The sequence below is a fragment of the Desulfitobacterium elongatum genome (assembly GCF_055378975.1).
The window spans coordinates 1,210,540-1,268,210 of record NZ_AP038772.1; the positions used below are offsets into that span (position 1 = coordinate 1,210,540).

53 protein-coding genes (2 of these 53 only partly in view) are annotated in these 57,671 nt (G+C 43.8%); 52 read left to right on the forward strand and 1 reads right to left on the reverse strand.

Annotation, left to right across the window (positions count from 1 at the left end):
- From ACZ42W_RS05610 to ACZ42W_RS05805, 40 genes are all read left to right on the forward strand, one after another.
- Window positions 1-856: the 3' portion of an aldo/keto reductase gene (locus tag ACZ42W_RS05610; protein WP_464170873.1), read on the forward strand. The gene continues 251 nt to the left of window position 1, outside the view; 856 of the gene's 1,107 nt are visible here — the last part of the coding sequence; its start codon lies beyond the left edge, outside the window; it ends in the stop codon at window positions 854-856.
- Window positions 857-962: 106 nt separating this feature from the next.
- The gene (locus ACZ42W_RS05615; RefSeq protein ID WP_464169050.1) at window positions 963-2,126 is read left to right on the forward strand and encodes a metallophosphoesterase family protein; all 1,164 of its coding nucleotides are present in this window, start codon (window positions 963-965) and stop codon (window positions 2,124-2,126) included.
- 155 nt (window positions 2,127-2,281) lie between these two features.
- Entirely contained in the window at window positions 2,282-3,076 is a 795-nt protein-coding gene (locus ACZ42W_RS05620) for a sugar phosphate isomerase/epimerase family protein (RefSeq protein ID WP_464170874.1), read from the forward strand.
- Window positions 3,077-3,279: 203 nt separating this feature from the next.
- Window positions 3,280-4,014 (forward strand): ABC transporter ATP-binding protein, encoded by a 735-nt coding sequence (locus ACZ42W_RS05625; protein ID WP_464169052.1) that lies wholly within the window; start codon window positions 3,280-3,282, stop codon window positions 4,012-4,014.
- The gene (locus ACZ42W_RS05630; RefSeq protein ID WP_464169053.1) at window positions 4,004-5,020 is read left to right on the forward strand and encodes an ABC transporter permease; all 1,017 of its coding nucleotides are present in this window, start codon (window positions 4,004-4,006) and stop codon (window positions 5,018-5,020) included. The genes ACZ42W_RS05625 and ACZ42W_RS05630 overlap by 11 nt, the downstream gene beginning before the upstream one ends.
- 108 nt (window positions 5,021-5,128) lie before the next feature.
- On the forward strand, window positions 5,129-6,127 hold the full coding sequence (locus tag ACZ42W_RS05635; RefSeq protein ID WP_464169055.1) for an HlyD family secretion protein: 999 nt from the start codon (window positions 5,129-5,131) through the stop codon (window positions 6,125-6,127).
- A 364-nt stretch (window positions 6,128-6,491) separates the two neighbouring features.
- Window positions 6,492-8,399 (forward strand): molybdopterin-dependent oxidoreductase, encoded by a 1,908-nt coding sequence (locus ACZ42W_RS05640; protein WP_464169057.1) that lies wholly within the window; start codon window positions 6,492-6,494, stop codon window positions 8,397-8,399.
- Window positions 8,400-8,413: 14 nt separating this feature from the next.
- On the forward strand, window positions 8,414-8,812 hold the full coding sequence (locus ACZ42W_RS05645) for a molybdopterin dinucleotide binding domain-containing protein (RefSeq protein WP_464169058.1): 399 nt from the start codon (window positions 8,414-8,416) through the stop codon (window positions 8,810-8,812).
- Complete coding sequence (locus ACZ42W_RS05650) at window positions 8,812-9,144, forward strand: 4Fe-4S dicluster domain-containing protein (protein ID WP_464169060.1); 333 nt, start codon at window positions 8,812-8,814, stop codon at window positions 9,142-9,144. The genes ACZ42W_RS05645 and ACZ42W_RS05650 overlap by 1 nt, the downstream gene beginning before the upstream one ends.
- Window positions 9,145-9,483: 339 nt before the next feature.
- Window positions 9,484-10,869: an SLC13 family permease gene (locus ACZ42W_RS05655; RefSeq protein WP_464169062.1), complete on the forward strand. Its 1,386-nt coding sequence runs from the start codon at window positions 9,484-9,486 to the stop codon at window positions 10,867-10,869.
- An 88-nt stretch (window positions 10,870-10,957) separates the two neighbouring features.
- Window positions 10,958-12,904, forward strand: a complete 1,947-nt coding sequence (locus tag ACZ42W_RS05660) for an FAD-dependent oxidoreductase (RefSeq protein ID WP_464169064.1) — start codon at window positions 10,958-10,960, stop codon at window positions 12,902-12,904.
- A gap of 271 nt (window positions 12,905-13,175) precedes the next feature.
- Window positions 13,176-14,471: an MFS transporter gene (locus ACZ42W_RS05665; RefSeq protein ID WP_464169066.1), complete on the forward strand. Its 1,296-nt coding sequence runs from the start codon at window positions 13,176-13,178 to the stop codon at window positions 14,469-14,471.
- 231 nt (window positions 14,472-14,702) lie between these two features.
- Complete coding sequence (locus ACZ42W_RS05670; RefSeq protein ID WP_464169068.1) at window positions 14,703-16,715, forward strand: sigma-54 interaction domain-containing protein; 2,013 nt, start codon at window positions 14,703-14,705, stop codon at window positions 16,713-16,715.
- 357 nt (window positions 16,716-17,072) lie between these two features.
- Window positions 17,073-17,375, forward strand: coding sequence for a DUF5665 domain-containing protein (locus tag ACZ42W_RS05675; RefSeq protein ID WP_464170875.1), 303 nt, complete (start codon window positions 17,073-17,075; stop codon window positions 17,373-17,375).
- 18 nt (window positions 17,376-17,393) lie between these two features.
- Entirely contained in the window at window positions 17,394-18,062 is a 669-nt protein-coding gene (locus tag ACZ42W_RS05680; RefSeq protein ID WP_464169070.1) for a TraR/DksA C4-type zinc finger protein, read from the forward strand.
- 82 nt (window positions 18,063-18,144) lie between these two features.
- Window positions 18,145-18,600, forward strand: a complete 456-nt coding sequence (gene lspA, locus ACZ42W_RS05685) for a signal peptidase II (RefSeq protein ID WP_464169072.1) — start codon at window positions 18,145-18,147, stop codon at window positions 18,598-18,600.
- A complete protein-coding gene (locus tag ACZ42W_RS05690; protein ID WP_464169073.1) occupies window positions 18,597-19,580 on the forward strand; it encodes an RluA family pseudouridine synthase in 984 nt (327 codons plus the stop codon). Before lspA ends, ACZ42W_RS05690 begins: the two co-directional genes overlap by 4 nt.
- A 2-nt stretch (window positions 19,581-19,582) precedes the next feature.
- Entirely contained in the window at window positions 19,583-20,005 is a 423-nt protein-coding gene (locus tag ACZ42W_RS05695) for a GNAT family N-acetyltransferase (protein WP_464169074.1), read from the forward strand.
- A gap of 186 nt (window positions 20,006-20,191) precedes the next feature.
- Window positions 20,192-20,743: a bifunctional pyr operon transcriptional regulator/uracil phosphoribosyltransferase PyrR gene (gene pyrR / locus ACZ42W_RS05700; protein WP_464169075.1), complete on the forward strand. Its 552-nt coding sequence runs from the start codon at window positions 20,192-20,194 to the stop codon at window positions 20,741-20,743.
- Between the two features lie 155 nt (window positions 20,744-20,898).
- Complete coding sequence (locus ACZ42W_RS05705; protein WP_464170876.1) at window positions 20,899-21,834, forward strand: aspartate carbamoyltransferase catalytic subunit; 936 nt, start codon at window positions 20,899-20,901, stop codon at window positions 21,832-21,834.
- Entirely contained in the window at window positions 21,821-23,182 is a 1,362-nt protein-coding gene (locus ACZ42W_RS05710) for a dihydroorotase (protein ID WP_464169076.1), read from the forward strand. Before ACZ42W_RS05705 ends, ACZ42W_RS05710 begins: the two co-directional genes overlap by 14 nt.
- Window positions 23,183-23,294: 112 nt before the next feature.
- Window positions 23,295-24,386, forward strand: a complete 1,092-nt coding sequence (gene carA / locus ACZ42W_RS05715; RefSeq protein WP_464169077.1) for a glutamine-hydrolyzing carbamoyl-phosphate synthase small subunit — start codon at window positions 23,295-23,297, stop codon at window positions 24,384-24,386.
- 123 nt (window positions 24,387-24,509) lie between these two features.
- The gene (carB, locus tag ACZ42W_RS05720; RefSeq protein WP_464169078.1) at window positions 24,510-27,701 is read left to right on the forward strand and encodes a carbamoyl-phosphate synthase large subunit; all 3,192 of its coding nucleotides are present in this window, start codon (window positions 24,510-24,512) and stop codon (window positions 27,699-27,701) included.
- 48 nt (window positions 27,702-27,749) lie between these two features.
- On the forward strand, window positions 27,750-28,598 hold the full coding sequence (locus tag ACZ42W_RS05725) for a dihydroorotate dehydrogenase electron transfer subunit (RefSeq protein ID WP_464169079.1): 849 nt from the start codon (window positions 27,750-27,752) through the stop codon (window positions 28,596-28,598).
- Window positions 28,585-29,523 carry a dihydroorotate dehydrogenase gene (locus tag ACZ42W_RS05730; RefSeq protein ID WP_464169080.1) on the forward strand — a complete coding sequence of 313 codons (939 nt, stop codon included), beginning with the start codon at window positions 28,585-28,587 and terminating at the stop codon, window positions 29,521-29,523. Before ACZ42W_RS05725 ends, ACZ42W_RS05730 begins: the two co-directional genes overlap by 14 nt.
- An 88-nt stretch (window positions 29,524-29,611) precedes the next feature.
- Window positions 29,612-30,325, forward strand: a complete 714-nt coding sequence (gene pyrF, locus ACZ42W_RS05735; protein WP_464170877.1) for an orotidine-5'-phosphate decarboxylase — start codon at window positions 29,612-29,614, stop codon at window positions 30,323-30,325.
- Window positions 30,326-30,361: 36 nt separating this feature from the next.
- Entirely contained in the window at window positions 30,362-30,973 is a 612-nt protein-coding gene (gene pyrE / locus ACZ42W_RS05740; protein ID WP_464169081.1) for an orotate phosphoribosyltransferase, read from the forward strand.
- Between the two features lie 181 nt (window positions 30,974-31,154).
- A complete protein-coding gene (locus ACZ42W_RS05745; protein WP_464169082.1) occupies window positions 31,155-31,466 on the forward strand; it encodes a hypothetical protein in 312 nt (103 codons plus the stop codon).
- A gap of 531 nt (window positions 31,467-31,997) precedes the next feature.
- Window positions 31,998-33,521, forward strand: coding sequence for an alkaline phosphatase family protein (locus ACZ42W_RS05750; protein WP_464169084.1), 1,524 nt, complete (start codon window positions 31,998-32,000; stop codon window positions 33,519-33,521).
- Between the two features lie 143 nt (window positions 33,522-33,664).
- Window positions 33,665-34,018, forward strand: coding sequence for an ArsR/SmtB family transcription factor (locus ACZ42W_RS05755; protein ID WP_464169085.1), 354 nt, complete (start codon window positions 33,665-33,667; stop codon window positions 34,016-34,018).
- A gap of 142 nt (window positions 34,019-34,160) precedes the next feature.
- On the forward strand, window positions 34,161-35,294 hold the full coding sequence (locus tag ACZ42W_RS05760) for a flavin monoamine oxidase family protein (RefSeq protein ID WP_464169087.1): 1,134 nt from the start codon (window positions 34,161-34,163) through the stop codon (window positions 35,292-35,294).
- Between the two features lie 37 nt (window positions 35,295-35,331).
- Window positions 35,332-36,045, forward strand: coding sequence for a hypothetical protein (locus ACZ42W_RS05765; RefSeq protein ID WP_464169089.1), 714 nt, complete (start codon window positions 35,332-35,334; stop codon window positions 36,043-36,045).
- A gap of 169 nt (window positions 36,046-36,214) precedes the next feature.
- The gene (locus ACZ42W_RS05770; protein WP_464169091.1) at window positions 36,215-37,288 is read left to right on the forward strand and encodes a 4Fe-4S binding protein; all 1,074 of its coding nucleotides are present in this window, start codon (window positions 36,215-36,217) and stop codon (window positions 37,286-37,288) included.
- Between the two features lie 30 nt (window positions 37,289-37,318).
- Window positions 37,319-37,675, forward strand: a complete 357-nt coding sequence (locus tag ACZ42W_RS05775; RefSeq protein WP_464169093.1) for a hydrogenase maturation nickel metallochaperone HypA — start codon at window positions 37,319-37,321, stop codon at window positions 37,673-37,675.
- Window positions 37,675-38,340, forward strand: a complete 666-nt coding sequence (gene hypB / locus ACZ42W_RS05780; RefSeq protein ID WP_464170879.1) for a hydrogenase nickel incorporation protein HypB — start codon at window positions 37,675-37,677, stop codon at window positions 38,338-38,340. Before ACZ42W_RS05775 ends, hypB begins: the two co-directional genes overlap by 1 nt.
- A 265-nt stretch (window positions 38,341-38,605) precedes the next feature.
- Window positions 38,606-39,676 carry an energy-coupling factor ABC transporter permease gene (locus ACZ42W_RS05785; protein WP_464169095.1) on the forward strand — a complete coding sequence of 357 codons (1,071 nt, stop codon included), beginning with the start codon at window positions 38,606-38,608 and terminating at the stop codon, window positions 39,674-39,676.
- Window positions 39,677-39,746: 70 nt separating this feature from the next.
- Entirely contained in the window at window positions 39,747-40,559 is an 813-nt protein-coding gene (cbiQ, locus tag ACZ42W_RS05790) for a cobalt ECF transporter T component CbiQ (protein WP_464169097.1), read from the forward strand.
- Window positions 40,556-41,311 (forward strand): energy-coupling factor ABC transporter ATP-binding protein, encoded by a 756-nt coding sequence (locus ACZ42W_RS05795; protein ID WP_464169099.1) that lies wholly within the window; start codon window positions 40,556-40,558, stop codon window positions 41,309-41,311. The genes cbiQ and ACZ42W_RS05795 overlap by 4 nt, the downstream gene beginning before the upstream one ends.
- A 171-nt stretch (window positions 41,312-41,482) precedes the next feature.
- Window positions 41,483-42,121, forward strand: coding sequence for a cytochrome c3 family protein (locus tag ACZ42W_RS05800; protein ID WP_464169101.1), 639 nt, complete (start codon window positions 41,483-41,485; stop codon window positions 42,119-42,121).
- A 7-nt stretch (window positions 42,122-42,128) separates the two neighbouring features.
- Window positions 42,129-42,848: a formate dehydrogenase subunit gamma gene (locus ACZ42W_RS05805; RefSeq protein ID WP_464169102.1), complete on the forward strand. Its 720-nt coding sequence runs from the start codon at window positions 42,129-42,131 to the stop codon at window positions 42,846-42,848.
- Between the two features lie 288 nt (window positions 42,849-43,136).
- On the opposite strand, the gene ACZ42W_RS05810 is transcribed toward ACZ42W_RS05805, so the two are convergent.
- On the reverse strand, window positions 43,137-45,068 hold the full coding sequence (locus ACZ42W_RS05810) for an Rqc2 family fibronectin-binding protein (RefSeq protein WP_464169103.1): 1,932 nt from the start codon (window positions 45,066-45,068) through the stop codon (window positions 43,137-43,139).
- Window positions 45,069-45,243: 175 nt separating this feature from the next.
- Here ACZ42W_RS05810 and ACZ42W_RS05815 point away from each other — a divergent pair, with 175 nt between their 5' ends.
- From ACZ42W_RS05815 to ACZ42W_RS05870, 12 genes are all read left to right on the forward strand, one after another.
- Window positions 45,244-47,985 (forward strand): calcium-transporting P-type ATPase, PMR1-type, encoded by a 2,742-nt coding sequence (locus tag ACZ42W_RS05815; RefSeq protein WP_464169104.1) that lies wholly within the window; start codon window positions 45,244-45,246, stop codon window positions 47,983-47,985.
- Window positions 47,986-48,214: 229 nt separating this feature from the next.
- Complete coding sequence (locus ACZ42W_RS05820) at window positions 48,215-48,412, forward strand: hypothetical protein (RefSeq protein ID WP_464169105.1); 198 nt, start codon at window positions 48,215-48,217, stop codon at window positions 48,410-48,412.
- Between the two features lie 222 nt (window positions 48,413-48,634).
- Window positions 48,635-49,495 carry a diaminopimelate epimerase gene (gene dapF, locus ACZ42W_RS05825; protein WP_464169106.1) on the forward strand — a complete coding sequence of 287 codons (861 nt, stop codon included), beginning with the start codon at window positions 48,635-48,637 and terminating at the stop codon, window positions 49,493-49,495.
- A gap of 127 nt (window positions 49,496-49,622) precedes the next feature.
- The gene (locus ACZ42W_RS05830) at window positions 49,623-50,504 is read left to right on the forward strand and encodes a YicC/YloC family endoribonuclease (RefSeq protein ID WP_464170881.1); all 882 of its coding nucleotides are present in this window, start codon (window positions 49,623-49,625) and stop codon (window positions 50,502-50,504) included.
- Window positions 50,505-50,519: 15 nt separating this feature from the next.
- Entirely contained in the window at window positions 50,520-50,795 is a 276-nt protein-coding gene (gene remA / locus ACZ42W_RS05835; RefSeq protein WP_464169107.1) for an extracellular matrix/biofilm regulator RemA, read from the forward strand.
- Between the two features lie 11 nt (window positions 50,796-50,806).
- Window positions 50,807-51,409 (forward strand): guanylate kinase, encoded by a 603-nt coding sequence (gmk, locus tag ACZ42W_RS05840; protein WP_464169108.1) that lies wholly within the window; start codon window positions 50,807-50,809, stop codon window positions 51,407-51,409.
- Window positions 51,410-51,411: 2 nt separating this feature from the next.
- Window positions 51,412-51,618, forward strand: a complete 207-nt coding sequence (gene rpoZ, locus ACZ42W_RS05845) for a DNA-directed RNA polymerase subunit omega (RefSeq protein ID WP_464169109.1) — start codon at window positions 51,412-51,414, stop codon at window positions 51,616-51,618.
- Window positions 51,618-52,820, forward strand: a complete 1,203-nt coding sequence (gene coaBC, locus ACZ42W_RS05850; protein WP_464169111.1) for a bifunctional phosphopantothenoylcysteine decarboxylase/phosphopantothenate--cysteine ligase CoaBC — start codon at window positions 51,618-51,620, stop codon at window positions 52,818-52,820. The genes rpoZ and coaBC overlap by 1 nt, the downstream gene beginning before the upstream one ends.
- Before the next feature lie 5 nt (window positions 52,821-52,825).
- Window positions 52,826-54,016, forward strand: a complete 1,191-nt coding sequence (gene metK, locus ACZ42W_RS05855) for a methionine adenosyltransferase (RefSeq protein WP_464169113.1) — start codon at window positions 52,826-52,828, stop codon at window positions 54,014-54,016.
- Between the two features lie 301 nt (window positions 54,017-54,317).
- Window positions 54,318-55,574 (forward strand): phenylacetate--CoA ligase family protein, encoded by a 1,257-nt coding sequence (locus ACZ42W_RS05860; RefSeq protein ID WP_464169115.1) that lies wholly within the window; start codon window positions 54,318-54,320, stop codon window positions 55,572-55,574.
- A 25-nt stretch (window positions 55,575-55,599) separates the two neighbouring features.
- Window positions 55,600-55,992, forward strand: coding sequence for an ACT domain-containing protein (locus ACZ42W_RS05865; protein WP_464169117.1), 393 nt, complete (start codon window positions 55,600-55,602; stop codon window positions 55,990-55,992).
- Window positions 55,993-56,496: 504 nt separating this feature from the next.
- Window positions 56,497-57,671, forward strand: partial view of a DNRLRE domain-containing protein gene (locus ACZ42W_RS05870; RefSeq protein ID WP_464169119.1) — the beginning only. Its footprint extends 4,702 nt past the window's final position; the window shows 1,175 of its 5,877 coding nt (coding positions 1-1,175); the start codon lies at window positions 56,497-56,499; its stop codon lies off the right edge, out of view.

The following is a 57,671-nucleotide window of genomic DNA, read 5'->3' on the forward strand; positions in this document are numbered from 1 at the left end:
CGAAGATTACCTGCGATTTTTCGATGAGCAGTTAGAAAGATGTGGGGTTACTTACTTTGACTATTATCTGCTGCATGCCCTTGATGTGAAGAACTATGCCGTTACTTTAAAATATGGTGGTTTTGAATTTATGAAGAATTTAAAGGCAGACGGCAAGGTAAAACACATTGGGTTCTCATTTCATGACAAGGCAGAACTGCTAGACCGGATACTTACGGAACATCCGGAGATGGAGTTTGTGCAGCTTCAAATCAACTATATTGATTGGGATGATGAAAGTATCGAATCCCGTAAGTGCTATGAAGTAGCAATTAAGCATGAGAAGCCTGTCATCGTAATGGAGCCGGTCAAAGGCGGCGCGCTTGCAAACGTACCTGAGGAAGCGGCTAAATTATTTAAAGATTATCACCCGGATATGAGCGTAGCATCGTGGGCGGTCCGCTTTGCAGCTTCTTTGGATAACGTTTTCATGGTGCTCAGCGGCATGAGCGATTACGGCCAAGTCGTTGACAACATTAGTTATATGCAGGAAGTTAAGCCGTTGAAGGCAGAAGAAAAAGAAATTATAAAAAAGGCTACCGCGATTATTAACAGCAGTATTGCGATTCCCTGCACCGCCTGCCAATACTGCGTGGAGGGCTGCCCCAAAAAGATACCAATACCAAAATACTTTTCTCTGTATAATAACCAGAAACAATTTGGAATGTTCGCCCATGCGATTTATTATACGAATTTAACGCATGACTTCGGGAAAGCCTCAGACTGTATCGGTTGTAAGCAGTGTGAAAAGCATTGCCCGCAGCACATAGATATTGTGGAGCGGTTGGAAGAGGTATCCAGTGTCTTTGATGCGTAGACTCTCATGCCCCATCCGCGGTAGGATGCAGGAAACGAATAATTATTTTGATAAGTTGAGATAATTCAAAATATGGAGGATAATACAAGTGAGTTAAAAAGTATTGGTGGAACAACAGACATCACATCAGAAGCGAGGGATCGACATTAAAGCTAAAAAGTTATGGATTATCGGTTTATTTTTGATTGCTGCCATTTCACTAAGTCTAAATGTTCAGTGGATTTATTCATTAGATGGGAATCATAGAAATCCTATAGCAACCAAAGAATCCAATGCGGTAACCTCCTCTAATGAGATGCCTCAGTCATCAGAAACATATGAAGCTATTCCGTCATTAGGAACACTTCCATTGTCCTCCGCTTCTGCAGCAAACGATGGTCTTAAGTCGCCTCAAAACAATGTTCGATTTGCGGTGATTAGTGATATTCACATTCTCTCAAGCGAAACGGCACCGATGAAGTTTCGAACAGCCTTAGAAGATCTCCTTATGAATCAACAACCGTCTCTAAATTTAGTGGTATTAAATGGAGATCTTGGCGACGGTACACCTGAGGACTATCAATCGATTAACCAAATTCTTCGGTCTGTTCGGACGAGTACGGGTAAAACAACTTCGATCGTACCCACCATTGGAAATCACGAATTTTACAAAGCCTATCATGATCCTAGCAGCAATGCTTGGAATGCCGATACGTTTCCAAATCAAGATACAGATCCCCTGGCTTTACAGCGTTTTTTATCCTTTGCTGAGCGAGATAAGGTATACACAGATCACTATATTAATGGTTATCATTTCATTTTTCTTGGCTCCGAAAAGTCTAGAATGTCTGATCCTGATATCGGTGATGCTGCGTATCTTTCAGAAACACAATTAACATGGTTGAAATCAAAAATATCAGAGAACCTTACACCAGGAAAACCTGTATTTGTCTTTTTGCACCAACCCGTATTTTCCTCCAATAGTGAGGCAAAAACAAAGTACCATTTAGTGGTCCAACAGGAGGAACTAGCGAAAATCCTTCAATCGGTACCTAATGTCGTCCTCTTCGTCGGTCATTTGCACATTAAATTAGGTTCACCTGACTCTGTTGTCAAAGACACATTTACAATGTTTAATGATGCTTCTGCAAGTCGAGTACGCCAAGCCCCTGAGGCCAGCCAGGGTTTAATCATTGACGTTAAAGATGGAGCCGTAAATGTAAAAGGACGTGACTTCTTACAACACGAATGGCTACCCGAGGCTGAGTATCAACTAAACTTTTCAAAGTAACCGAAAGCGACTAGGGATCGATCTGATCACATGAATCCCTAGTCGCCTTATAATATCTAAGTAAACCCAACGGGGCATTGCACAATGTTATAATGGGAGTAGCATTTTTGATACGAAAAAATTATAACTTTAATAAAGTAATTAAGGAGAAGCGAATGAAAAATCCTTTGGGCATCTTTTCGTGGTATGGCTTCATACTTCCTTTTGAGGAAAGAATCGCCTTGATCAAAGAGGCTGGTTTTACAGCCACTTCTTTATGGTGGGAAGATGAAGAAGCTCCCTTCCCAATGAAGAAGGAGGGTATGCCCCGTTTGGTACGAGATAAAGGGTTATTATTAGAAAATATCCATGTCCCGTTTAACGATTCAAATGCGTTATGGTCAGAAGATGAATCTGTGAGAACTGAGATCGTACAAAGCCATATCCAGTGGCTTCAGGATTGTGCTGAATTTAGTATTCCAAGGATGGTCATGCATCTGACCGAAGGCGACAATCCTCCCGTTCCTAATCGTCAGGGCTTAAGGAGTATGGAAGAACTCGTGAACGTTGCCGAAGAACTAGGAGTTACGATAGCTATCGAAAATACGCGGAGAACAGATAATGTGCCCTACGTGCTTCGCAATGTTCAATCAACCCCTTTGGGTCTTTGTTTTGACAGTTCGCATCATCGTTTAACTCATAATGATTATACCCTACTCAAAGATTATGGAGATCGGCTAGTTGCAACCCATATATCCGATAATGATGGATTGCATGACCGTCACTGGCTTCCTGGTCATGGCATCATCAATTGGGATGAGGTAGCTAGAGCCTTTCCCAAAACGTTTGAAGGGTGTTTGACCTTAGAGGCTTATCCGACAGCCGAGGAGCGAAGAGAATCTCCACGGAAATTTCTAGAAAGAGCCTATCAAAAAGTCTCAGGTATTCAGATTTTATTGGGGAAATCTTAGTTCAGTTTCCTTCCTTTTGCTTGTAAGGTAATTCATGATGAAGCTAAAAATCTCAGTGAATTAATAAGGCAACTAAACCCGCTTAAGGCGGGTCTTTTGCTTTATAGTTACAGAAGCATTGACTGGTAGTATAATTGGAATACCACTATTTATAAACAGGATAAGAATTAAAGCATTTTCTCAAAAAGAGAAGGAGCTCGAGTATGAATGAAGAGAACTGTATTGTCCTTAAAAAGGTCAATAAAAGTTTTGGGAAAAAGCATATTTTGAAGGATATTGATCTACAGATACCCTGTGGCCAAATTTATGGTCTTTTGGGCCCTTCAGGTTGTGGAAAAACCACGGTCGTGAAGATCATGGCAGGAATTCTTGAAGCAACTTCTGGTGAAACCTATGTCCTAGATGAGCGAATGCCTAAGCTTAGTTTAATGAAAAAGGTAGGGTATATGGCCCAAGGAGACGCTCTCTACAATGCTCTGACAGCTGCTGAAAATCTGAATTTTTTTGGCTCAATCTATGGAATGAGTAAAGCTCTTATAAAGAAAAGAACAGCTGAAGTTATGGCTTTGGTCAATCTTACGGAGCATTTACAAAAGCCAGTTCAGGCTTATTCTGGGGGGATGAAGCGCCGACTTTCCTTGGCGATTGCCATCTTGCATAGTCCGCCGGTATTAATCTTGGATGAACCAACGGTCGGGATTGATCCGCTCCTAAGAAAGAGTATTTGGCAGGAACTCAATAAGCTAACCGATGAAGGGGTTACCATCGTTGTAACGACTCACGTGATGGATGAAGCCGATAAATGCCATAATCTTGCGATGATGAGAGATGGACGTTTGATTGCTAAGGGAACTTCCAGCGAATTGCAGTCTAATATCGGGGTAAGTAGCCTTGAAGAAGCTTTCATTTATTATGGAGGGCAACAGAATGAAGGTTAGAGCACTGGCCATTCGAATCCTGAATCAACTTCGCCACGATAAGCGAACGTTGGCCCTGATGTTGGTTGCGCCTCTATTTCTACTGACCTTAGTTCATTTGATATTGGGCGACTCAACGACGACGGAAAAAGTAGCTCTCATTAATGCACCTGTCGGGTATGTCAACAATCTCGATAAGCATAATATCGAAGTACTAAGGTTGAGTGAGAATGAGGCTAGAGCAGCTTTGGAACATGGCGAAGTGGTTGCCACACTCAATATAATGAGCGGTAAATCGGTTATTGAGGTGGACGGAAGTAACCCTGCAAAAGCAAAATTCGTCCTAGCAGCCTTGGAACAAGCAAAAATCAAAACGTTTGCATCTCGGCCGGATCTTCAATCCGATGTAAAATATGTCTATGGGTATGAAGATATCCCCACGTTTGACAATTTTGGGGCAACCTTGATTGGCTTTATTGTTTTTTTCTTCGTTTTCCTTGTATCGGGAATTTCCTTCTTGCAGGAGAGAACAACGGGGACTCTGGAGAAACTCCTTTCCATGCCGATTAGACGGTGGGAAATCGTTAGCGGATATGTGCTGGGCTTTGGCCTGTTTACGGTAATACAGTCCTTGCTGGTCTCTTGGTTTTGTGTTTACGTGCTCGATGTCATGATGATTGGCTCCTTTCCTTTGGTGATTCTGATCGTCTTACTTACAGCTGTAGTGGCACTTTCGTTAGGACTATTGGCTTCCACTGCAGCTAGCAACGAATTTCAGATGATACAGTTTATTCCAATCATTGTCGTCCCTCAGGTGTTTTTCTCTGGATTGTTTGATCTACCTCCAGCGATGAAGATTCTCGGACGAGCAATGCCTCTATACTATGTTGCTGATGCATTGAAACAGGTGATGATTAAGGGCAATGGATTCTCTGTAATTGCTTTGGATATCGCAGTGATATTGGGGTGTTCTATTATTTTCATGACTATCAATACCTTGCTTCTAAAAAAATATCGGAGAATTTAGCGAGTGAAATCTCGCATGGTGTGATCATAGGTGATCGTGCTCCCAAATCGTCTTAGCCTGTTTGAAGTTCGTTTGTTTCTGATCAGTAATTGATTGAGGAGGATTAAAGTGAAAAGAAAATTCCTGGCAGTGTCTCTTATGATGATGCTATTAGCACTTAGTGGCTGCTCTTCATCTCAAACCAGTAAAGTGCTTGAAGGAGTGGTGGAAACGACGATTTTTTCCCAGTACAGTGAGGTATCTGGTAAAATTACGATGCTGCCTATAGAACTAGGACAGCAGGTAAAAGCGGGGGATGTTATTGCAATAATCGATGACAGCAATGAACAGTATGCTTTAGAGCAGTTAAAAACAACTCTCGCTAAAAAGCAAGCCGTATTAGCTGAGTTAAATAGCGCTTATATTCATCCGGAAGAAATCAAACAGGGTCAAAATAATGTCATCCTTGCTCAGAAAGCTGTTGAACGTGTTCTCATACTCAATGACAAATCAAAAAAAAATTATGAAACAACTCGAGCTTTATATGAAGGTGGAGGCGTTGCTCAATCGGCACTTGATAATGCCAAATATCAATTGGATTTGACGGCCTTAGATATAGTGACGACTCAAACTCAACTGGACAATGCCAACCAAAAATTAGCCTTGCTGAATCAGGGAATTGATAACAAAGACAAAATAGCTTCTGCCCAAGCTGATATTGCTCAGACAGAAAGCCAAATCCGTCAGGAAAAAGACAAGTTAGCAAAATATAAGATTACGGCGATAAGTGATGGTACCATCATTAGCAAAAACTATGTACTCGGTGACATCGTGGCCCCTAGTTACAATTTGGCGGATATCGCTTCTGAAGCGGAGAAGGTTTTAGTGGCTTATCTTCCTGAAGATCAATTATCTAATATCACCTATGGACAAGAGTTAGTAATCAAAAAGGGAGAAAAGGAATATAAGGGAACAGTCAGCTTTATCGATTTGGAAGCACAATATACTCCGAAGGACATGCAAACCTCAGCGAACAAGAATAAAGACAGCGTAAAAATTAAAGTCCGACTTGCCGCTGATACACCTTTAAGGCCGGGAGAGAGAGCGGAGCTCTTAGTTAATAAATAGATTCTTTTAAAAAACCATTCAATGAACTAACTATGAAGGTGATTTCTGTATTAAACAGGAGTCACCTTTTATTTGTTTTATGTTATAAATTGTTACAAAAAAGAAGGCGCTATGTTCACTTTTGGTAATCTGGGGGCAAAATAATTGGTTTATTTAGTCGAGATTATAATTATGCTCGAGAAATTTGTAACTAATAAAATAATTTAAAGAATTGAATGGGCCATTTATAGGGCTTTCTAGACTTTTTTCAAGAATTGTAGCTGAGCATGGCATGAACTTTGCATTATACTAGTGCGACAACACAGGAGGTGAAAGACAGGAGATATGCTAAATAATCCACAAAGTTTTTAAGGAGGGATAAACAATGGAAGAGAAAAATTTAAACACTGAGGGTAGCGCAAAAATTAAATATGGAAATGCTATTGTAAAAGTGGATCAATTTAAAACCCAGGATAAACCAGGAGATCGTAAATGGACTTGGGAAGAAGATGGGTATAAGGTTGTTCGTGGAAATGCCCGCACAGGCCCAGGATGTCACGATAATTGCGGCGTCTTAATGTATGTTAAAGACGGTGTATTAGAAAAGATTGAAGGAGATCCAGAAAATCCATATAACCAAGGAAGACTTTGTCCTAGATGTCTTGCGGTTAAAGAAATGCTTTATCATAAGGATCGTATCAAATACCCTATGAAACGTGTTGGTGAGCGTGGCGAAAATAAATGGGAAAGAGTCACCTGGGATGAAGCTTATGATTTCATTGAAGAGAAATTAAAAGGGATTTTTGCAAAATATGGTCCAGAAAGTATTTACGTAACGCAGGGAACTGGCCGCGACATTAATGGATATGGCGGAAGAATTGCTCAATCCATGGGCAGCCCAAATTATGGGATGGGATTCCTAAGTGGTAATGCGTGTTATGTGCCTAGAGTTTTCAGCACCGCGTTAAAGCTCGGCGTTCTGGTTGTTGGCGATTATTCGCAATTCTTTCCTGAGCGCTATGATCATCCTGAATATGAAGCACCAGAATATATTCTGATTTGGGGAAATAATCCGGTCGTGGCAAATTCAGATGGTACATTAGGACACTGGATTGTTGAACTGATGAAAAGAGGCACCAAGTTAATCACTATCGATCCTAAAATGACTTGGCTCGCATCACGTTCAGAGTATTTTTTGCAGGTTAGACCTGGGACAGATGCTGCGTTAGCTCTAGCATTTGCCAACGTTATCTGCGAAGAGGGCTTATATAACAAAGAATTCGTAGAAAAATGGACTTATGGATTCGAAGAGTATGCTGAACATTGTAAAGAGTATACTCCGGAAAAAGCAGCTGAAATATGCGGCGTTGATGCATCCTTGATAAGGGAAGCAGCACGAGCCTTTGCCAAAGCAAAATCTGGGGCCTTGCAATGGGGAGTCGCTATGGACCATACGTCTGAGGGCTTTATTACCGGTATGGCTTGCATGGATTTAATTGCATTAACCGGTAATTTTGAAAAACCAGGCTCAATGGTTGCTGCTCGTCCTTGCTTTGGAATCGCGGAACCATGGTCAGGCCGTTGGGGCGGGGAAAAGCCCATGCTTTCGGAGGAACAGGCTCAAAAGAGAATGAATTCGGATTACCCTACATTACAGGCAATGAATTGTATAAGCCAGGACATGTTATTAAAAGCAATGCTTACGGGTGACCCTTATCCAATTAAGGCAACTTGGATGCAGACCAATAATCCAATCACTTGCATGGGTGCAGATCCGAAAACAATATTGAAGGCTCTTCAGAATATGGAATTCAATGTTGTTGTAGATATGTTTGTTACTCCTACGGCGCTTGCTGTGGCAGATATTGTGCTGCCAGCTGCGGGTTTTGCAGAGAGAATAGGACTGACGGGACATCAGCCTTATTACCTCGGGGCGATTGTTCAAGCAGTAGAACCACTTGGAGAATGCCGATCTGATCAACAAATCATTTATGAAATCGGGAAACGTTTTAGGCCAGATAGAAATGAATGGAATAATGACCTCGAGTTTTATAATTCAATCTTGGGGCGCATTGGCCTCACCTATGATGACATGAAAGAACGGACATGGGCATATCCGGAATTTGAGTATTACAAGCATGAAAAAGGTTTATTGCGAGCAGATGGTGAACCTGGATTTGAGACAGCGAGTGGAAAATATGAATTTAAGTGTGAATTTTTGGAGCTATTCGGGCTAGATTCACTTGCTATCTATACTGAGCCTGTGGAAAGCCTGTCAGCACTCCAGAACTAGCGAAAGAGTATCCGTTGGTTTTAACTACTGGCGCCAGAAGATGGGGCCTGTTCCATTCAGAGCATCGGCAAAGTCCGTCTATGCGCCGAATAAGTCCAGATCCTATGATTATGATTCATCCGGAAACGGCAGCTAAATACGGCATTAAAGACGGGGACTGGGTAGACGTAGAGAATAACTTCGGAAAATGTAAACAGAAGGCAGAGCTTTCTACACGCATTCGTAAGGATACTGTATCAGCTGATCACGCATGGTGGTTCCCTGAAAGAAATCCTGAAGATGGTACTTTCTTCGGAGTGTTTGAGTCAAATATTAACTGTCTTGTTCCGATGAGACCTGGAAAATCTGGTATCGGTGCATCATACAAATCGTTGCTATGTAAAATTTCTAAACATGAGGGGAGCGAAAAATAATGGCCGTATATGGTTTGCTGATTGATTATGAATATTGCAGTGGTTGCCATACCTGTGAAGTTGCATGTCAGCAAGAACACGGTTTTGATGCAAAAAAGCTTGGAATTGAGATAAAAACGATTGGACCAACCCCTCTAGAGAACCGAAAGTGGCAATACGATCATATTCCTACACCCACAGCATTTTGTGATCATTGCGAAGATAGGATTGCAAAAGGAAATACTCCCAGTTGCGTAAAACACTGCCAAGCTGGTTGCATGTTCTTCGGCGAAATTTCAAGTTTGGCAGAAAAAATGGACCGTGAAAAAATGGTTCTATTCGCGCTAAAGTAAAAACATATAACCCTAGAATGATTTTCAATTGTCCAATAAGAAAGGAGAATAAACAAACTATGTGCTTTCGTCCACCTTCAGCTGTTAAGCCAATACCATGTCCATCTTGTGGAACAGTAAACCCTTCTACAAGCACCGTTTGCAGAAAATGTAAAGAACCACTCGACAAAAAATAATAAATGTGAGAATAAAGGTTTTAACTGGTTTTAATATGGCATTGCCTGATTCCATTTCTGACAATGCCATATAAACCTCTTTTGGCTGCTTGTTTATACTTCAAAAACACCTCTGGAAGGTTTTGACCGAAAGGTCTATAAAATATGTAAGGGAGTGTGTTCAATGACAAAAAGATTCATTGGCCTATTTATTGCTTTAATAATTTTAATAGGTGCGAAATTTTCACCCCCGCCAGCAGGACTTTCTTCAGCAGGGTTACTTTCTTTAGGCATATTAGCAGCGGGTATTGTTTTGTGGATTTGTGAAACTTTTCCTTCCGCTATCACAGGGTTACTTCTAATGGTGCTGGTTCCCATATTTGGTGTTATGGATATGACTAATGCATTCAAAAGTTTTGGAAATGTATCTGTGTTCTTTATCATTGCGACTTTTTCGATACCCATCATTTTAAGTAAAACTAAAATCCCTGATAAGATTGTTGCAAGAATGCTTAACTGGGCTGGGACAAGTTCGGAAAAATTGGTACTCGGATTTCTGCTTTGTACTGCAACACTCTCCACGATTGTGTCGAATACACCTGATGCGTTAATGTTTCTCGGTTTATCCTATCCAATATTGAAAGCCGTGAATGCGAGACCCGGTTCTTCCAATTTAGGCAAATGCCTAATGATCGGAATTCCTCTTTCTGCAATGATTGGTGGATTTGGAACACCCGCAGGAACTAATATTAATATTCTCGCGCTCAGTCTTTTCCAAACAGCCACAGGAATTTCCGTATCGTTTTTGCAATGGATGGCAGTAGGAATCCCCATGTATCTGATAATGACAGTAATAACCTGGTTCTCTCTCGTTAAGATCTTTAAACCAGAACCAATCACAGAGGAAGTTCTGGAAACAGTACGCAAAAATGAAAGTCAGCTAGGGAAAGCTGACGCTTATGAGCAAAAGGTTATAATCACCATTATTACTTTGTTTGTATTATGGATTTCAGGGAGCTGGATTCCAGCACTTAACACGACCATAGTAGCGATGGTCGGATTAGCAGTAATGTTCCTACCTAAAATTGAGTTAATGACTTGGGATGAGTTTAGCCATGGAGTCCCCTGGGCTGTTGTCATTGTATTTGGTAGTGTAAATGTTGTTGCGGCAGCAGTATTAACTAACGGTGGTGCTAAATGGATTGCAGACTTATTCATAGGCTCTACGCATAATCTTACAGTGTTGCCGATTCTATTACTCTTTTCACTTCTTATCGTTTGTATGCATGCAGTATTTCCAGTTGGCCCGGCGGCCGTTGCAATGTTTGCTGCACCTATGGTGGCGGTTGCAACTGCAGGCGGTTTCTCCCCGGTAATAACAGCATTCATACTAGCATTCGGATTTGGTGCAACGTGGCTACTCCCACTCAATCCAGTCTTTTTGTTAACCTATAGTTCGGGTTATTATAAAATGACGGACACCCTGAAAGCAGGAATTTTACCCTCCGTGGCTTTGATAGTGCTAATGTCCACTTTGATACCATTTATCGTTTCTTTAATGGGCTTCTAGAGTATCGTATTGCCAATAAACAGTTTCATGATATAACATCGCCTGATTCCATTTAGGATATGCCTAACATACATGGAGGGTATAAACCATGAACAGAAAATTCCCCCATCTTTGCAGCCCCATAAAAATTGGCGGAATTACCCTGAAAAACAGGATAATTTCCGCTCCTATGACTTACCCTGATATCACACCCGAAGGCTATATCACGAAGGAGACAGCAGCCTTTTATGAGCTGCGGGCCCAAGGGGGCGCGGCTGCGGTTACCGTCAGTGAGGCTGTCGTGCATAGCGCTACAGGCAAGAGCCATGCTACACATATCAGTTTGGAGGGGGATGGGGTTCTGCCCGGGCTGACCGTAGCGGCCAGAGCCATTAAACGTCACGGCGCCATTGCCAGCATGGAGCTATCCCACGGCGGTAAATATGCCGCAGCTGATAAAGTGGACAAAAGTGTGATGAAGGACAGCGTGAGATACGGCCCCAGCGCTGAGGTGCTTGCCAGCGGCGCAGTGATACAGGAGATGCCCAGGGAAATGATCCACGAGATTGTAGAGGCCTTTGGCAAAGGCGCAGCCCTGTGTAAACAAGCAGGCTTTGAGATGGTGCTGGTGCATGCTGGTCACGGCTGGCTACTACAACAGTTCTTGTCTCCCGCCTCTAACAAAAGAACAGACGAATATGGCGGATGTCTTGAGAATCGTGCTCGCTTCACCTGTGAGGTTTTGTGCAGAGTGAGAGACGCTGTTGGCCCCGAATTCCCAATTGAGCTCCGTATGAGTGCGAATGAATACTCCGAGGACGGCTATGGTCTGGATGAAGCAATAGAGTTCGCCAAGCTGATCGAGGACAAGGTGGATTTGCTCCAGGTTTCCACCGGCACCCATGAGGGTTGTTTCGATAAAACCCATCCTCCAATGTTCGCAAAGCGGGGCTGTAACGTTAAGTACGCCGCTGAGATTAAGAAGCACGTAAAGGTTCCGGTGGCAACCTTGGGTGCACTGAACGATCCGGAGATGATGGAGGAGATTATCGCTTCAGGACAAGCAGATGTAGTCGAGATGGGCCGCGCTCTCCTGGCTGATCCCTATCTACCTAAAAAGGTGTTGCTGGGGAAAGACGAAGAGATTGTGCACTGTGTCCGCTGCTTTACCTGTATGGCGGAGCGGATGGTCACTGGAACCAGAATTTGCGCCCTCAATCCCATAATCGGCAGAGAGTATGAGAGTCGCTTTGCTCTCCCGGCCTCTACCCCCAAGAAGGTTCTAGTGGCAGGTGGCGGCCCAGGCGGTATGGAGACGGCCATTACAGCGGCACAACGGGGTCATAATGTTATCCTGTGTGAGAAGACGGAGTCGCTGGGTGGCGCGCTGCGATGCGAGAGGGCCATCCCTTTTAAGAAAGACTTGTATAGTTTTATCGCCAGCAAGTCACTGCAGATGGAGCAGGCCGGTGTGGAGGTGCGTCTGAATACCGAGGTGACAAAAGAACTTGTGGAAAAAGAGGCGCCCGATGTGCTAGTTGTGGCAGTGGGTGCGGAGCCCATTGTGCCGCCTATTCCGGGTATAGATAACCCTAAGGTGGTAGTGGCAAATAAGCTGTCCGAGCAAAACGTGAAGATTGGCCCAAAGGTGGTCATTCTTGGTGGTGGATTAGTTGGCTGTGAAGCGGCGGTGCATCTAGCTCAGGAGGGCAAGAATGTTACTATTATCGAGATGCAGAAGGATGTGGCCATGGATGCAAACGGGCGTCACAGACCGATTCTCATGGATCTTCTAGCAGAACTTGTGAAGATTAAGACAGGTCAGCGGGGTGCAAGAGTAACCGACGAAGGCCTCGTCTGCGTCGACGAAAGCGGTACGGAAGAGACTTTTCCGGCGGACACCATTCTCTGCGCGGTGGGCCAGCGCTCCCTACGGGGTGTGGTAAACGAGCTGCTGGATGCTGCTCCCGAAGTTGTTCAGGTGGGCGACTGCGTGAGACCGCAGCAGGTTACCGACGCGGTTTTTCGCGGTCACTATGCAGGTTTGGATATCTAACAACGGAACACTGAAAATGCGCTACAAATTGTGAATGTACCCCTTCATGTTAGTTCAGCTAATATGAAAGGGGTACATTCTAAAAAGCTATATCAAGAGGTTATATCTGTAGCAGCGGTTCTAGACTCACTTTCAAAATTCGCGCTATACTAAATCGAATGGTAATGATAATCTATGCAATAATTAGCACTCAATTAAATATTAGAATTTCGCACCCAATCCTTTTGGACGCATTTTGGCCAGAATACGATTATGGGAGGGGAATAACAAGATGGTTAATAAACTGCCTACTAATAAGCGATATAGTGCAGTAGCATTACTTACCCTTATGATTATTATTAACTACTTAGATAGAACCAATTTTTCTGTAGCTACTCCATCCTTGATGAAAGAATTCGGACTTGGTACTGGGCAAATGGGAATATTAATGTCTGCGTTCTTGTGGTCATATATTTTATTACAGATTCCCATTGGAATGATCATTAACAAGTTTGGTCCCAAATTAGTAATTGGGGCTACTTGTGCCGGTTGGGGATTAGTAACAATGATTACTGGGGCTGCTAATAGTTTTGCATCACTTTTGGCGCTTCGTATCCTGCTAGGTATTGCAGAATCGGCAGCCTACCCATCTGCTACACGTGTCGTGTCGGTATGGGTCCCGGCCAAAGAAAGAACATTTTCTACGGGATTGTTTGACGCGGGTAATAAAGTGGGGTCAGCATTTGCTCCTCCAATTGTGGCGTTAATCATTGTCGCGTGGGGATGGAGGGCGTCATTTGTCGTAACGGGTTTAATTGCCGTTTTGTATGCCATAGTATTTTTCGCTCTATACCGAGATCCTGATGATCATCCTACAGTTTCTAAAGAAGAGCTTGCTTATATCCGTCAGGATGAAGTAGTTTCTAGTGATGGTAAAATAATCAGCGAGCCAATTCCCTTATTTAAACTATTTAAAAATAAAAATTTCATGATAGCTGCTTTTGGGAACTGTATAAATTCTTATATGCTTGGAACGTTTTTGTACTGGATACCAACTTACTTAGTCATGAATAGAGGACTAGATGTGAAACAGATGGGCTTTGCTGCTATGGTTCCATATATTGTTGCCATTGTTGCGGAATTAGGTTTTGGTAAAATATTTGACAGGTTAACAGCTCAAGGCGTATCCATAAGCAAGATGAGAAAAACTGGGATAATCATTGGCGACATTATATGCATTATTGGTATCTTAGGTACGATTCAAGCGACAACTGCGATGGGAGCGGTCATAGGGTTGAGCGTCTTCTGGGGAGCATTTGGTGTCATTGGCGTACTTTCTTGGTCTATTCCCACTGACCTCGCACCATACGGTCAGGCTGGTGGATTGTCGGGTGTTTATAATTTCATAAGCCAGTTTGGTACTGCTAGTGCAGCTGTTGCCACCGGTTATATTGCACAATCCAAGTATGGATTTAATGGAGCATTTATTGTTTGCATCATTTGTGCTTTAGTTTGCATTGTTCTATATACAGTAGGAAACTTTAATCGTTTAGAAGTTAAAAACGGTATTATAACTCAGAAAAAATAAACGTTACAGATATAGTCATGACTCTTAGTATGTTTTCTTAAAGTGCCTTAATGCTCGGTGCCACAGGGAGTTAAGGCACTTTTTACTTAATAGAAAATAAAGCTTTCAGTTAATTAAAAATAAGGTATAATATTATATAAACATGTCTTTATTTCTGATATTTTATTCTTAATGTAATTTGAAATTGTGAAAAGATTATTCATCACTAATAAAGTGGGAGGATTGAGCAAATTGGATTATTATGGAGAATATCTATCAGAGATGCTATCATTTTTTCATTATTCTCCAGATCAATATGCAGAAATTCAAAATCAGTATACTAACTTAATAAAATACAATAAACTCCCATCAGAGAAGTCAATTGTTAGAAAGTTCGTTGTAAATTCTTGGATTCGCTCGAAAAACAATAATAATGTTGAACCTGATAGTACGCTTATATTGAAAAGTTTAAGTGATAGACAAATTAAGATGTTGCTCAAGGATAATAAAACACTCCTCAATTCAGCAATGCCTTTATTAACAAATCTGGCATCTTATTACTCGTTGAGTAAATCTTTTGGAGTGTCCCTGTATGACAAACATGGCATCACTCTATTTGCTGCTAATAGTGCTTTGGATGGGCGGAAATTAGGTAATGATTTGTCAGAAGAAGCAGTTGGGACTACTTCCCATTCACTTTGCATTGACTTAGAAAAGCCGATGTATCTTTTGTCACCGGAGAATTACCATCCAGGTTTGCGAAAACCTAAGGTTACTTTTTCTATTCCTATTCATGATCGAAAAGATAAAATAATTGCAGCATTAACGATTCCATACTTTGAAGAGATTAAATATACTGAAATGGAAAAGTCCAATTTCTCATGGATGATTGCTTTTTCATTTATGTTAGCTCAAAATATTGAACAGTCTGTTGTATCTCATACTTACAATAGACAAAATAGAGTGGATAATTTTTCATTTGACACAGCGATGTCCTTAATTGATGAGTCTATGATTTCTATTGATTCTACAGGAATAATTTCATATATGAATAATAATGGAGAAGCTTTATTTGGATTAAAAAGCGATGGCGTAATAGGAAGACCATATACCGATATTCTTGGGGTAATGCCAGAAATAGAAAAACTTTATTCAAAAAAAGCAAAAGATAAGAATCGAATTGAACAGTATACCTACTTCAGCAAAGATCAAAAACATGTTATAAAAGCGAGACCTTTCTCTACTGCATTAGATGAAGATTCTGTACTGATTTGTATTTCTAAGCTGTCAGATAGTGAAAAGAAATTAAAAAAGAATACAGGTATTATTCATACTGTAGATACGATCTTTGGCGATAGCGAAGATATGCTTAAAGCTAAGAAAATAGCAAAGAAAGTTGCCAATACCTCTAAAAGCGTATTACTTATTGGGGAAAGTGGTACAGGAAAAGAACTGTTTGCTCGAGCAATTCATGATGAATCTCGACCAGACGGGCCTTTCATTGCTGTAAATTGTGCTGCTCTACCTCAAGGACTACTAGAAAGTGAGCTTTTCGGCTATGAAGGAGGATCTTTCACTGGTGCTGATAAAAAAGGACATATTGGAAAGATCGAATTAGCACATAATGGGACCCTCTTTTTAGATGAAATTGGAGATATGCCATTACTGCTGCAAACAGTCCTTTTGCGTGTCCTGGAAGATAAACAAGTCATGCCTATCGGGGGAAATCAATATAGAAATGTTGATTTTCGAGTAGTGGCAGCAACCAATAGAAATTTAAAGGAAATGATTAGTAATAAGACCTTTCGTGAAGATTTGTATTATCGGATTGCAACCTTTGAAATTCAAATTCCTCCACTTCGGCATAGAAATAGTGATATTTTAAAACTTGCTCAGCGCTTCCTTGAAGAAGAATGCGCACAGACACAGATTGCGGTACCTAAAATGGATGATTCTGTAATACAAAAGATTATAAGATATGATTGGATGGGAAATGTCCGGGAACTGAGAAATGCTATGGATTATGCATTGACCATGTCCATGGGTGGAAAAATAACTTTGGATGACCTGCCCGTAAAAATGACAAATAATGAAAATTCGACTCAGAAGCAGGCTCAATTAAAGACAATAGCTGAATTAGAAAGAGAGGCTATTGAAAGTGCAATGTTGTTTACGAAAAATAATGTAAAAGATGCATCGGAAATTCTAAATATGAGTCGTACTTCTTTGTATAGAAAACTTAAAGAGTTCGGTTTTGAAGGGTAGAAGCGATGGTAAGGCTGCAGATGGATTACCAGAAGCTGAATAGTTTGACATATGACATATTACTAGAAAAATGCTGAGGCTAAGCCTCGGCATTTTTTATACTCTAAAGCTAATGCCGACACAGGAGGATAACATTCCTATGGAAGTCGAATATCGCACCGATTGACTATGATCCAAGGGCGAGTGAAGTCAATCAGCTCAATCGAATTAAACTCATGCTTTCTGTAGCTCAAGAAAATTTGCAGGAAAACGTTGTTCTCTAAACAGAGTAGAGTGTAAATTATTCAAAGCTTGGGAACACTGAGTTTGAGTAAACGTGAGGTGAACACATTGACAGCCTCAAAAGATGAAGAAGAAATGCTCAAGTCAAGCATTCCCCCAGACTGGACAGATTTTCGAAACCAAGTCTTAGCGCTATCTCAGGTCTTGGAAAAGATGAATCTTGCCGAGTATATTTCTTATTTGAATAACCCCCGTAAAATGCTCCTGGTCAACTTTGGCGTTGGGTTGCTTAGAGGGCTAGGAGCTGCAGTAGGTGCAACGCTCCTAGCAGGAATACTTGTTATGTTATTAAAAAACCTCGTTCTCCTGAACTTGCCAATCATCGGTGGGGTTATCGGTGAACTCGTAAAAATCGTAAATGCACATAATGGGTACTAAGTGTAAGGAGGCTCTTTCATGAAAAACGACAAATACAGTAAACTCATCCTCCAGTTGAAAAAGGACAAGCAAGAGGCTATGGAGTCTGCTACCGAGCTGATTACGGGGGATATGCGAGAGTCTATAGCTGAGCTTTCCTTAGTGGATAATCATCCAGCAGATATTGGGACAGCAGTTTATGATCGTTCAAGGGATATAGCTATGCATGACCGTCTTCGTCATCGAGTGGATGCAATCGATTCTGCACTCGAACGTTATGAGGAAGGAAAATACGGAATCTGTGAGCAGTGCCAGCAAGAAATTCCGTACGAGCGCTTAGAAATTCTTCCTTACACAACGGTCTGCACTGAGTGTAGCCGGGAGGAGGAAAAGGAAGAGCAGCATTCCTTGTATCGCGACCCGGTAGAAAATGAAATATTAAACCGCCCCTTTTCACGCACCTTTAATGACGGGACAGATCGTGTAGAATTTGATGGGGAAGATGCTTGGCAAGCCGTAGCACGCTATGGAACCTCAGATTCTCCGCAAGATTTAGGAACGAATAGGGATGTCAGTGATCCTAATGAATATTACGAAGATGCTGATGAAGTTATTGGTGCAGTTGATGCTGTGGAGACATTAGATGTCGAGGTTGAACCGGGGTTTGGGAATACAGTTTATTATGGCAAAAAACATGGACGGTCTTAAGAGCTGAATGAAGAGTGATTGCCCCCCCAGCCTCTAATATGTTAAGATGGATTAACAAAAAGAAGTCGGGGAGGGTAACCAGTTGTTGGTTTGGCTTACCATTGCGGGGATATGGATTATCGACCGAGTTTTAAAGGTTTTGGTTCAGGGGAATTTTCACCCCGGTGAATCGGTGATTATTATACCGAAGGTTTTTCATCTGACTTATGTTTTAAACCCAGGAGCGGCATTTGGGTTGATGCCGGGTCGGTCCTGGATCTTTATTCTCACTGCGGCTTTAGTCATGGTGGGAATCATCTATGCCCAATTTAAAATCCCCCGTGAGGATTGGCTGACTCGCTTGTCCTTGGGGATGATTGGGGGCGGGGCACTCGGGAATCTCTATGACCGTATTGTTATTGGTAAAGTTGTTGATTACCTGGATTTCCAGATCTGGGCCTTTGTGTTTAATTTTGCCGATAGTGCGATAGTCGTTGGGGCTGGGTTATTACTCCTCAAGATTTATTTTCAGGATCGTAAGGATAGGAGTGCGCAATGAATTTCGAAGAGATGAAAAGGAATGGCGAGGATATAGACGAGGAGTTAGAAGCTGAAGAATCATCGAATCAGAGTATGCAATTCGAGCTTCCGGAAGGGACCCGCTTAGATGTCGGAGTTACTGAGGTTGTTGTGGGTAAGAGCCGCTCTTTCGTTCAAAACTTAATTCAAGATGGGCATGTCCTGGTTAACGGGAGCGTAAAAAAATCAAATTATAAAATTCGGCTTGGTGATCAAATCCAGGTGATGGTTCCACCTCCGAGAGAACTTAAAGTTGATGCGGAAGATATCCCACTCGAAATTGTTTATGAGGACGAGGACTTACTCGTAGTTAATAAGCCCCAAGGGATGGTTGTCCATCCTGCTCCTGGCGCCTGGACAGGCACGATGGTGAATGCTTTGCTTTATCATTGCCGTAGCCTCTCTGGGATCAATGGAGTATTGCGACCGGGCATCGTCCATCGGATTGATAAAGATACTTCGGGACTCTTAGTTGTGGCCAAAAGTGATCTGGCCCATCAAGGGTTAGCTGAGCAGATTAAAGAGCACAGTATGGCTCGACAGTATCTTGCGATTGTCCATGGGGTTCTCTTTGAACCTTCAGGTACAGTGGATGCTCCCATCGGACGGGATCACAATGACCGTAAAAAGATGGCTGTCGTCTTTCAAAACTCCAAGCACGCAATTACACATTATGATGTACTTGAACGCTTTAGGGATTTTACTTACGTGCAAGCCCGTCTTGAAACAGGACGAACGCATCAAATTCGCGTTCACATGGCCTACTTAAAACACCCCGTCTTAGGGGATCCGCTCTATGGGCCGAAGCGAAATCCCTTCGATTTGCACGGTCAGATGCTTCATGCCAAACTTTTGGGATTTGTCCATCCGAGAACGGGGGAGTATATGGAGTTCAGTTCTCAACCACCTGAGGCTTTCCGTAACGTGCTTGATCAGATACGAAAGGATGACCTAGAGTAGCGATGAACCTAAGAATTCAATATGACTGTGTGAATATCGACTGGAATAATGTATCTGAAATATTGAGAAACGTTGGAATGGCTTATTTTGATGGAGCAGTACATAAAAAGGCTTTTGAGAATAGTCATACTGTTGTATTTGCTTTTGATGAGGATAAGCTCATCGGTTTCGGTCGGGCAATTTCCGACGGAGCTTATCAAGCCGCAATCTATGACGTTGCAGTTTTACCCGAGTATCAGGGTAAGAAGGTAGGATCAACAATTGTAAATAGCATCATCGAAGCTAATCCTCAATGTAGTCTCATTCTTTATGCTGCACCAGGAAAGGAACCCTTTTATAAAAAGCTTAACTTTAGAAAAATGAAAACAGGAATGGCATTCTTTCTTAATCCAGATAGAATGCAAACAAGAGGTTTCATCGAGTAAAAAAGATTAAAGATGAAATTGTCGTTGACATTCAACTTTATGTAGGATAAACTTAGTAACAATGTAGCCTTTAAAAAGGTCCCGTGAGACACAGAAGGCAGGAACACCAAGGGAGTAAACTGTCTGCTGTGCGTAGATAGTTTTTTTATTTTAATTGCTGCCATTGTCTTAAAGGAGTGTGCATCCATGGAGGGAATCACTAAGAGCAAGATTTTAGATGTTGATGGAATTCGTCGAGCAATTTCTCGAATTGCACATGAAATCGTAGAGAAAAATAAAGGTACAGACGAAGTTGTCTTGATTGGGATTAGGCGTCGGGGAGTTCCTCTGGCCGAAAGAATTCAGAATCGGATCGAGGAATTCGAAGGGGTCAAACTACCTCTTGGAATTTTGGACATCACCTTATATCGCGATGATTTAAGCATGATCGATGTACAGCCTGTCGTTCATCAGACAGAGGTCCCCTTTGACATTGAAGGGAAAACTGTAGTTCTCGTCGATGATGTTCTATATACTGGGAGGACGGCGCGAGCTGCACTCGATGCTACGATGGACCTCGGGCGAGCAAGAAAAATACAGTTAGCCGTTTTGATTGACAGGGGACACAGAGAGCTTCCGATTCGGGCCGATTATGTAGGGAAGAATCTTCCCACGTCCAGCCGAGAAATCGTTTCAGTTTGCTTACAGGAAATTGACGGAAGTGAAGAGGTTTTACTACTCGAACGAGTAGACAACTAGATCAGAAAAATTTAATTTAATATAACCCTTTAAAAGCTTTCCAGAGAGTGAGCCAAGGGTAGAGAGACAGGATACGTGTATCCTTATATCCTCTTACCTTTGGGTAGGGGGATTTTTTAATGAACAAAATAACGCGTGTAAAAGGGGGAGTCACCATGAGATGGACACGAAAAGATATTCTAAACCTAGAAGACCTCAATCAGCAGGAAATCGAGACGGTCTTAAATACCGCGAAACCTATGAAGGAGATCCTGATGAGGTCAGTAAAAAAATTACCGACCTTTCGAGGAAAGTCGGTCTTCAATGTGTTCTTTGAAGCTTCGACCCGAACCCGAACCTCGTTTGAGACTGCGGCAAAGATCCTTGGAGCAGACACAGCGAGTTTGGCCGTCGCACAAAGCAGTGTGAATAAGGGAGAAACCCTTTTGGATACCGCTCGAACCCTTCAAGCCATGCAGCCAGATATCGTGGTCATTCGCCATTCAAGTTCAGGTGCTGCTCAGTTCCTAGCTAAAGAGTTAAAGGCAGGGATAATCAACGCTGGAGATGGTCAACATGAGCATCCGACACAAGCCTTGCTCGACCTGTTCACGATGAAAGAGCATCTAGGAAGTGTAGAAGGCCGAAAGATCCTTTTAGTGGGGGACATTTTACACTCACGTGTGGCACGAAGTAATGTCTGGGCACTGAAAACGATGGGTGCTGAGGTGGTGTTGGTTGGTCCTCCTACCTTGCTTCCACAAGAGATTAAATCCTGGGGAGTTAAAACCACGTATAACTTGGATGCGGAGCTCCCAGGTGCAGACGTAGTAATGGCGCTTCGTCTCCAGCTCGAACGCCAACAAGCGGGCTTGTTACCAAGCCTAAGGGAATATTCTCAACTGTACGGAATTACGGCTGAACGTGTAAAGCAGACGGAAAAGCCGACACTCATCATGCATCCTGGTCCAGTCAATCGGGGAGTTGAAATCGAGAGCCGGGTGGCCAATTCTACGCAATCGGTCATTGAAGAGCAGGTTACAAACGGAGTAGCGGTGCGAATGGCCTTAATGTATTTATTGATGGGAGGAACAAGTCATGTGGTGGATTAAAAACGCGCAGGTCATCGATCCTGCACAAGATATTTCTGGAGTCTGTGATGTTCTGATCCATGAGGGTAAAATTCTCGAGATAAGAGAGAGCTTCTCGGCTGAAGAAGTAAAAGAGAAGTTTGAAAACCTATCAAATACTTCAAGCTCCTTAGAGCTAATGAATAACACGAGTGATTCGGTTCCTTCCTGGGAAGAAATTGATGCTACCGGTAAGTACCTTTTTCCTGGATTGATCGATGTGCATACCCACTTACGTGAACCAGGGAGAGAAGATAAGGAAGAGATTCTTAGCGGGGCGGAAGCGGCAGTTAGAGGAGGGTTTACCACCATATTGGCAATGCCCAACACAGAACCTGTGCTCGACCAACGAGCCCTCATTGAATTCGTGGTTAATCAAGGAAAAAGAGCTGGATTTGCACGTATTCATCCGATTGCAGCGATGACCAAGGGTCAGCATGGAAAAGAGCTCGTCGAGATGGTCGAGTTGAGTTCTGCTGGTGCAGTTGCCTTTTCTGATGATGGTAAAGGAGTGCAGAGCGCGGAAATTATGCGACTAGCTCTGGAATATGCCAAACTAACGAACCTTCCTGTAGTAAGTCATTGCGAAGATGAAGATCTGGCTCGAAAGGGTGCGATGCACCGGGGTGTAATTAGTGCTCGTTTAGGGCTTCGCGGGATTCCAGGAAGCGCCGAAAGTGTAATGGTTGCCCGGGATATCCTGCTTGCAGAAGAAGGCGGGGGAAAACTTCATCTTGCGCATATCTCGGCGAAGGAAAGCGTAGACCTCATTCGTGCGGCGAAAAAGAGAGGGGTAGATGTCACAGCTGAAGTGAATCCACACCATCTTATTTTCACAGATGAGGCCATTGCCAAGCATCAATATGATACTTCGTACAAAGTTAATCCACCCCTACGCTCAGAAGCAGACCGCGAGGCCTTGCTGGAAGGGCTGCTTGATGGAACAATCGATATGCTGGCGACAGACCATGCACCCCACACTTGGGAAGAGAAGACTCGGCCTTTTGATGAAGCGCCCTTTGGGATATCCGGGCTTGAGACGTCCCTTGCAGCAGTCTGGAAATATCTTGTCGAACCGGGCAAGCTATCCCCAGAAGTACTCATCAAAGCATGGAGTATGAAGCCTGCCCAACGCTTCAATCTGCCCGGAGGATCCCTGAAAGCAGGCGCAGCGGCTGATGTTGTTCTCTTTGATCCTACACGGTCAGAGATTGTTGAACCCGGCTGGCTTGTCTCGAAAGGGAAAAATACGCCTTTCTTGGGGCAGGAACTCCAAGGGTTCCCAGTAATGGTCTGGGTTGAAGGATGTTTGGTTTACCAGAGGGTCTGAAACAAGGGGACAAATCCCTCGTTCACCTAAGGTGATATAAGTGTGAAGGAAACAGGGGGCATGTTCCCTTGTATCCCCAAGTCAGGATGAAGACTAGAGGAGGAAATTAAAGATGCCGTTTCTCGTATTGCAAGATGGTATTAGCTTTGAAGGAGAAAGTTTTGGAGCATGGCCTCAGGGCGAAGACAAAGAGGGCCAAGCAGGAGAAGTGGTTTTTAACACCTCCATGACCGGATATCAGGAAATGATTACCGATCTTTCGTATGCAGGGCAGATTCTCGTATTGACCCATCCACAGATTGGGAATTACGGATGGCATGATGAAGAAAATGAAGCCGATAAGCTTCTTCTGAAAGGGCTCGTCGTTCGAGAACTTTCTAAGGGAGAAGGCAGTGAGCACGCAGATCGCTCCTTAGAAGAGTTTTGTCAGATGCATAACATATGGGGCCTCAAGGGAATCGATACACGTGCACTAACACGGCATATCCGGAACCATGGTACCGTTCCAGGGGTCTTAGTCGATACCCTTGAGCAGGGGCTAAAGTACTGGGAAGAGTTTAAAGAGAACCCGATGGATGACGTAGCGACAAAACACTGGGTCTATAAGGCCACGGTTCAGGAGAGCTATGAGATTCCTGGAAATGGACCTTATGTCGCAGTACTCGATTGTGGTGCGAAGCGAAATATTCTTCGCTCCTTACAGCAACGGGGCTTAAGAATCCGCGTCTTCCCAGCCTGGAGCAGTGCAGAGGAGATTCTTGCCAGCTCGCCTCGCGGAGTTTTCCTCAGCAATGGACCGGGGGATCCAAGTGATTTACCTGAGCTTGTAAATACAGTACGCACGCTTCTCCCCAAACTTCCTATTATGGGAATCTGCCTGGGGCATCAGATTCTAGCCCTTGCAGCAGGAGGAAAAACGTATAAGCTTCCCTTTGGACATCGCGGAGGAAATCACCCCGTACAGGATGTGCGAACGGGGCGAACGACCATGAGCGCACAAAATCATGGGTATGCGGTAGAAGAGGGATCACTGGAAGGAACGGGATTTAAGGTCATCCTTCGGAACCTAAACGATGGAACAGTCGAAGGGATGGAGCATACAGAGTATCCGGTTTTCTCTGTCCAGTATCATCCAGAAGGAGCACCTGGCCCTGAAGAAAATATGGAACTCTTTGAGCGTTTTTTCAAAGCCATTCAAGCCTAACCTTCTGATGAGAACTGGAAAATCTTACTATAGAAGTGAGTAGGAACCTTTTTCGCTGGAATGAAGCAGCAATGAAAAGGTTGAAGTTAAAGGATGTTGGGAGTAGTACTAGGAGGAGAACTCATGAAGAAAAACCAATGGAAAAAAGTACTTGTGATTGGCTCAGGGCCAATTGTCATAGGACAGGCTGCAGAATTTGATTATGCCGGAACCCAGGCCTGTCGGGCTTTGCGTGAAGAAGGGGTTGAAGTCGTTCTTGTAAACTCGAACCCTGCTACAATTATGACCGATCCCGAGGTTGCCGATCGAGTCTATATTGAGCCGCTCACCATAGAATTTTTAGAACGGATTATTGAAAGGGAAAGACCAGATGGTCTTATCCCTACGATGGGTGGACAAACGGGATTAAACTTAGCTTTCCAACTTGCTGAAAAAGGGATTCTGGAGCGTTGTGGGGTCAAGCTTATGGGGACCTCCTTAGACAGCATTAAGAAAGCAGAGGATAGGGAACACTTCCGAAGTTTAATGAATGAGCTTGGGGAGCCTGTTCCACCGAGTGTGATTGTTTCAGACGCTGACAAGGCCTTGGAATTTGCGGAGACAATTGGTTATCCTGTGATCGTACGTCCAGCCTATACTCTCGGTGGTACAGGTGGCGGTATAGCCAATGATAGGGATACCTTGAGCCTGATTTGCCAGAGTGGCTTACAAGCGAGCCTCATCGGTCAGATTCTTGTCGAGAAAAGTGTGGCAGGTTGGAAGGAAATCGAGTATGAGGTATTGCGAGACGGACAAGGAAATTGCATTACCATCTGTCATATGGAGAATATGGATCCAGTGGGAGTGCATACGGGGGATAGCATTGTTGTAGCCCCTTGCCAGACCCTAACTGATCGTGAAGTGCAAACCTTAAGAACATCTGCCCGAAGGATCGTGGAAGCGCTTGGAATTGAAGGGGGCTGTAATGTCCAGTACGCCCTACATCCCGAACGTTTGGAATATGTGGTCATCGAAGTCAATCCTCGCTTAAGCCGATCGAGTGCCTTAGCTTCAAAAGCAACGGGTTATCCCATTGCCAAGGTCGCGGCCAAAATTGCCTTGGGATATACCCTGCCTGAACTTCCGAACGCAGTGACGGGAAAAACCTCGGCTTGTTTCGAACCATCACTCGATTATGTGGTTGTAAAAATACCACGCTGGCCTTTTGATAAGTTCTCTGAAGCGGATCGTCACTTAGGGACCCAGATGAAAGCAACTGGAGAAGTGATGGGCTTAGGTCGAAATCTCGAAACCGCCCTTCAAAAAGCGGTACGATCCTTAGAAATCAAAGCGTATGGAATCCTTTTACCCGAGTTAGAGGCTCTCACCAATGATGAGCTAGTACAACGTTGCCAAAAGCCCGATGATCAACTCCTCTTCGTTCTATCTGAAGGGTTAAGACGTGGCATGAGCGTGGAGCAACTTAAAAAGGCCAGTGGATGGAATGCATATTTTCTCTTAGCCCTACAACGAATTGTTACGCTGAGCGCAGAACTTCAGTCCTCTCCCTGGAAGGAAAAGCTACTGCTTCAAGCAAAAAAACTGGGATTCTCTGATCGGGAAATTGCCCGACTTTGGAAAAGCTCTGAACAAGAAGTATATAACTATCGTCAAGGGCTTGGAGTACGCCCTGTATTTAAGATGGTTGACACCTGTGCGGGAGAATTTGAAGCTCTTACCCCTTATTTCTACTCAAGCTATGATCAGGAAAATGAAGGTGCTCGTTCGAATCGCCGGAAAGTCGTTGTCCTTGGCTCAGGCCCCATCCGAATTGGACAAGGAATCGAGTTCGATTACTGCTCGGTACATTCAGTACTCGCGCTGAAAAAGGCTGGAGTAGAGACGATCATCATCAATAATAATCCAGAGACAGTCTCCACAGACTTCGATACAGCAGACCGCCTCTACTTCGAACCCTTGACGCTCGAAGACGTCTCTGCTGTCTTAGACTTAGAGCAGCCGGATGGAGTAATCGTACAGTTCGGAGGACAAACCGCAATTGGCTTGGCTAAACCACTCGCTGAACGCGGTTATAAAATACTAGGGACGAGTATCGAGGATATTGACCGAGCAGAAGAACGGGGGCTTTTTGATCAGGTACTTCATGCTATTGGAGCGAAGCGTCCTGAGGGTGGACAAGCCTCTTCACGTGAAGGAGTACGTCAGGTTGCACAGCGGATTGGATACCCACTCATGATTCGTCCCTCCTTCGTCTTAGGCGGACGGGCTATGGAAATTGTCTACTCTTCTCAAGAATTAGAAGAGGTTGCAACTCGCGCTTTAGCAGAGTTCCCAGGTCAGGAACTGTGGATGGACCAATACCTAGTGGGAACCGAAGTGGAAGTAGACGCTGTCTCAGATGGGGTCAATGTGAGTATCCCCGGAATCATGGAACACCTAGAGAGAGCAGGGGTACACTCAGGGGACTCGATCGCAGTCTACCCTCCATTAACCTTAGCACCAAAGCTTAAGGAACGGATTACTAACTTAACCACTGAAATCGCACGAGCCTTAAACGTTCAGGGGCTCTTGAATATCCAGTACGTTATTCACCAGGATGAAGTCTATGTCATCGAAGTCAATCCTCGTTCGAGTCGGACGGTGCCCTTCATAAGTAAAGTAACGGGTCAATCCGTCGTTGAATATGCCACGAGAGTGATTATTGGATCGACTCTTGAAGAACTTGGAATCCCACTCGGTCTATGGTCAGATCCTGAACGGGTTGCTGTCAAAGCTCCTGTCTTCTCCTTCTCAAAGCTGCATCTCGTCGAACCCTCCTTAGGACCTGAGATGAAATCAACCGGGGAAGTAATGGGAATCGATCGGACGTATGAAAAAGCACTCTATAAAGCGCTACTAGCATCTGGATTTAATATGTCTGCACATGGGACGTTACTTGTCACCTTGGCGGACCGAGATAAGCAAGAAGGACTCCCCCTGGTCAGAAGGTTTGCAGACTTGGGCTTTAGAATTCTTGCGACAGAAGGCACGGCTAAGGTCCTTCGCGAAGAGGGAATCGAAGTCAACCCCATCGCAAAGCTTCATCAAGGTTCTACAGAAATCACGGATGCTATCCGACTTGGGCAGATTCAGTGTGTGCTCAATACCACGACCCATAATAAGAAGCATGCGAGCGATGGCTTTGCCATTCGGAGAACAGCAGTAGAACAAGGAATTCCATGCTTCACGAGTCTGGATACGGCTTCGGCTTGGGTGCATGTACTCATGTCTCTTTCGCCAAGTTTGATGCCGCTCACGGGGGCGCAAAGCAAGTAATGCGTTTGTAAAAGGAATTGCAAGTCGAGAGAAAGGACGGGCTGCTGAATGTTAGAGAACGCAAAGGTTATTTCTCATGAAAGAATGGGCGACCCCCAATACCAGATTATGCGACTCATCCTTCATACCGAGATTGCTATGGAAGCGAAGCCAGGTCAATTCGTTCATGTCCAAGTCTCCACAGGGCTTGATCCACTGTTGCGGCGTCCAATTAGTATCGCGGAGATTAACACCGAGAAAAAGGAAATTACGCTGCTGTATCGGATCCGTGGGAAAGGGACAGAACGCCTTGCTCAGGTAAAGCCAAGTGAAGAGCTGAGTCTTCTTGGACCGATCGGACGAGGATTTACAGTCCCAACCGATGGAGAACTCCTTTTAGTTGCGGGAGGAATTGGGGTGTTCCCACTTCTCGCTCTAGCTAAAGCAGCAAAAGAAAAGAATCTTTCAGTTCGATTATTCTGGGGTGGGGAGAACAAAGCGTTCTTTGAAAGTACAGGATTGGAATCGTGGCAAGAAGCGGGTATCCCGGTAGAGTTAAGTACGATGGATGGAAGCGTGGGAGTGAAGGGAACTGTACTCGATTTAATTCAGAAGGAGGATCACTGCACTTCTCAACTGGAGGATACATATCCTCAAGGCGGGCATTCTTCCTTCAAAACTTCTGTTGCAACCTGTGGTCCAAATCCCATGATGCAGGCGGTAAGCGAGACCTTTTTACAGTATGGTTATTCTATAGAAGCCTCCCTTGAGGAACGGATGGGCTGCGCCGTAGGAGCGTGTCTCGGTTGCATCTGCACCTTAAGAGATGAGAAGAGTGGGGACCTTCGACGCGCTAAGGTCTGTAAAGATGGGCCTGTATTTAACGCGAGGGAGGTGGCCTGGAATGTTGAAATCTGAGGTAAGCAAAATAGATAAAGTAAATTTGGAAGTTAATCTTGGCCCTTTAACTTTGAAAAATCCTGTGATCACGTCTTCTGGTACGTATGGCTTTGGAGAAGAATATGCTCCCTATTGCCCCGTTGAAAAGCTGGGGGGGATTACCCTCAAAGGGGTTACCCCTGAGCCCCGCTTGGGAAATCCGGTTCCCCGATTAGCCGAGACCCCAGCCGGACTACTGAACTCCGTAGGACTTGAAAATCCTGGTTTAGAGGGGTTTATCCAGGATTACTTGCCTAAAGTAAGAGAACTTCCGACAACGGTAATTGCTAACATCTCAGGATTCTCTCTTGAAGATTATAGGGTGATGGCTAAGGCTTTTCAAAAAGGCTCAGGGATTGATGCACTCGAAGTCAATATTTCCTGTCCTAATGTAAAGCATGGTGGAATGCACTTTGGAACGGATCCTGAAAGTGCGAAAGAGGTCATCACAATCGTCAAAGCAGAAACGGATTTGCCGGTGATTGCTAAGCTATCTCCGAATGTTACCGATATCGTCGGAATGGCAAAGGCTGTCGAAAGTGGAGGAGCAGATATCATTTCCATGATTAACACCTTGCTCGGAATGAGTATTGATATAGAAAAACGCCAGCCGATTCTGGCGAATAAGGTGGGTGGGCTCTCCGGACCTGCCATTCGCCCTGTAGCTGTTCGAATGGTTTGGCAGGTCTCTCAGGCCGTTAAGATACCTATTATTGGCATGGGTGGGATTCTTACTTGGCAGGATGCGATTGAGTTTCTACTTGCGGGTGCAAGTGCAGTAAGCATCGGGACAGGAAACTTTATGAATCCTATAGCTCCTCTCGAGGTTCTGAAGGGGATAGAAGAGTATTGTCACCGTCATGGGTTCTCCTCAGTTGGTGAACTCATAGGATTAGCACATTAGGGAGTCAAAAAGCCGAGTGTATTGCTTTTCGAAGGTCCGCTTTTAAGGACTCTTAAAGTTTATGGAGTAGAAGGAAAGGGTGATAGACATGAATCTCGAACTCAATCGCCGCGTTATGGTTGCCCTCGATGTAGATAGCAGAGAAAAAGCACTGCAGCTTGCCGGGCAACTCGAAGGAACTGGCTGCTGGCTTAAAGTGGGGATGGAGCTCTATAACGCTACAGGAGCGACCATTATCCAGGAATTAAAAGAGAAAGGATTCCCGATCTTCCTTGATCTAAAACTCCATGATATCCCCAACACCGTAGGACGAGCAGCAAGGGTATTAGCAGGATATGGGGCAGACATGTTAACCATTCACTGTAGTGGGGGCTATGAAATGATGGCACGAGCCGTTCAAGCGACACAGGAAGTAAGGAACCAAGGTGCTGCTGGAGAACGAATGAAGGTTATAGGGATCACTGTGCTAACGAGTCTCGATGAAGAGAGACTGCAAAACGATTTGGGAGTCGGACGGACGCTTCAAAGTCAGGTGGTGGCTCTCGCGGAGCTTGGGCAAAAAGCAGGTCTCGATGGAGTAGTGGCTTCAGCTCAAGAAAGTAAGCTGCTACGTGAACATTTAGGCTCTGAATTTTTAATCATTACTCCGGGAATACGCCCTGCAGGAAGTGAAACTCATGATCAGGCTCGAACCTTGACTCCGAAGGAAGCTATCGCAGCAGGCAGCTCCTACTTAGTGGTTGGTCGACCCATTACTCAGGCCCCAAATCCACGTGAAGCACTCGAGCATCTGTGGGATTAATATAAAAACGTATGTAGTTGAAAGGAGTTAATACCTATGACGATATCTAACCAAACCCATTCGCTCACACCTGAGGAGGTCCTCGGAATTTTTAAAGAAAGTGGTGCACTTCTTGAGGGGCATTTTCTTTTGACCTCAGGAAGACATAGTCGGCAATACATGCAATGTGCTAGGGTTCTTCAGTATCCTCATCATGCTGCACGATTAGGCGAAGCACTGGCTCAAGCTTTCCAAGATAAAGGCATCGACGTAGTTATCGGTCCAGCCATGGGAGGAATTCTCGTTGCCCATGAGGTGGGAAAAGCCCTTGGCACCAAGGCCTTGTTTACGGAACGCGAAAATGGAGTCATGAAACTTCGGAGGGGTTTCGAACTTCAGCCCGGAGAAAAAGTTCTGGTCGTAGAAGATGTTATTACCACAGGGGGATCGGTCCGTGAGGTGCTTGAGGTCGTAAAATCCTATGGTGCAGAGCCAGTTGGAGTAGGTGTTTTAGTCAATCGGAGTGGAGGAAAGGTGGATTTTGGAGTTCCATTGGCTTCCTTACTTGAAATTCAAATTGAGTCGTTCGAACCAGAAAACTGTCCTCTTTGTGCAGAGGGGCTTCCTGCAATCAAGCCGGGAAGTCGTACAGCCCCTTCAGCAAAATAATCCATTGGAGTTAATAACAAAGAAAGCTAAGGTCAACGGGTACATTTATCCGTTGGCCTTAGTTTTCTTTTCGATATCTATTTAATAATAGCGAAATAGGGTGATCAAGAGTTGAACAGGACAATTTGAGTTTACCATATATTACTAATGTAACGAGGTATAGTAGGAGGTTCATTAGTAAATGGCAACAAAAAATAGTATGACCCCATCCGGAGGGATTTTCCAATCACATCAGGGCGGTGGAATAGGCTTCTCTAGCCCCATCACTCCTCCACGTACGATTCAACAACAAATGAGTCAGGACCTACAACGTCAAGCAGGAGAACGATGGAAAATACAACAAGAAACTCAGAGGATTTATGAAATACTTCAGGATATAACGATGCAAAGGGCTCGTACAGGTGATATTTCACGTAGAGCGTGGGAGGAGTATATTCGCCAGAAGGATGGTTCAAGTGTACGACAACCTGTACGGCATGGACCACCAACTTGAGTAATGAGTGTTTCATCCCACAGAGAACACAATTGCCGCAACGGTCTTAACCGAGTCAAGAGCCTCAGATTCGACAGCATTAGTCTATGTACCTGTAATAATGTTCTGATAATGAGTCGGGAAAAAGAGTCTAACACGATTCTTAATGGTGTAGACTCTTTATTTATGGTAATGGTTAGTTCGTTAATTATTGGTTTCGCTGACTAGTCGATAAACATTTAAGAGCAGTACTGCACATATGTGCTGTTTTTGCATACCAGTTCCGATCTGACTGACCAGGGGATTCAGAAAAATAATTTTGTGTGCGGGATAATTGCATGAAAGTACTATTGAAGAATCTACCGATGTATTGAGCTAGCGACACTCAACCGTACCATTCTTTTACACATGTATGAGGAAGCAGGTAACGGGAAAATCTAAAAGAATTCTTGTGAGGACAAAGTGAGAGAGTACAAAGAGGAGTGACAATTACGACTCCTTTTGATAGTATGAATATATAAGTAAAATTCTGGGGTGGAAGGAGGCCGTGCTATGAAAAAGGTTATCTTATTCATAATCGACTCCCTCCACCCCATTGTTCTTGGGCGAATTCTTTCAGAAGGGAATGCGCCTGCTTTGTGTTACTTGGCCCGGAAGGGGAAGTATTGGGAGCGTGTAGTCTCATCTTTTCCGACCATGACCCCTGTGGCTACAAGTTCAATTATGACGGGGCATTGGCCTGATCGACATCTCGTACCAGGGTTTATTTGGTTTGACGATAAGAGTGGAAGCATTGTCGATTATGGAGCGACTTGGCAAAGTGTCTTAAAACTAGGACCAGAGAGGATCATTAGAAACTTGCTTCAGAGACTGAATCAGGAGCACTTAAGTCCCTATATAGCGACGATGCATGAGACTTTAGAGGATAATGGTTTTAATACCGGAAGTATCAATTTTTTTATTCATCGCTCGTCCCATCCTTACTTGGCTAAAATGCCGACGCTCTTTTCTTTAGCTACTCGTTTTCAACTCTATAGAGAAAATGTATTGGGGCCGAGTTTTTTGACTTTAGGGGAACTCATTCATCCTCCCTATTCTGAAGGCCGATTTGCCTTCCCAAGAGGAGTTTTTCACCGTTTTGGATTTAATGATACTTTTTCAGGTGCGGTAGCAACTCAGTTGATCAAGGAAGGGAAACAGCCGGATTTCCTCGTGGTTTATCTACCGGATAACGATAACTATTCCCATATCTATGGGCCCCTCCGGAGTGGACCAGCGATAGAGCATGCGGATGAGCAGATTGCCTCAATACTAGACGCCCTAGGATCTTGGGATAAAGCAATTGAGGAAAATGTAATTATCGTGACAGGAGATCACTCCCAAACCACGGTTGGGTTGGGGAATGAATATTTAATTGACTTGGATCGAGATTTACATGCCTTCAAACGTCTCAAGCATAGGGAGCAGGTCGATGAAAGTAAGGATATTGTTATTTGCCCCAACGAGCGGATGGCCTTTATCTATATCCTTAAGAATAAGTTGCAAGTACTTCCAGAGGTGGTTGGGATTCTTTCTCAAGATGAGCGTAATGCTCAAATCGCCTGGCGGGCAAGAAAAAACGGCTTCTGCGTCATTCAAGGGGGAACGGGGAAGAAATTGACGTTTTCACGTCGTGGCCCCTATACAGACGTCTATGGCCAAACCTGGAGATTTGAGGGAGATCTAAGTGTTGTGGATGCCAGAATCACTACAGAGAATATTATAGAATTCGGGAGTTATCCGGATGCTTTCTCCCGCCTTATTTCCGCCTTAGAAGGACGTAAAGGAAGCCGAGTGGTCGTTTCAGCCAAATCAGGCTATGAGTACTTCGGAGAAGGGGCGCCGATTCATCCTGGAGGAGGGAGCCATGGATCTTTGGAACTGGAAGACTCTACAGTGCCGATGATTATCGCCGGTGCAGCACCGGAGCTTGAACATCCGCGAATTATTGATTTATTCTCCATGGTGTTAAAACATTTTAAGGTCGATGTACCAACTATTAAACGGCGAGGGGAGGATAATATTACAAGGGGCTAATCGTAAGTGATATTAAAACAAAGGCGAGAGACAATCGTTATTAGAGACAGTAGTATTTTCCATGCGGTTATTCAAAGACGCCTTGACAAAAGAAAATAATTTATTATAATATAACTATAGGGTTATAAAGGAAGAGGGATCATATGAAGAATGGTCTTGTTCATCGCGTAACAACATATAATAAAGCTATTTCAGAACCTCAGCGCATGAAGATGATAAAAATACTGGGTTCAAGTGCTGAGAATTCTGTAACTGTTAGCGACATAGCTGCAATTTTGGGCATATCTCAGCCTGCTGCGACCAAACACTTAAAAGTCCTTTATGACGCAGACATAATTGAGAGAAAGAGAATCGGTACAAGCGTCTATTATTCTTTAAACAACCAAACAATAAAAGACTATAGACAACTGATGGATTATTCGTTCATTAAGGCCTTTACACCTTGTCCTTATGGATATAAATGTGAGGAGTGCCCAAGTGCGGAAACTTGTGAATAAAATGGTTTACTTATTATTTTTATAAAACATTAAGATTTTTATAAGAATTAAACCAAAAAAGTTATTTGTGAAAGAATTTTTTTTAACAAAAATATAGTCTTATTGTAATAAGGTTATATATAACAAGAAAAGGAGAAAGAGTATGAAACGAAAAACAATCATTGTGGGTGGCGGATCAGCCGGAATGTCCTGTGCATTAAAGCTACTTGAAGCAAATGAGGATTTTCTGCTCATTACGGATGTCTTAGGTGGTAGGATGATGTATTCTGATAAAGAAAAAGTGAATTTTGGTGCATATTTTATAATGGACAACTATGATAATGCTAAAAAGTTAGTCACGAGAGAAACACTCTTAAAAAAGACAACAGCGTGTTTTCACAATAGTCCTACCGAATTCTTTCCAGTAATTAGTTTGCGCACATTAAGTTTAGCTCCTGAATTTCTTAGGTTTTTAAAGGTGATGAGGGAATTTCAAGCTCATTATGAACCTTATAAGCGAAATTGCATGGTTATGTCGCAAAAGGAAACTATGGAATCGGATCCTTACATGAAGGAACTTTTTGTTAAGCCAGCTTCAGAGTTTATCAAAGAGAAACGATTTGAAAAGGTCGCCTTTGATTTTGTTTCAAAATTTTCATACGCTTGTACAGGCGTAAGTATGGATAAAATAACAGCTTTAGATTTCTTGAATGTTAGCGTAGGGATGATGGTTCCCATTCATCGCTTTAAATTTGATCAAAAGGGAATGGCAAAAAAGTTAGGTAATCACTTGGTCATTGATTCGATTCAAAAAATCGAGAGCAAGGATGGTCGCCATATATTAACGAGTAAATCCGGAGACAGTTACGAGGCGGAGAATATTGTTGTTGCTACTCCAGCTGCGATTACAAAAGAATTGTTAGGGCTAGAAGAAATCAGGGAATCGTGTAAACTTTACGTTTTCCACGTCACTGCTAAGTTAAAGCCTAATTTCAGTAAGTATGAAATGAATTTATTCCCTTTTGAGTCGGAAATTATTTTTACATCCATACAAGATGATGGTAGCTATCTGATTTACACTAGAGAGAAGAATGCTGATTTAAAGCAAGTTTGCGAAAGTTACAAGCTCATTAATAGGGTCAGTTGGGATAAAGCCATGTATGTAACTGGCCGAGCTTATATGGAACAGCAATATGGCGATAGTATTTATGTTGCAGGCGACCATAATGGTTTAGGTCTTGAACCGACCGCTGTTTCAGGTATATATGCAGCTAACCAAATTTTGAAGAAGAGATAAAGTAATAAAAGTAATAAGAGAAGGGGAAATCTTTTTTATGGAATTCATACAATCATTTATGGCAAATCACACAGCATGGTTTGTACTAATATGCATTTGCTTCGGAGGTTTGCTACTTTTGGCTGGCTTGTGGAAATACGGCTTGGGCTTGCCACTAACAGAAAAGGAAAAGAAGATGCGTTTACCTGGCGATGAACTCCTTGGTGATAAAAAAGACCCGAGTATGCGTCTACAGCTAGCACTTACAATTGATGCCCCGCGAGAGAAAGTTTGGCCTTATTTAGCCCAATTAGGGCAACGTCGTGCAGGATTTTATAGTTTTGGTTGCTTAGAGCGCTTGTTTACCTTCCATATTTATAACACCTACAAAATTGTTGATGAATGGCAAAACAAGTATCCTGGTGAATTTATGTTTTATCATCAATGCGGTATTGGGTCAGAGATTCAAAAAGTAAAAGAAGGAGAATATTTCACTTCAATTTCTGACTCTCGAAATCCGCCTAACTTTCAATATGCAATGGGCTTTAAACCACCTTTTGCTTTGGACTACTTTGCCTGGACATGGAATTTTCATCTCTTAGACGAAGGGAATGGAAAAACTCGGTTTATTACACGTTGCGATTGTAGCTTTGCTCCTTTTAAAGGGTGGCGCAAATTCCTGATCGTACTTATTCTTGGAACACCTTCTTTCGTAATGTCAAGAAGAATGATGGCTGTCATCAAGGCTTGCGCTGAAGGTAGAAAGAAATAGTTGCTCCTCAGGATACTAGACGAACATCTTTAGCGGTGAGTATGAATCATGCTTCTAAAGTGGGAGATTAGCCTGGCGCCAAGTCCTTGGATAAGATCAGCTAGACTTTAGATAGAACTAAAACTCAATCTGAAGTAACTTTCCTTATAAAATAAAAGGGGGATTTAAAATGCAAGAGATTTATGTCAAACTAAGGGACAAACTAGACCAACTGGGTTTTGGGTATCCAGCGACAGAAAATGGGATCGAGTTCAGCCTTATCGAAAGACTCTTCACCCCAGAGGAAGCAAAATGGTTTTTGGAAATGAAGGATGGTTTTCAGACACCCGCTGATTTTGCAAAACAAAACGGTAGAGATGTTAATGTTGTCGCTAGAAAGTTTGAAGAAATGGCACAAAATGGGCTGCTGTTCAGACTCCGCAAAGGAGATGAAGTACAATATCGGACCAATCCAGTATTTCATGGAATCTATGAATATAATATTAAACGAGCAGAACCAAAATGGATTGGAGATATGTTTGGGCATATTCTAGGTGGTGGCCTTGGCCAAAGAGTTTTCGGAACAGATACGCCTTTTTACAGGACTATTCCGGTCAAATCCGGACTCGATTCTACCAGTGAGATTTTACCCTATGATGATGCTGAATCGATTATTAAAAGAAAAGAAGTCATTGCAGTTTCAAAATGTATGTGCCGAGTTGCGCAAAAAGAACTTAATAATGACTGTGGGCATCCACTCGAAACCTGTCTAGTCTTTGATGACTATGCAAAATACTATGTAGAAAATGATATGGCTCGCATTATAAGCCAAGAAGAGGCTCTAGACATACTTAGAACAGGAGAAAAGGAAGGTAGAATTACTCAAGTCGCTAACTCTCAAGATCCGGAAGTTATGTGCAGTTGTTGCCCTTGTAGCTGTGGAATTCTAATTGTATTAAAAATGTTTGGTGGAGCATCTAAAGAGGTAGTAAGCAACTATTATTGCCAGGTTGATAAAGATCTCTGTAGTGGGGAATGTCACGAAGTGTGTCAAAGCCGTTGTCTTACAGGCGCACGTAATTTGGTTGACGGGAAGATAGAAGTTGAATTGGGCAATTGTATTGGATGTGGCTTATGCGTTAAGGTTTGTCCTAAGGGTGCAATCTCAATGGTAAGAAAGTCAGAAGATAAACTCTATGCCCCACCGGAAACTTTATTTGATGCATACGATAGAATGCAAGAATACAGAAAAACTGCTAAATAGTTCCCGATGAACATTCTTGGACAGGAGGGAATGGCCATTCATGAATTAGCCGTTACAAAGGAAGTCTTAAACATTGCTTTGAAACATGCAGAAATGTGTGATGCAATTAGGATAGTAAGCATCTCACTCAGTGTGGGTGAATTACGCGATATTGAAGAAGAGTGGATGCAAAGATATTTTGATTATTCAAGTCGGAATACCATCGCAGAAGGGGCAAAAATTAAAATTAGGAAATTACCCATTATTGTCAAATGCAGTGACTGCGATGAATCCTTCCCAATCAATTTAAGGGAAATAGAATCTTCGCTTTGCCCCAACTGTGGGAAGAATAAGACGTATATCGTATCAGGCCGCGAGCTGTTTATAGAAGAAATTGAGGTGGTATGATGCAACCGATTCGTATGATTGACATTAAAGAGCAAATCCTTTTTGATAACAATAATTTAGCCGATGAAATTCGCCAGGAACTTCTTAGTGAGAAAGTATTCATGCTAAACCTGATGGCCTCTCCGGGAGCTGGTAAAACTAGCCTCATCATTGAAACCATTCGCCGTATGAAAGCAGATTATCGAATGGGAGTAATCGAGGGAGATATCGAGTCTCTCGTAGACTCTGAAAAGATTGCAGCTGAGGGAATTCCTGCAGTCCAGCTCCGGACTGGAGGAGCCTGTCATCTAGATGCTCCGATGATCAATGCAGCACTGGGAACTATGGATCAAAAGGACTTGGACTGGATAATCATTGAAAATATCGGGAATCTAGTGTGTCCTGCTGAGTTTGATGTGGGCGAAACACGGAAAGCTATGATCCTAAGTGTTCCAGAGGGAGATGATAAAGTACTAAAGTACCCTCTAATGTTTTCAGTATGTGATGTCCTTGTCGTAAACAAAATTGACTGTCTGCCTTATTTTGATTTCAATATGGATGCACTAAAGGTTCGAGTAAGAAAGCTAAATCCTAATATTAAAATCTTTGAGGTATCCAGTAAGACTGGAGAAGGATTAGACAATTGGTGTGAATGGCTCAGATCGGAGATAGAGGCATATCGATAGGCGAGCATACGACTGAAAAGAGAAAAGTAAATCAAGATATTCTTTTATATGAAGAAGGTAATTTCAAGTATTGCGTAGAATATATTAAATACAAATGGAGCCAGAAGGTTTCCGCTTTAAAGTTTTTATAAGGTGTTTAAAGATTGCTACAAAAAATTGATTTAAAAAGACCATGGAGGTCTGCCACCAAACAAGGGGCACTCTATGGTTTTTTCTTTTTGGTTAAAAAAGAAATTCTTTATCTTTAGTAAGGGAGTTGAAAGATATGCACATGGCTGATGCTTTACTCTCGCCGGCTGTAGGTGGAGTGATGTGGGCGGCAAGCGCTGGGGCGGCTGCGTACTCTATTAAAAAGATTCAGGATGATATGGATGAGAAGAAAATCCCTTTGATGGGAGTTATGGGTGCTTTCGTCTTTGCGGCCCAAATGATTAATTTTTCGATCCCTGGGACGGGCTCAAGCGGACATATTGGCGGAGGTATGCTACTGGCCATTCTATTAGGGCCACAAGCAGGATTTTTAACGATGGCTTCCATTCTTATGATTCAAGCTCTATTTTTTGGAGATGGAGGTTTGCTGGCCTTAGGAAGTAATCTTTTTAATCTCGGCTTCTATACCTGCTTTATCGCCTATCCATTGATTTACAAGTGGTTTACGCGCAAAGGTCTTACTCCGAAGAGGATATTTACAGCTTCAATGATATCTGCACTTATAGGATTGCAATTGGGATCTTTTAGTGTTGTACTAGAAACAGTGATGTCCGGAAAAACCGAATTGCCTTTCGGGACATTTGTGCTCTTAATGCAACCTATACATCTTGCCATTGGTGTGGTAGAGGGACTTGTTACAGCTGCTGTTGTTACCTTTGTTTGGCAAGCAAGACCTGAAATTCTCGAAAAGACTGCCGTTGGTGAAGCCCTTGGCAGTATTTCGATTAAGAAGGTGATTACGAGACTTGCTATCGGAGTTGTCCTTGTCGGGGGTGGACTATCGTGGTTTGCTTCATCAAATCCTGATGGACTAGAGTGGTCCATGTTTAAAACAGCAGGCACGACAGAACTCGAAGCTTCTGATGGAATACATAGAACCTTAGCTAATATACAGAGCAAGACAGCCTTTTTACCTGACTATGGTTTTAAGACAGCCAAGAGTAATCCGGGGGCTGAAGCTGCGGAAACTACGGAAGCGTTGCCTGCCGTTAATGCTGGAACAAGTATTTCAGGGATTGTAGGCGGTGTACTGACACTTGCACTTGCTGCGTTCACAGGCTTAGCAATTAGTAGGGTCAAAAAGAGGAAAAAGAGAATATCGCCTAAATCTGTAGAGGCAAGGTGATATCCCTCCTCTTAAGGGAAACGAGACTTATCCAATGGGCAAATTTCGATAGGGATAGGGATTTGATTATATGTTAAATATCATGGAATCGTTATATAACGTAAGGCTTTTGGACGAGTTAGCACGGGGAGATACCTCGATACACAGAGTGCATCCGCTAGCGAAGCTCATAACCACAGTCATCTATTTGATTGTGGTCGTTTCGTTTGATCGCTATGAGATTAGCCGCCTATTGCCGCTCGTTTTCTATCCCATTCTCATTTTTGCCTTTGCAGAGCTTCCAGTGAAGCCGATCCTTAAACGAGTCCTTCTGGTAGAACCTTTAGTAATAGGAATTGGAGTTCTAAATCCTGTGTTTGACCAGCAAGTGGTTATGCTAGCTGGAATGGAAATTTCAAGAGGATGGATAACTTTTTTGGCTATTTTCATCAAAGGTGGTTTAACCGTAACGGCTGCGCTTTTACTTATTGCTACCACAGGGATGGACAGGCTAGCAGAAGCGTTAAGGATGCTTAGGATTCCAAGGCTTTTTGTATTACAGCTCTTGTTGACCTACCGATACATATCTGTATTGTTGGAGGAAGTAGCTACGACGTTGAGGGCCTATTCTATGAGAGCACCACGTCAAAAAGGTATCCAGCGCAGTGTCTGGGGTTCACTAGCAGGGCAGATGTTACTCCGTACCTTTGATAGAGCGCAAAGAGTCTATCAGGCAATGTGTTTGAGAGGCTTCTCTGGTGAATACATAACAGGCAGCAGTAAAAAGATGAACGCAGGGGACTTGCTTTATATTGTTGGGTGGGGCCTATTTTTAATAACAATGAGAACTTATGACATTCCAATGTTGCTAGGTTCATTATTTACGGGAGTGATTACGAGATGAGCCATCATAAGCTTGAGGTAAGGGATCTACATTTTGCCTATCCGGATGGGCAAGAAGCTATTCGAAATATGTCGTTTGTCATCCATCATGGAGAATCAGTGGGGATTATCGGTGCAAATGGTGCAGGAAAGTCCACTCTATTAATGCTATTAATGGGAGTCCTTTTCCCAGACCGTGGAGAAGTACTCGTGGGGGATGTTCATGTCACCAAAAAAACCTTACCTCTTATTCGTCAACGGCTCGGTATTGTCTTTCAAAATCCGGATGATCAGTTGTTTATGACGACGGTTTATGACGATGTCGCTTTTGGACCGCGAAATTATAAGCTGGATGAAAAGGAAGTCGAGAGTCGAGTGAATCAGGCCTTAGAGATGGTGGGAATCACTCACCTGAAAGACAGGGCCCCTTTCAAATTGTCGGGAGGAGAAAAACGGGCTGCAGCCATTGCTTCCGTTCTTTCTATGCAACCAGATGTCCTCATTATGGATGAACCCAGTGCGGCCTTGGATCCAAAATCACGACGAAGAATTATTCGTCTGCTTAATGGATTTGGACACACTAAGATTGTGACAAGTCACGATTTGGATATGACGTATGAAACCTGTGATCGCATTATTGTGATTAAAGATGGTGAAATCGCAGCGGACGGACCCAAAGATAAGATCTTAACGGATGCGGAATTATTGGATCGCTGCGGTTTGGAAATGCCACTATCACTGCAAAATTGTCCAGTATGCGGAAGTCAGAAATAGTATAATTTCAAGAGGTAAAAGAGACTGTCAATACCCGACAAGCCTACAGTGTATACTGTAGGCTTGTTTGCGATACAATAATTTCGGCCACAGAGTTAGGCATCTGAAGGGGTAGAAGGGGAGAATTGTTGCCATAAACACTAAAATCCATGAACTAACGAGGTGCGGAGAATGTACAAACAATACAAAGGGTGGTTATGGCAGGCTTCGAGCATTATCATATTAGTGCTTCTCACTTTGACTGTCAGGGTAACTGCGGTCCAAGCCCAGGAGGATTGTCGCCAATGCCATGGGGATAAAGTTTTACATATTGACAGTTCGGTACACCGCGTATTAAGTTGTACGAGTTGCCACACAGATATCAAAAGTTTTCCTCATCCCGAGGGGGCCACCTTAGATAAAAAGGAAAGTGTTGCAACCTGTACGAGTTGCCATAAAGGCCAAATCACTGAAAGTTATGCTGAGAGCTTCCATGGTAAAGCCGTTCACCTTGGCAGTCTAAAAGCGGCAGCTTGCGTAAACTGCCACGGTACTCATGACATCTTGGGGAAAGATAACCCTGATTCTAAAGTTGCAAAAGAAAACATACCAGAAACCTGTGCTAGCTGCCATGGGCAGGTATCACCTGGCTTTGCCGAGGGAAAGGAGCATTACCAATTAGCATCTTTCGGTGCAGGAGCGCCGATGTACTATACAGCCAAGTTCTTTGCCTGGTTGACCATGATTGTGATTACAGCATTGGTGATTCATATCGAACTACAACTGTTTCAGAATCTGCGTACGATTCTGAGTGAAAGGAAAAGAAGGTGACAAAACAATGGAAAGAAAACTCGTTTTTCAACGTTTTGATCTCCATCAGCGAATTCAGCACATTGGGATGTTTAGCAGTTTCTTTATTCTAACCATTACGGGACTACCTATTAAGTTTGAGCAAAGTGGAATCTCGTACTGGATTGTCTCACTGTTCGGAGGATTTGAGAACTTGTTTGCTGTTCACCTACTAGGAGCAGTGATTATGCTAGCGGTTAGCGCTTACCACTTGATCTATCTCGTGATACATCCCTGGGTAACTAAAAAGAAATCTTGGGCAGTATTACCAAGGGGCAAGGATTTTTTCGATGTAGTTCACGAGGTGCAGTTTTTGTTGGGGCTGAGAAAAGATCCCCCTTGCTTCGATCGTTACTCGTACAAAGAAAAATTCGACTACTGGGCCGTGTTTTGGGGTATGGTTATCATGGGTGGGTCAGGTTTACTGATGTGGTTCCCACAGATTTTTGCCCAGTATATGCCGCGTTGGGTCATTGATTCGGCAAGAAATGCTCACACTGACGAAGCCATCTTGGCCATTAGCGCAATTTTCATTTGGCACTTTTATAACGTCCACTTCAGCGCTAGGTTCTTTCCTATGAATCACGTTTGGTACAAAGGTACAATAACAAGAGAAGAAATGGAAGAGAGTCATCCGTTGGAGTTGGAAAGACTTGACATGGATTATGAAGCATCGATATGGATTCCGGAACATCGCGATAGGGCATAACTAAAAGGGGGTGAAGATGTTGATGGACTCCAAGTATAGAAAAAACCTAACACTCACCTTATTTCAGATGATAATTTATGCGGTAGCTCTAGTAGTAATCCTAATCTGGGGATTTAATTCTGCTCAAATTTAAACCATTATTCTATCGTCATTACAACTTAAAAGAAGCCGAGTGGACTTTCGATTGCCACATAACGCCCACGCGGCTGACTGGAAGTAATCAAGGTAATACTAAAGCATGTAAAAGAGCAAACCCAATCTTCATACGAAGAAGGGTTTGCTCTTTTCTTACTCTCGATTTTGAGAAAGTGTTAATTCATCGGTTTCAGTAGCTAGCAATCGATCGAGTACCTCCGGATCTGGAGTGAGATACAGCGACCAGTTTTTTTCATAGATGACCATACCAGGTTTGGCTGCGTTCGGCTTTTTAATATTTTTGACATGCGTATAGTCTACAGGTACAAGTGTGGAGCCCTTAGCTTGGCTGAAATGGATGGCTAGTGCGGCTGCTTCTTCGAGGGTTGCATCATCAGGGAACTCTTCACCCTCGTTGAGCGGGATAAGAACGTGTGAGCCTGGAATATTCTTGGTATGGAGCCAGAGGTCCTGGGGACGGCCCTTTTTTAGAGTTAGCCAATCATTTTGACGATTATTCTTGCCGACAAGTATAGGGCGGTTCTGGCTGGATAGATAGACTTTGGGCTGTGGGGCTTCCGGCTTGTTCCCAGCTTTATTAGCTTTGCCTTCTTTGCCACTTTTCCCGCTCTTCCCGGCTTTGACAGCTTTCGAAGATTTCTTACTGTTTGCTCCGTTGCCGTTATTTGTGCGTTTGGCACCATGATGTTTACCGGCTAGGTATTCCTCGTCGATAAGTTCCTTGTGGACTTCATCGAGTTCAGTGGGAGTAGTGGCTTGCTCTAAGCTTAAAAGAACAGACTCAAGGTAAGCGATTTCATTGAGTACGGCATCTTTTAAGGGATTCGTTTTTTGGATGGTGGCCTTAGCTTTGTTGTAGAGACGGTAATAACGTTGGGAATTATCGATTCCACTCAGCTGGGGGTCCAGTTGGATGGTGATTTGGGGGAGATTCTCCTCATTATAATCTTCGACAATGATTTCTTTGGTGCCGAGCTCAATGCGGTAGAGATTAGCGGTGAGAAGTTCACCCCATCGTTGATAGGTCAGTCCTTTAGCCGCATTAGAGAGGGTCTCATCATAGATGTTTAATTTCTTGGTCAAGTGCTGAAGATGCTCCTGAAGCACTTTGCGCAGAGAGCCACGCTTCGCTTCTAAGTTATTATTAGAGGCTTTTACTCGATAAAAACGCTCTAGAGCTTCATATAAGGAGGGAAATGTTTCGGAAGGGAGCCCTTGATACTGTTGAAAAGGAAGAAAGCTAAAAGCCGTTGGTAAGCCTTTGGCAAGAGTTCGCCCCTTCTGACTACTTTGGTAATAAAGAGTGGGCTCAAGTGGAGGTGTTCGCTCGGGATTGGCTAAGAGGGAGTAGGCTTGGAATATTCGAGATAAGTCAATATCCCCACATTGGTCAAGATGCACATTTTGTTCTAGTCCGGCTCTCATGACAATTTCCCGAGCAAGTTCCGGACTGACCCCTGAAAAGTACTTGACAAGGAGGTCAGTCAGTTTGCCGTTCAATTCTCCTTGATAAAGGATGGAACGCCATTCCTCCTCTGTGGCTAGGGGGTCTACCTTTCCTTGAGAGGGTGGAGCGATATATTTTCGACCGGGTAATACCTCGCGATGACGGCTCACAGCATGAGAATAGCGTTTGAGGCCATCCAAAATCGTTTGGCTTTCCGGATCGACGAGAATCAGGTTACTGTGTTTGCCCATAATCTCGAGATAGAGGTGTAAGGTCGCAAGGTCTCCGTATTCATTATAGTTTTGTATGGATAATAAGACGATACGTTCTAAACCCAGTTGTTCTAAAGAGAGGATTTTTCCTCCCTCCAGATGCTTACGGAGAATCATGCAGAACATGGGAGGAGATGCAGGATTCTTTTTGTTCTCCTGAGTAAGGTGCAAACGTGCTGCTGTGGCCGAAATATTCAAAAGCAAGCGGTAGGATTGCCCTTGGTTACGAAGGAAGAGATGAATTTCCTCTTTTTCAGGCTGAGTGACTTTATCGATTCGGGCGCCAACAAGTAGGGGTGCCACTTCTTTTACGAGATGGTATAGGGTAATTCCGTCAAGGGCCATAAATCAACCGCTCCTTAAAATGTGAATCAATGTACTCAAATCCACATCAAGTTTATTCTACAGTGTAAGTTAGATTGTCCATAGTATATCACAAATGTTGGGCATTTTTCTTTTCCCTCATGAATAAGCATGTACAAAAAGGTTGTACCTGATGTTCAAAGGAGGACGAAGAAGAATGCGGCAGCAAGCGTGGCATGTATTGCCTTGGCTCGACGTGGCTAAGGCCTTGGAGGTGCATCCCGGTAAAGGGCTTAGCCTTAGGGAGGTGAATCGTCGACTCAGTGAGGTTGGGAAGAATATTCTTGAGACTAAAAAGGGAGTGCATCCAGTTTTTCTATTCTTGGGTCAATTCAAGGATTTCATGGTGCTCGTTCTCTTAGCAGCAACGATTGTCTCCGCACTATTAGGAGAGATTGCCGATGCGGTGACCATTATGGCTATCCTTATTGTGAATGCTATCTTAGGGTTTATACAGGAGTACCGTGCTGAACGCTCGATTGAATCCTTGAGATCACTAACTGCGCCGGAGGCCCGTGTCCTGAGGGATGGGATGGAGAGTCGAATTCCCGCAGCAGATCTTGTGCCGGGGGATATCGTCCTCTTAGAAGCGGGGGATCGGATTCCAGCAGATATCCGATGGATCCAAGCGGTGAATGTAGAAGTGGAAGAATCTGCCCTCACCGGGGAGTCTCACCCTGTAGGAAAGCGCGTTCCACCCTTGACAGATGAGTTGACCCCGATGGCAGATCGAATCAATATGGGCTATATGGGAACAGCTCTTGTCAATGGACGTGGGGCGGGAGTAGTCGTTGCTACGGGGATGGATACAGAGATGGGAGTCATCGCTGGGATGATTCAAAGTGTGGAGGAAGAGGAAACTCCCCTTCAAAAACGCTTAGCTCAACTTGGCAAATATCTCGTCGTGATCAGTATTGCAGTTTGTGCTATCGTCGTTCTCACTGGAGTTTGGCGTGGTGAGGGCTTTTATAAGATGTTCCTCGCGGGGGTCTCTTTAGCCGTTGCAGCTATCCCAGAAGGATTACCTGCCATTGTCACCGTCGCCCTGGCAGTAGGGGTCCAACGGATGGTCAAACGTAAGGCTATTGTCCGTAAGCTTCCGGCGGTTGAGACGTTAGGCTGTGCTACTGTGATTTGTTCAGATAAAACTGGAACGTTAACGCAAAATGAGATGACAGTAAGACAGATCTATACCGATGGACGGATGGTCTCTCTTACAGGGCAGGGTTATGATCCTAAGGGTGAGTTCCACGGTGGGGACCCGACGAAGGAGAAAGGCCCCCTGCAGGTGGCCTTGAAGGTTGCCGCTTTATGTAATAACTCGTCCCTCACTCGGAAAGGGGTACAAGTCGCCGGAATGTTCCGATCGGCAAGTAAGGATTCTCCTTGGGGAGTTGAGGGGGACCCTACAGAAGGTGCACTTCTCGTTGCTGCGGCAAAGGCGGGAATTTGGAGGGAGACCCTCGAGCGGAAGGAAGAGCGTATCGGGGAAATTCCTTTTGATTCGGATCGCAAGCGGATGAGTGTCATTTATCAAGGGAAGCAGGGCAAGAACGCGTATGTCAAAGGGGCTCTTGATGTGATCCTTCAACTCTGTAAGAGTGAACTTAGCTCAGAGGGAGTCGTTGAACTTAATGACGTTCGTCGTCGTGCCATCCTAAGGGCAAATGATGAAATGGCAAGAAAGGCTCTTCGAGTCCTGGCACTTGCAGAAAAACCTCTTCGTGAGAATGAAAGGACAGACGAGAGGGTCGAAGAGAATCTCGTCTTCGTGGGACTCATGGGGATGATTGATCCTCCGCGAGCGAGTGCCGCAAAAGCGATCCAAGTTTGTCGGCGTGCTGGAATAAAGCCAGTCATGATCACAGGAGATCATCGCTTAACTGCTGAAGCTGTAGCCCATGAATTAGGGATTCTTCAGGGGAATTCCAAGGGAATTCTTACAGGTAAAGAACTTGAGCGGATGTCCGATGAGGAATTGAATGAGGAAGTTATGGATATCTCCGTCTACGCCCGAGTAACTCCGAAGGATAAGTTGCGTATCGTTCGGGCTTTGAAGAAGAACAACCAAGTCGTGGCTATGACTGGGGATGGAGTCAATGATGCACCCGCGGTCAAAGAGGCGGATATTGGAATCTCAATGGGTAAGACGGGAACAGATGTGACGAAGGAAGCCTCGGCGATGGTACTGGCAGATGATAACTTTGCTACCATTGTGGCAGCAGTAGAAGAAGGTCGAGCTATCTATGATAATATCCGTAAATTTATTCGCTACTTACTCTCCTGTAACTTAGGAGAAGTCCTAACGATGTTCTTAGCGGCTTTATTCGGGTTACCCTTACCCCTTTTGGCCATCCAGATTCTTTGGGTCAACCTAGTAACCGATGGGTTACCGGCAATGGCCTTGGGGGTCGATGGGATGGATAAGGATATTATGAATCGTACACCGAGAGCCCCTAGTGAAAGTATTTTTTCACGCGGGCTGGCGCGTAAAATTGGAATCCGCGGTACGATCATTGGACTGGGTACACTCTTTGTCTTTGTCGCAGCGCTCTTTATAGGGGTCAATATGCTTGCAGCACGTACGATGGCGTTTAGCACTCTGGTTTTCTCCCAACTCTTCCATGTATTTGACTGTAAATCGGAAAGTCGGGGGATTTTCGAAGTTGGAATTTTCTCGAATCCCTATTTAGTGGCTGCAGTCGCGACCTCGACGATTATGCAACTCAGTGTCATCTATCTTCCGTCGCTTCAAGCTATCTTCAAAACAACAGCACTACTCGGCTGGCAATGGGGACTTATCCTGCTCGTTGCCGGTGGTCCATCTGTTCTGATCGGGCTATACCGCTTGGCTCGGAGCACCTGGGGAGCTCAATCCTCTATAGTCGGAGGAAAATAAACTTCCAATCTATCAACCCCGCAACACTGTAAAGTAACGAGTGGTGCGGGGTTTAAATTATAAATTAAAGAGAAGAAGATAATTGTCTGATATTTTCAAGGATTAGTGAAGACCCTATAAAAGGAATTTAAGAAGATATGCAGAATTACTATTTCGGAGTAAGGTGTTTTGCTCCAAAGAGACACTTATAGAAATAAATTAGGCTTTTGAGTATTAGGGGAGGCGCACTATGTTCCAGATGTTTATCGGTTCTATCCTTACAGACAATATTGGGGCAATTCAATTTGTAGTCGTGGGACTTTTGGCAATTGCCGCTTTAACGCTGATCGTTAAAAAGATATTTAAATTAGCGCTCATTGTCGTTTTCATTGCTATTGCAGCCTATTATGCAGTCCCTGGGTTAATAACAGTCCCGCCACTGCCCTAAGAGAGGTCAGCAGGAGCCCCTTGTTAGCAATATGAGAATGAGAGTAAAGTTGACCTAAGGATTCGACCGTTGTATCCTTTGTTTGAGATGATTCATAGGATGAAGGAACGCTTACTTCAGATAGAGTTTTAGCATCAACGAAAGTCACGTTGATCTTATCTAGGGAAGTAGAGGCGGTTAGTCTTCGGCTAAAGGATTTTTAATAGGGGGTACTAAATCAGTATGGAAATCATAAAAATGCATGGCCTGGGGAATGATTTTGTTTTTCTTGACCTTTTTCATAAGCAAACTATAGCAGAGCAGCCAGAAGGAGCTTATCCGGAACTTGCACGCAAACTTTGCCACCGTCAATTCGGTGTGGGTGGGGATGGTTTAATTGTAGTGCTCCCCTCAGAAGGCGCAGATGCGAGAATGCGGATTTTCAATTTAGATGGCTCAGAGCCAGAGATGTGTGGGAATGGAATTCGATGTTTTGCCCGCTATATCTTTGATAAGGGATATGTTAAGAAAAAATCAATACGGGTGGAAACTTTAGCAGGGATTCTCACCTTGCAACTCAATATTGAAGGGGATAAGGTATCAGGGGTCCGTGTCGATATGGGAGAACCGATACTTAAGCCCAACTTGATTCCAGTATTGGCTGAAGGTGAGCCGGTTATCGGTACCAAACTTGAGGTAGAGGGACAAGAATTCGAATTTACGGCGGTGTCTATGGGCAATCCTCATTGTGTCATCTTCGTCGATGATTATGAGAAGCTTGACTTTGAACGATTAGGTCCTGCTATCGAGAAGCATCCTCTTTTTCCGAGAAAGACGAATGTCGAATTTATCCGGGTGAATTCTCGTACAGAGTTAACGATGAAGGTTTGGGAACGTGGAGCGGGCCCTACTTTAGCCTGTGGAACGGGTGCCTGTGCCTCTGCGGTAGCAACCGTTCTCAATGGAAAAACGGATCGGAAAGTTACTGTGCATTTACCAGGCGGGGATCTCCTGATCGAGTGGGGAGAAGACAATCGCGTATACATGACAGGCCCAGCAACTTACGTATTCAAAGGGGTTCTTTTAGAAGACCAGTTAAATTAAGTTCAGATGAAAGAGCAGGAAACCCGGATTCGTCCGGGTTTCTTGTTAAAAAAGATTATTTGATTTTAAGAAAATAGGGTATATATAATAGAAGATATAATAAGAAGGAAGAAAGTTGGGCTCGGAAATGGCAAACAGCATGACGGGTTTTGGTCGGGGAGAAGCCTCGGGGCATGGATATCACTTTACGGTTGAGTTGAAAGCGGTTAATCATCGCTTTTTTGAAGTCTCGGTGCGGATGCCACGTAACCTTAATGTATTGGAAGAAAGAATCCGTAAAATTCTCCAGGGAAAGATTCAGCGTGGGCGGATAGACGTTTTTATCAATGCAAAGGAAAATGAAGAAAAAAAGAGATTGGCGAAGCTTGACAAAGATTTAGCGCTGTCGTATGATAAGACACTGAAGGAACTAGCTATTGCCCTAAAAACGCCTTATGAGACGGATATTTACCGTTTGGCAGCATTACCTGAAGTTTTCTCCGTGGAAGATCCGGAAACGGATTTCGAACTGCTGTGGGAACCTTTAAGTCGTGCGGTGACGGATGCACTTCATGGATTTGTGCAGATGCGCCAGGTTGAAGGGGAAAGATTAGCTGAAGACCTTTTGAACCGTTTACATACAATAATGAATGCGAAGGATGAGATTGCTGGGTATTCTGAAACTGTAGTGGCAGATTACCAAAGCCGATTGCAGGAAAGAATTCAGGTTCTACTTGGGGATAATGCAATTCTGGATGAGGCCAGATTGGCTAATGAAGTTGCTTTCTTCGCAGATCGGGTTTCGATCACAGAGGAACTGGTAAGACTTCAAAGCCATAGTGATCAATGTCAGGAAGCACTCAAGAGTACTGAAGCGGTTGGCCGCAAGCTTGATTTCCTCGTCCAAGAGATGAATCGGGAGATCAACACGATTGGTTCGAAGGCAAATAACCTAAATATCTCACAACTTGTTGTTCAGATGAAGAGTGAATTAGAGAAGATCAGGGAACAAGTTCAAAATCTTGAATAACTGGAGGGTTAAATTTTGGATATCAAGCTTATTAACATCGGGTTTGGCAATATTGTCTCTGCCAACCGTATCATCTCCATTGTAAGCCCTGAGTCAGCCCCCATCAAACGTATCATCCAAGAAGCACGAGATGCGGGGATGCTAATCGATGCGACGTATGGTCGAAGAACTCGCGCAGTCATCATTTGTGACAGCCACCATGTTATTCTTTCGGCTGTCCAGCCTGAGACCGTGGCACATCGCTTGTCTGCAAAAGAAACCAGTAACCACGCTGAAGACCCAGCAGATTAAGGGGGTAAAACGTGGAACAACATCATGGATTGTTAATTATTCTGTCCGGTCCTTCCGGGGCAGGAAAGGGAACTCTTTGCCAGGAGCTACTTCGTCAGATGCCCCAGGTAAAGTATTCCGTATCTGCGACGACGCGCCAACCTCGTCCCGGTGAAGTCGATGGATTACATTATTTTTTTCGGAGCCGGGAAGAGTTTCAAACCATGATCGAGAAAGATCAACTTTTGGAGTGGGCGGAGTTTTGTGAGAATTATTATGGAACTCCTCTATTTGCAGTAGAGCAGGCCATCGAGGCCGGGTATGATGTGATTCTAGAAATCGAAATACAGGGAGCCTTGCAAGTTAAGAAACGTTTTTCCCAAGGGGTATTTATATTTGTTGTTCCTCCATCTATGGATGCGCTCTCTGAGCGAATTCACAAGCGAGGAACGGAGTCTGAGGAAGTCATTCGTAAGAGGTTAGAAACCGCTGCTCAAGAGCTGGAATACGTTTCAGAGTACGATTATGTCGTCGTTAATGACGAAATTCCAGTCGCGGTGGATAAGCTAAAAAGTATTCTTATTGCCGAAAAGTGTCGTGTGAAAAGAAAACCAGTGGAGTTCCAGGGGGTGTAAAGATGAAACAACCTTCCCTTGATATCTTATTAAGCAAGGTAGATAGCAAGTATACGCTTGTTGTAGCTGCAGCAAAAAGAGCCCGTGCGCTCATGGAAGATTCAGAGTTTGAAGAGAATTCAAACGGTGTAAAGCCAGTAAGCGTGGCTTTGGACGAGATTGCTAATGGGAAATACCGTTTTGAGCGGACCAGCGAGGGCATTAAGTAATGTTGCGCGGCAAGAAAATATTAGTAGGGGTATCCGGTGGAATCGCCGCGTATAAATCAGCAGAAGTGGTGAGTCGTCTCCGTAAGCTGGGGGCAACCGTTTATGTTGCGATGACTAAGGGGGCAACAGAATTCATTGCTCCCTTAACTCTAAGAAGTCTTTCCACAAATCCCGTCTATGTAGAAATGTTTGAAGAACCTAAACAATGGAATGTTGAACACATTGCACTTGCTGAAGCCGTTGATGCGGTGCTGGTTGCGCCGGCTACTGCGAATCTTCTGGCCAAAATGTCAGTGGGAATTGCTGATGACTTTCTTTCGACAGTTCTTCTTGCTACTAGGGCTCCAATCTTTGTGGCTCCGGCTATGAACCATGCCATGTATCATCACCCTACAACCCAGGAGAATTTAGCTCGTTTGCGCGGGCGCTCTGTTAGGGTCATCGGCCCAGCTACGGGTTTTCAGGCGTGTGGTACAGATGGAGATGGACGAATGAGCGAGCCTGTAGAGCTTGTCGAGACGCTTCATAATTATTTTGCTCGTTCGCTTACGCTGAAGGGAAAAAGGGCCCTCGTAACTGCTGGCGGAACACAAGAACCGCTTGATCCCGTTCGTTATCTGGGGAATCGCTCCTCAGGACGGATGGGCTTTGCCGTTGCGGAGGCACTGCACGAAGCGGGTGCTGATACCATTTTGATTGCTGCTCCCACAGATCTGCCAACGCCCTCCGGGGTAAAACGCATTTCTGTCATGACTGCTCATGAAATGTATGAGGCTGTCATGGAAGAGTTCCCCAAGGTCGATATTGTTGTGAAAGCGGCTGCGGTCGCTGATTATCGCCCCAAGGAAAGCTCTGAGCAGAAGATCAAAAAGAAAGGGACTAGCCTTCTTGTTGAACTTATCCCTAATCCGGATATTCTCGCGGAATTAGGTAAGCAAAAAGAGAAACAGGTGCTTGTCGGATTTGCAGCAGAGACAGAAAACTTGCTTACCCATGCTCAAGAAAAAATGCAACGTAAAAATGTGGACATGCTTGTTGCAAATGATGTGACGAAACCCGGGGCCGGATTCGGTAGTCTCACAAATATCGTTAGCTTTCTTTTTCCTGATGGAAGAAGAATAGATTTACCACTAATGAACAAGCTTGAGATAGCTCAGCAACTCGTACACGAAGTTTCTGGCTTGATCAGGGAAAAGGAGTGACTTAATTGGTAAGAAAATTGTTTACTTCTGAGTCCGTAACCGAGGGACATCCTGATAAAATTTGTGACCAGATTTCTGACGCAATTTTAGATGCCATCTTCGCTAAAGACCCAAATGCTCGTGTTGCTTGTGAAACCTCTGTGACCACAGGCTTAGTTCTGGTCAGTGGTGAGATCACCACAAATTGTTATGTGGATATTCCTCATACTGTACGGAAGACTATCCGCGAAATCGGGTATACCCGTGCTAAGTATGGTTTTGATGCAGATACCTGTGCTGTCCTGACTTCGATCGGGGAGCAATCCGCAGATATCGCCTTGGGTGTTGATAGATCCCTTGAAGATAAAAATGGAGAAATGTCCGAGGATGAGATCGAATCCATCGGTGCTGGCGACCAAGGAATGATGTTTGGTTATGCAACGAACGAAACAGAAAGCTTCATGCCTCTTCCGATCGATCTTGCCCATCGTTTATCACGTCGCTTAAGCGAAGTCCGAAAATCAGAACTTCTTGATTTCCTCCGACCAGATGGAAAGACTCAAGTTACCGTTGAATATGTGGATAATCGTCCTGTCCGAATTGATACGATTGTTATCTCTACTCAGCATCATCCGGAAGTTTCCCAGGAGCAAATCCGTCGGGACCTTCTCGAGCATGTCGTATTACCTGTGGTTCCTGCTGAACTACTCGATGAGAAAACTCGCTACTTCATTAACCCAACCGGTCGTTTCGTTATCGGTGGACCACAAGGGGACGCCGGTTTAACTGGACGTAAGATCATCGTGGATACTTATGGTGGGATGGCTCGTCATGGCGGCGGTGCTTTCTCAGGAAAGGATCCCACAAAGGTTGACCGCTCTGCTGCTTATGCTGCACGTTATGTCGCAAAGAACATAGTAGCTGCTGGCTTGGCAGATCGTTGTGAAATCCAGTTGGCCTATGCTATCGGGGTTGCCCATCCGGTCTCCGTTTCAGTCGAGACCTTTGGAACGGCGAAAATAGATGACGAGAAGATCGTTGAACTCGTCAATAAGAATTTCGATCTTCGTCCCGCTGGCATTATTAAGAGTCTGGATCTCCGCCGTCCGATCTATCGCCAAACGGCTGCTTATGGTCACTTTGGTCGTACAGATCTCGATCTCCCTTGGGAAAAAATCGATAAGGCAGAACCCCTTCGGAAGCAAGCTGGCCTGTGAGGCCTTTGAACGAGGGGACAGGTACGTTGTCTCAGGTACAGAACCTGAAACAACGTACCTGTCCCCTCGTTTCTTTTTGTTCTAACAAGCTCTCGCGACGTAACGCCGGAAAAGAGGGGACAGTTACACTGCTTCAGGAAAGAACTGAAACGATGTACCTGTCCCCTTGGTTTACATAATTGGGTACCCTTAAATATTTCAGACGAGGAGTGATTGACTTTTACAACATAAACAGATAAGATAATTTGAAACTGTAATATAATAGTAAAGAGAGTTAAACGAATTGAGGGGGGGCTTCATCATGGTTTCGCGGGAAATGGTTTTATCCCAATTGCGAAGAACAGTAGAACGTGTCTTGACGATTCCGTACTACCAAGAAAAATTGAAGGATGTCGGGATATACGCTGCAGAGGATATTCAGTCTTATGAAGATTTTGAAAGACTTCCTTTACTAAGTAAGGAAGATTTAAGGCTAAATTACCCATTCGGACTTTTTGCGGAGCCTTTAGAGAAGATCGTTCGGCTCCATGCATCTTCCGGAACGACGGGCAAACCTACGGTTGTGGGCTATACCCGCGAGGATATACAGTTATGGTCAAGGATTGTCGCAAATGGGTTAAGTCGTGCTGGAGTAACCACCCAGGATATCGTACAAATTGCCTACGGGTATGGACTTTTTACCGGGGGAATGGGTTTACATTATGGATGTGAAGAGCTGGGAGCCCTGGTCGTTCCGATCTCAGGGGGAAATACCCAGCGCCAGCTGATGCTCATGCGGGATTTTGGGACAACAGTACTCGCCTGTACTCCTTCGTATGCCTTATATTTAGCTGAGAGCCTGGAGGAGGCAGGGGTTAAGCGGGACGAATTAAAGCTAAGGATAGGAATTTTCGGGGCCGAGCCATGGACGGAAGGAATGCGTGAGGAGATCGAGGCACGCCTGGGAATAAAGGCCTACGATATCTATGGGTTAAGTGAGGTCATGGGGCCAGGTGTTGCGTTGGAATGCACTGAGGGCCATTTACATATTGATGAACATTTTTATCCGGAAGTATTAGATGCAGAGGGGCAACCCCTTGCTGAGGGAGAGCGTGGAGAACTGATATTAACGAGTCTAGAGAAACAAGCTTTCCCTGTCGTACGCTATCGTACTAAGGATTTAACAACTTTAAGATATGGTTCATGTGCCTGTGGACATGAGGGTTGGACGATGGACAGAGTATCTGCCCGGGTGGATGATATGCTTATTATTCGTGGAGTCAATGTCTTCCCAAGCCAGGTGGAGGAAGCTATTCTCGCTGTAGGCGGTGTGGAGCCCCATTATCTTCTTGTGGTTGATCGCGTGGGGACGCTCGATCAGCTTGAAGTGTGGGTTGAGGTGAATCCGAATAGTTCCTTTGATGAAGTGAGAGCGCTTGAGCAGCTACAGGAACGACTTCAGGATCGCATTGAAGAAATCCTTGGAATCTCTGTGCGGGTGAAATTTGTTGAACCGAAGAGTATCCCCCGCAGTGAAGGCAAGGCAAAACGCGTTTTAGATCGTCGTCAAATGAAATAAGATAGTGGTGAAAGGGGGAATTTGGATGCTACAGCTTTCGATCTTCCTGGAAAACTCCAAGGGGCGTTTAGCAGAGGTATTAAATGTTCTTGCAGACTTGAAGGTAAATTTGAGAGCCTTATCCCTTGCAGATACGAAGGATTACGGGGTATTACGAATTATTGTCGATGAACCGGATAAGGTGGCTGCTCAGCTTAAAGAGCGCGAGTGTGTGGTTGCTTTAGCCTCTGTATGGGTGCTTAAGGTTCCCGATCAAGCGGGAGGCTTGGCGGGGGTCCTGAATCTACTGGTTCAGGAAGGGGTTATTGTGGAATATATGTATGCCTTTGTCGAAAAGGCCAATGAACAAGCACAGGTTGTCTTGCGCGTAAGGGATGATCAAGTGATGGCTGAGGCCATGGAGTCGCTAAGTAAATAAGATGCCACAAGATAAAGCACGCAAGATGAAATTCTTGCGTGCTTTATCTTGTGGCATTAAGTTTTTCGTTAATCTAGGGACTTACTTCTAGGTTAGTATTTCAGACACTGCAAGAATATAGTGGACTCTTTCGCGTGCCCAGCATAAGTATTCTTTTGTGATGTTGCCTACTTCAAACTGGATCAATATGGTTTAAATGCTATTTTATTATATATCGAGGGATAACTTACATATCATACAAAAGAAGGGTATACGTCGAAAGAGATCGAATTATCCATCACAAATCCATCACAAATCCATCACAAATCCATCACAAATCCATCACACACTTATCACTATTTGAAAGGGGAATTCTTCATGTAAAGACGCACCACGTACTATCCATCTTCAGTCTTCAGTATCATGTTTTTAGCCGTTGCGCCTCTTTCAAGTTTGGCTCTGTAAAAGATCAATAGGATGATTTTTAAGGTCAATAATCTAATTTTTTAGTGGGAGGATTACATAGTGAAAAGACACCTTAAAATACTTGCTGTCTTACTGGTTACTACGCTCATGATCAATTTATTCCCCGTACAATCCCTTGCAACGCTGATCACAGATTCCCCCGTAATTGACCCTCCCTACGTTAATGATACAGTTAAACCAGAGGGAAAAATCATAGGCGAAGTTGTTGAAAAAAGAGACAAAAATATTAAGCAATTTAAAAAGGACGACTCAACCTTTGAGGCAGACATTTTTCCTTTCGCTGTCCATTACCTAAAAGATGGCAAATGGCAGGATATCGATAATACCTTAGTGGATGGCCAAGACGATGAAAATAATCAAGTCCTCGAAAACAAAGATAATGAGTATAAAGTCAAAATTGCCAAAAACTCCAGTTCAAGTAAACTCGCCAGAATTCAAAAGGACGGTTATGAAGTATCCTGGAGCCTTGAGGGTGCCCAAAGTGTCGTTTCCCAGGTAAAACCGCTAGATCAGACATTACTTAATGGATTATCAGAAAATGACAAAAAAAGAACCCTGACGAAAATTTCCTCAGAAGTGAATTTTATCGACATAAACCCCAATATCGACCTACAGTATTTAGTAAACCCTGAGGAGCTAAAAGAAAATATCATCATTAAGGAAAAAGTGGACAACCCTTCCTTTGTCTTTAATCTAAACTCAAAGGGGCTAGTGCCAAAACTGCTTGAAGATAACAGCATTGTATTTTATGATGCTAAGAACTTGTCTAATCCAGTGTTTAAAATCGATGCGCCCTATATGTATGATGCCAAAAAACAGGAAAGCAGAAATATTAGAGTAACACTGGAGCCTGCAGTAAACGGTTATAAACTCAAACTGGAGCCTGATCAGGAATGGCTGAGAAGTGCGGACCGGGCCTATCCCGTTGTTCTTGATCCGACCCTTCAGACAAGTCTTGAAACAACAAACATTACGGATAATCATGTAACTTCTGCTTTAGCAAATGATAATTTTGAAAATAGCTATATGTTAAAAACCGGAAATTCTACAGGCGGAGTTCATCGTACCTATATTAAATTTAATCTTCCTGGTTTAACAACATCGGATATGGTTATCGATGCTTATCTATACATGAATCTGTTGACGCCAAATTCGGCGGCTAGACAGGTTAATGTGCATAAAGTTCTGGAAGATTGGAGCGGAAGCTTAATAAC

Bases quoted from the DNA above. Each gene is read 5' to 3' on its own strand.
- ACZ42W_RS05815 (WP_464169104.1), top strand. From the start codon at position 45,244: ATGCGGCAGCAAGCGTGGCATGTATTGCCTTGGCTCGACGTGGCTAAG.
- pyrR (WP_464169075.1), top strand. From the start codon at position 20,192: ATGGAGGGAATCACTAAGAGCAAGATTTTAGATGTTGATGGAATTCGT.
- ACZ42W_RS05830 (WP_464170881.1), top strand. From the start codon at position 49,623: ATGGCAAACAGCATGACGGGTTTTGGTCGGGGAGAAGCCTCGGGGCAT.
- ACZ42W_RS05675 (WP_464170875.1), top strand. From the start codon at position 17,073: ATGCTCAAGTCAAGCATTCCCCCAGACTGGACAGATTTTCGAAACCAA.
- ACZ42W_RS05620 (WP_464170874.1), top strand. From the start codon at position 2,282: ATGAAAAATCCTTTGGGCATCTTTTCGTGGTATGGCTTCATACTTCCT.
- ACZ42W_RS05725 (WP_464169079.1), top strand. From the start codon at position 27,750: ATGTTAGAGAACGCAAAGGTTATTTCTCATGAAAGAATGGGCGACCCC.
- ACZ42W_RS05665 (WP_464169066.1), top strand. From the start codon at position 13,176: ATGGTTAATAAACTGCCTACTAATAAGCGATATAGTGCAGTAGCATTA.
- ACZ42W_RS05730 (WP_464169080.1), top strand. From the start codon at position 28,585: ATGTTGAAATCTGAGGTAAGCAAAATAGATAAAGTAAATTTGGAAGTT.
- ACZ42W_RS05785 (WP_464169095.1), top strand. From the start codon at position 38,606: ATGCACATGGCTGATGCTTTACTCTCGCCGGCTGTAGGTGGAGTGATG.
- carB (WP_464169078.1), top strand. From the start codon at position 24,510: ATGAAGAAAAACCAATGGAAAAAAGTACTTGTGATTGGCTCAGGGCCA.
- ACZ42W_RS05860 (WP_464169115.1), top strand. From the start codon at position 54,318: ATGGTTTCGCGGGAAATGGTTTTATCCCAATTGCGAAGAACAGTAGAA.
- hypB (WP_464170879.1), top strand. From the start codon at position 37,675: ATGCAACCGATTCGTATGATTGACATTAAAGAGCAAATCCTTTTTGAT.
- ACZ42W_RS05760 (WP_464169087.1), top strand. From the start codon at position 34,161: ATGAAACGAAAAACAATCATTGTGGGTGGCGGATCAGCCGGAATGTCC.
- ACZ42W_RS05820 (WP_464169105.1), top strand. From the start codon at position 48,215: ATGTTCCAGATGTTTATCGGTTCTATCCTTACAGACAATATTGGGGCA.
- ACZ42W_RS05640 (WP_464169057.1), top strand. From the start codon at position 6,492: ATGGAAGAGAAAAATTTAAACACTGAGGGTAGCGCAAAAATTAAATAT.
- ACZ42W_RS05765 (WP_464169089.1), top strand. From the start codon at position 35,332: ATGGAATTCATACAATCATTTATGGCAAATCACACAGCATGGTTTGTA.
- ACZ42W_RS05795 (WP_464169099.1), top strand. From the start codon at position 40,556: ATGAGCCATCATAAGCTTGAGGTAAGGGATCTACATTTTGCCTATCCG.
- pyrE (WP_464169081.1), top strand. From the start codon at position 30,362: ATGACGATATCTAACCAAACCCATTCGCTCACACCTGAGGAGGTCCTC.
- ACZ42W_RS05655 (WP_464169062.1), top strand. From the start codon at position 9,484: ATGACAAAAAGATTCATTGGCCTATTTATTGCTTTAATAATTTTAATA.
- ACZ42W_RS05695 (WP_464169074.1), top strand. From the start codon at position 19,583: ATGAACCTAAGAATTCAATATGACTGTGTGAATATCGACTGGAATAAT.
- ACZ42W_RS05690 (WP_464169073.1), top strand. From the start codon at position 18,597: ATGAATTTCGAAGAGATGAAAAGGAATGGCGAGGATATAGACGAGGAG.
- ACZ42W_RS05680 (WP_464169070.1), top strand. From the start codon at position 17,394: ATGAAAAACGACAAATACAGTAAACTCATCCTCCAGTTGAAAAAGGAC.
- pyrF (WP_464170877.1), top strand. From the start codon at position 29,612: ATGAATCTCGAACTCAATCGCCGCGTTATGGTTGCCCTCGATGTAGAT.
- ACZ42W_RS05805 (WP_464169102.1), top strand. From the start codon at position 42,129: ATGGAAAGAAAACTCGTTTTTCAACGTTTTGATCTCCATCAGCGAATT.
- ACZ42W_RS05775 (WP_464169093.1), top strand. From the start codon at position 37,319: ATGGCCATTCATGAATTAGCCGTTACAAAGGAAGTCTTAAACATTGCT.
- ACZ42W_RS05755 (WP_464169085.1), top strand. From the start codon at position 33,665: ATGAAGAATGGTCTTGTTCATCGCGTAACAACATATAATAAAGCTATT.
- rpoZ (WP_464169109.1), top strand. From the start codon at position 51,412: ATGAAACAACCTTCCCTTGATATCTTATTAAGCAAGGTAGATAGCAAG.
- ACZ42W_RS05865 (WP_464169117.1), top strand. From the start codon at position 55,600: ATGCTACAGCTTTCGATCTTCCTGGAAAACTCCAAGGGGCGTTTAGCA.
- cbiQ (WP_464169097.1), top strand. From the start codon at position 39,747: ATGTTAAATATCATGGAATCGTTATATAACGTAAGGCTTTTGGACGAG.
- ACZ42W_RS05745 (WP_464169082.1), top strand. From the start codon at position 31,155: ATGGCAACAAAAAATAGTATGACCCCATCCGGAGGGATTTTCCAATCA.
- ACZ42W_RS05800 (WP_464169101.1), top strand. From the start codon at position 41,483: ATGTACAAACAATACAAAGGGTGGTTATGGCAGGCTTCGAGCATTATC.
- ACZ42W_RS05810 (WP_464169103.1), bottom strand. From the start codon at position 45,068: ATGGCCCTTGACGGAATTACCCTATACCATCTCGTAAAAGAAGTGGCA.
- ACZ42W_RS05705 (WP_464170876.1), top strand. From the start codon at position 20,899: ATGAGATGGACACGAAAAGATATTCTAAACCTAGAAGACCTCAATCAG.
- ACZ42W_RS05770 (WP_464169091.1), top strand. From the start codon at position 36,215: ATGCAAGAGATTTATGTCAAACTAAGGGACAAACTAGACCAACTGGGT.
- ACZ42W_RS05650 (WP_464169060.1), top strand. From the start codon at position 8,812: ATGGCCGTATATGGTTTGCTGATTGATTATGAATATTGCAGTGGTTGC.
- ACZ42W_RS05660 (WP_464169064.1), top strand. From the start codon at position 10,958: ATGAACAGAAAATTCCCCCATCTTTGCAGCCCCATAAAAATTGGCGGA.
- ACZ42W_RS05630 (WP_464169053.1), top strand. From the start codon at position 4,004: ATGAAGGTTAGAGCACTGGCCATTCGAATCCTGAATCAACTTCGCCAC.
- ACZ42W_RS05625 (WP_464169052.1), top strand. From the start codon at position 3,280: ATGAATGAAGAGAACTGTATTGTCCTTAAAAAGGTCAATAAAAGTTTT.
- coaBC (WP_464169111.1), top strand. From the start codon at position 51,618: ATGTTGCGCGGCAAGAAAATATTAGTAGGGGTATCCGGTGGAATCGCC.
- ACZ42W_RS05710 (WP_464169076.1), top strand. From the start codon at position 21,821: ATGTGGTGGATTAAAAACGCGCAGGTCATCGATCCTGCACAAGATATT.
- ACZ42W_RS05750 (WP_464169084.1), top strand. From the start codon at position 31,998: ATGAAAAAGGTTATCTTATTCATAATCGACTCCCTCCACCCCATTGTT.
- dapF (WP_464169106.1), top strand. From the start codon at position 48,635: ATGGAAATCATAAAAATGCATGGCCTGGGGAATGATTTTGTTTTTCTT.
- carA (WP_464169077.1), top strand. From the start codon at position 23,295: ATGCCGTTTCTCGTATTGCAAGATGGTATTAGCTTTGAAGGAGAAAGT.